The organism is Campylobacter sp. IFREMER_LSEM_CL2151, from assembly GCF_025771725.1.
GTDB lineage: Bacteria > Campylobacterota > Campylobacteria > Campylobacterales > Campylobacteraceae > Campylobacter_D > Campylobacter_D lari_C.
Genome location: NZ_JAKMQT010000004.1, coordinates 57,672 through 112,140 on the forward strand (window position 1 = coordinate 57,672; position 54,469 = coordinate 112,140).

Here is a 54,469-nt window from a genome sequence, read left to right on the forward strand (position 1 = left end):
CATCAAAAAAAGGTTTGAAAGGATGAGTTAGAATTTGCATATTAAACCTTGATAAAAATAAAATATTTTATCATTTTTATCAAGGTTTTTAAAATCATCCTAAAAATTCGCGTTTGAAGTATTCTTTTGGAGCTTTACATAAAGGACAGGCATTTGGTGCTTTTTTACCACGGTGTATATGCCCACAAACTTCACAAACCCACAATTCTTCTACTTCTGAATTAAAGAAATCTTCTTCTTCAAGCATTTTTTTAAGCGCTAGATATTCTCTTTCATGCTCAATTTCTACTTTGCCTATAGCTGTAAATAATCTTGCTATATTTCTTTTGCCCTCATCTTCTGCGATTTTTGCAAAATTTGGATACATAGTAGTATGCTCATAGTTTTCGCCCTCTGCTGCGCAGATTAAATTTTTAGCAGTTTCTTCTAAAGCCTTACCATCTACTAATTCATGATAAGCTTTAAACTCAGCTCTTGCATGCCATTTTTCGTTTTCTGCAGCTTCTCTAAAATGTTTTGCAATAGCATGCCAACCTTCTTCTTGAGCAATATCTGCAAATAAATCATACTTATTTCTTGCCATAGATTCACCCGCAAAAGCTTTCATTAAATTTACAGCTGTTAAATCTTTAGTAATACACTCCATTTCTTGACCACAGCAGCTAAGCTTTCCACCACCTACATTTTGTACTTCTACTTCATTGCCACATTTTTGGCATTTATAACTTTCATATTGTTTCATTTAATATCCTTGTGATTAATTAAGTAAGATTTTGATTGAAAAATCCACCCAAATGTTATTGTAGCATTTGGGTGTTTAAGATTTTAGTATTTTAAGAAATATTCTTGGATTTTCTTAGGATCGCTTGTTTTAGTTAGAGCAAGCATTAATAATACTCTAGCTTTTTGAGGACTCATATCACCTGTATCAATGAAACCAAGTTTTGCATCAGCATCACTTACTGCAACTCTACCAGCTACTACACGTGAGCTTACCGCTACATTAAGACCTTTTTTAAGCAATTCTTTTAACACATCTTTTTGATAATCATGGATACTACCAGCACCTGTTCCAGCTACAACTATACCTTTAGTTCCATTTTCAAACAAAGCTTTTGCTGCAACACCGCTACCATCATTTGCATAACTATAAAGAATATCTACTTTTGGCAATTCTTTTAGCTTACTAATATCAAATGGAGATTTTTTAGTGTGTAATTTTGTATTAGTATTATAGAAAAATGCTTTTCCATCTACTATATAACCCATATCACCCATATCTGGTGAGCTAAATGCATTTACATTTAAACTATGGGTTTTCATAACGCCTCTAGCACTTTGAATTCTATCATTCATAGCTACCATTACGCCTTTATTTTTTGCTTGAGGATTTGCTGCTAATGCTACAGCGTTGTAAAGATTTTTAGGACCATCTGCGCTAATTGCAGTTGATGGGCGCATTGCACCAACCAAAACAACAGGTTTGTCGCTTTTTACGGTTAAATTTAGGAAATATGCGGTTTCTTCCATAGTATCAGTACCATGGGTAATTACAACTCCATCTACATCAGATTTTAAAAGTCTATTAACTTCTTTAGCAAGTTTTAGCCAAATTTCATTTGTCATATCTTTGCTATCAATATTAGCAATTTGATCTCCGCTAATTACTGCTAAATCTTGAATTTGAGGTACTGCTTTAATCAAAGTATCAACCCCCAAAACTCCAGCTGTATAACCTGTAGTAGCTACTGAACTATCAATCGAACCCGCAATAGTTCCGCCTGTAGCTAAAATTGCAACTTTTGGTTTTGCTTCCAAAATTCCTGCTCCTAAACTTAGTGCCATAGCTGCACACATTAACATTTTTTTCATGTTAGTCCTTTCATTAGAAATGATAAAGATTATAATGCAACTATGTTTAAATAAAAATAAATTATAAATATAAAAAATATTTTAGTAAATAGCTATTAATTTAAAGCCATAAATTTGCAATTTTTTTTAGTTTTTCTACATCACTTGAAGCGTAAAATTCGATATTAGCTTCTTCTTGGATTGATGTTAAGTTAAATTCTTGCTCTAATTGCAAAGCTATAGCTTCACCCGAATGAATAAGTTTTGTATTTTTACCAAAATATTCTGATAAAGAATGGGCAATTAAAGGAAAATGCGTGCATGCTAAGATTAGAGCATTAGGATGAAATTTGAGCTTATTAAAATAATACTCAAAAGCGGCTTTTAAAAAATCTCCTTGAAAAATCCCTTCTTCAACCATAGGTACAAAAAGTCCCGTTGCTTTTTCTTCCACTTTTAAAAAGCCTTCTTTGATTAAAGCTTGCTTATAAGCATGAGAATCCACGGTAGCTTGTGTTGCAATGACTAATATATTAGAGTTTTTATCTTCTAAAGAGTTTTTAACCGCTAAAACCCCTGCTTCTATAACTCCAAGAACCGGAAATGGCGCATTTGCTTTTAGAATTTCTAAAGCATGCGCACTGACTGTATTGCACGCAATGATAAGCATATCGACTTTTTTTTCTTTGAAAAATTCTAAAGCTTCTAGGGAAAATTTAATGATAGTTTCTTTATCTTTAACCCCATAAGGCACTCTTGCAGTATCCCCATAGTAAATATATTCTTTAAAAAGTTTTGCTTGAAGTAAAGATTTTAAAACACTAAGCCCACCTACACCGCTATCAAAAACGCCTAGTCTCATCAAAATCCTTTAAAAAGGAAGAAAGTAGAAAATCTACTTTCTTATAAGCCTACTGCACTTAAAGTTTGGTATTTATTCATATAAATTTGAGCTTCAATTTTTCTCATTGTATCAAGTGCTACTTGAACTACGATCAAAACAGAAGTTCCACCAAAATAAAAAGGCACACCAAACAACTTCACAATAAGCCATGGTAATGTAGCTACAAGCCCTAAATAAATAGAACCTGACAAGGTAAGTCTTGACGCTACTTCATTAAGATAATTTGCAGTTCCTTCACCTGGTCTAATACCTGGTATGAAACCACCTTGTCTTTTAAGATTTTCAGCTATATCTTTTGCGTTAAATACAATTGATGCATAAAAATACGCAAAGAAAATAACAAGTAAGAATGTTAAAAAATGAAAGAAAAATCCGTTTGGATTTAAAAAGTCATAAATTTTTAACACATATTCATTTGTACTTGTTTGCAAAATAGTACTTGGAAACATCAAAATCGCACTTGCAAAAATAGGAGGAATAACACCACTTAAGTTGATCTTAATAGGTATATAATTCATAATGCGTTTGTTTTGATTTTGCATGATTACTTTTCTTGAGTAAGAAATAGGAATTCTTCTTTCTCCAAGCTCTACTACTATAATAGCCCAAATAGTAAGTAAAATTACAACTAAAATGGCAATGATAGTCAAGAAATTCATCTCACCTGTATTTACCAAATTTACTGTTCCACTAATTGCACCTGGAATTGTAGAAACAATACCACCAAAGATGATTAAAGAAATACCATTTCCTATACCGCGTTGAGTGATTTGCTCACCTATCCACATCAAAAGCATGGTACCTGCAAGCATAGAAACAGCAGAAAGTGCGATAAAAGTATTCATATCAATCATAATGGCTGATTGACCTGCTTTTCCATGAAGACTTTGTAAACCTATAGAAACGCCTATACTTTGTATCAAAGTGATAGCTATAGTAGCATAACGGATAATTTGCATATATTTTTGCATACCATCGCGTTCTTTTTTCATTTTTCCTATATTAGGAAAAGTTGCCGCTAAAAGCTCCATAATAATCGAAGCAGTAATATAAGGCATAATGCCTAGAGAGATGATGCTAAGTCTTTCAGCAGCACCTCCACTAAACATATTAAACAAGCCTAATGCATTAGATGCATTAGAATCAAAAAATTCCTTGATAACACTGACATTAACCCCCGGAACTGGAACATAAGCTAGTATTCTATAAGCGAATAAAAAAGCTAATGTTATGAGAATTTTATTCGTCAATGTTTTATTCATTATTTTTGTCCGCTAAAAGTAATCTTCTCGTCTTTAATTTTACTAGCAAGATCTTTAGCGCTTGCCCCAATAAGCTTAACTTTATTTACATTTTTTGAAAGCTTATGAATGCTATTGATTGTTTCAAATGTAATTTCGCTAAGCTCTTTGATTGCTGTGATTTTTTCAACATTAATCACATAAGGTTTTTCAAATTTAGAAGTAAAGCCTACTTTTGGTAAACGTCTTTGAAGTGGTTGTTGACCCCCTTCAAAACCTCTTTTTTCATTATAACCTTTTCTAGCAGTTTGGCCTTTTCCACCTTTAGTAGAAGTTTTACCCATACCACTACCTTGACCACGGCCTATTCTTTTGGTTTTATGTGTTGAACCTGGTGCTTTTGTTAAATTCATCGATTATCCTTTAAGCATTGTAAGTGCTTTGATAGTAGCACGCACAACATTTGCTGAATTATTTGAACCTAAAGACTTAGTTAAAATGTCTTTAATACCTGCAAGTTCCACGATAGGACGTGTTGAACCACCTGCAATAACCCCTGTACCTTCGCTTGCTGGTTTAAGTAAAATTCTACTTGCGTTGTATTTTACTTCTACATCATGAGGGATAGTTGAACCTTTTGTTTTAACTTCAACAATGTTTTTAAAAGCATCATCAACTGCTTTTCTTATAGCATCTGGAACTTCTTTAGCTTTTCCATAGCCCACACCAACTAAACCTTTTCTATTTCCAACGATAACTAAAGCAGTAAATCTAAATCTTCTACCACCTTTAACAACCTTAGTAACCCTGCCGATATCGACGATTACTTCTTCAAATTCTTCTCTATTATATTTTTCCATCGATCTTCCTTTTGGGTTATAGTTTGATTCCGTTTTCTCTTAGTGCTTCAGCTAATGCTGCAATCACACCATGGTATAAATAACCATTTCTATCAAACACTGCTTCTTCTATGTTTTTAGCTTTTAAAACTTTTGCAAATTCAGCTGCTATTTTTTTAGCGCCTTCTTTATTTGCTTTAACACCAATTTTTCTTCCATCTACTGCTGCTAAAGTTACTGCTTTAACATCATCGATAGCTTGGATATATAAAGTTCTGTTTGATTTGAAAACAGAAACTCTTGGAAGAGCTTGTGTTCCTGAAATTTTTGCTCTAATTCTTTTTTTTCTTTTAATTCTTAAAGATATTTTTCTTTTTAATACATTTGCTCTCATATTCTATCCTTACTTCTTAGATGTCTTACCAGCTTTGCGGATAATACGCTCATCTGAATATTTAACACCTTTTCCTTTGTAAGGCTCAGGTGGTCTAAATTCACGAATTTGAGCAGCAACTTGACCTACCACTTGTTTATCACTACCTTTGATAATAACATTGTTTTTATCAACAGTAATTTCTATGCCTTCTGGAATAGCATAGTTGATAGGATGAGAAAAACCTAAAGCAAGTTCAAGAACTTTACCTTTTAACGCAGCTTTATAACCAACACCGTTGATTTCTAAAGTTTTGCTAAAACCATCAGTTAAACCGATGATGATGTTTTGAGCTAAAGCTCTATAAGTTCCCCAATAAGCTCTACTTTGTCTATCTTCACCTTTAGGAGAGAAAAGAATTTGTCCTTCTTTAATCTCAACATTAACATTTGCTTTTGTATCAAGCTCTTTTGCTAAATTTCCTTTTTTGAATTTTAGCAAGTTACCTTCTAATTTTACTTCTACTCCACTTGGAATAGCAACTGGTTGTTTACCTATACGAGACATTCATTTTTCCTTTTTACTTGTCTACGATATGACTACTTTATAAGAATGGATACCGAATACCATAAAAAGTAGAAACTCTTACCAAATAGTACATAAAACTTCGCCGCCAACACCTGCTTTGTAAGCTTCGTCGTTAGCTAAAACACCTTTTGAAGTGCTTACTACGATAGTACCATAACCGTTTTTAAATCTTTTAATCTCATCTTTGCCTTTATAAACACGACGACCAGGTTTAGAAATACGCTTAACTTCGTTAATTACGCTTTTACCTTTTTCATCATATTTTAAAACTACATTGATGAATTTCTTTTTATCCTCTTCAATAACATTAAAGCTTTCAATATAGCCTTTAGCTTGGAAAATTCCAAGTAAAGCTTCGATAACTTTAGAATGCAAAAGCTGAGTAGTTTCTAATCTTCTCATCCCTGCATTTCTAATTCTTGTTAGTGAATCTGAAATTAAATCATTTATCATGGTTCTTTCCTCTTACCAACTTGCTTTTTTAAGACCAGGAATTAAACCTTCATTTGCCATTTTTCTTAAGCAAACTCTGCAAATTCCAAAATCTCTATAAACTGAATGTGGTCTTCCACAAATTTGGCATCTAGTATACCCTCTAACACTAAATTTAGGTTTGCGGGCAGCTTTTGCAATCATTGATTTTTTAGCCATATTACTTTCCTTTTGCAAATGGCACGCCAAATAATTCTAATAATTTTTGTGCCTCTTTATCTGATTTTGCTGTTGTAACGATAGAAATGTTCATACCATGAGTTCTTAAGATTTTATCATATTCAACTTCTGGGAACATTAACTGCTCATCTAAACCAAAGTTATAGTTTCCTCTTCCATCAAAACCATCTCTTGGAAGACCTCTAAAGTCTTTAACACGAGGAAGAGCTATAGTAATAAGCTTATCTAAGAAAGCATACATATTATCTTTTCTTAATGTTACCATTACACCTACTGGGAAGCCTTCTCTTACTTTAAAACCAGCAACTGATTTTTTAGCTTTTGTGATAACTGCTTTTTGTCCAGCGATCAATGAAATAGTATCTGCAACATTTTGTAATACTTTTTGATCTTTTGCTAATTCCCCAGCACCTACGCTGATTACAACTTTTTCAATAAAAGGAATAAGCATAGGATTTTTGATATCAAATTCTTTTACTAAAGCAGGTTTGATATTTTGAGTATATTTTTCTTTCAATCTCATCATCTTATTCTCCTGCCTTTGCTACATTTGAAATATCCATTGGCATTTCTTTATTGATAAAACCGCCATTTGGATTTTTATCACTTGGCTTAACAGCTTTTTTAGCGATTTTGCAACCCTCAACAATTACTTTATTTGTTTTAGGGAATACTGCTAAAACTTTACCTGTTTTGCCTTTGTCATCGCCTGCGATAACTTTTACCATATCATTCTTTTTAATTTTTAATTTCATTACAACACCTCCGGTGCTAGTGAAACAATTTTCATAAAGCCACCATATCTTACTTCACGACCTACTGGTCCAAAAATACGCGTTCCGATAGGCTCTCTTTTAGCATCAAGAATAACTGCTGCATTTTCATCAAAACGAATTAAAGAACCATTGTCTCTATGAATTTCTTTTTTAGTTCTAACGATAACTGCTTTTACTACTTGACCTTTTTTAACTTTACCATTTGGTAGAGCTTTTTTTACAGACGCAACGATTACATCACCAACAGTAGCGTATCTTCTTTTACTACCACCTAAAACCTTAATACACATTAATTCTTTTGCACCGCTATTATCAGCAACTGCAAGCCTAGTAAAACTTTGAATCATTACTCAACTCCTGCTGATACTATAGTTTTTAAGCGAAATGATTTTCTCTTAGAAAGTGGTCTACATTCAATAGCAACTACAGTATTTCCCACTTTAAGTTCATTTCTTTCATCATGAATTAAATATTTTTTAAAGCGTTTTACGATTTTTCTGTATTTTGGGTGAACCACTTTTCTTTCAACCAAAATTGTTGCTGTTTTATCTCCAGCAATTTGAACAACAACGCCTTGAATTTCTCTTTTAAATGCCATTTTCTATCCTTATTTTAAAGCGCTAATTGCAGTATTGATTCTAGCGATGTCTTTTTTAACTTCGCTAATCTCTTTAGGATTAGTTAGCTGCATTGTTTTTAGCTTTTGTCTTAAAGTAAATAAAAGCACCTTTTTTTCTTTTAGCATTGTTGCAAGCTCACCTGCTGTTTTATCTTTAATCTCAGTATATTTCATTTTGGCTCTCTCTTGTAACAAACTTAGTTTTAAATGGCAATTTGTGCATCGCTAAAGTTAAAGCTTGTCTTGCCATTTCTTCATTAACCCCTGCCATTTCATAAATAATGCGACCTGGTTTAATGTTCATTACCCATTCCTCAACTGCACCTTTACCTTTACCCATACGAGTTTCTAAAGGTTTTTTAGTTAGAGGTTTATCTGGGAAAACTCTAATCCAAGTTTTACCTTGTCTTTTTACAAAACGAGTTAAAGCAATACGAGCTGCTTCGATTTGACGTGAATTGATACGGCCAGCTTCAGTTGCTTTTAGGGCAAAATCACCAAAAGTAAATTCAGTCCCTCTGTTGGCATAACCTCTGTTACGCCCTTTCATCATTTTACGATATTTAGTTCTTTTTGGCATTAACATGATTATTTACCTCTTCTTGCTCTTCTAGTTTTTTTAGCTGGAGCGTTTTCTTCGGTTTTTTCAGGTTGAACACCCTTTTGTAAAACTTCACCTTTGAAGATCCATACTTTAATACCTATGTTTCCATAAGTAGTATGTGCTTCTGCAAAACCATAATCAATTTTTGCTCTTAAAGTGTGAAGTGGAACACGACCTTCTAAGTACCATTCAGTTCTTGCCATTTCAGCACCACCTAAACGGCCTGAAACCGAAACTTTAATCCCTTTAGCACCTGCTTTTTGCGCTCCTTGAATTACTTTTTTCATTGCTCTTCTAAAAGCAATTCTTTTTTCAAGTTGAGTAGCAACACTTTCAGCTGCAAGCTGAGCTGAAGCACCTGCTTTTCTTTCTTCTTTAATATTGATATTAACTTCTTTTTTGATTAAATCTTGAAGTTCTTTTCTTAAAATATCAACATCACTACCTTTTTTACCAATAATAATCCCTGGTCTTGCAGCTACAACAGTTACTCTTAATTTTTTCGCTGTTCTTTCTACAAGAATTTGGCTAATTCCTGCATAATAAAGTTTTCTTTTTAAGAAAGTTCTGATTTTATAATCTTCACCAATATTTTCTGCTAAATTAGCTTTTGTAGGAAACCATCTTGATTCCCAATTTCTATTAATTCCTAGTCTTAAACCAATCGGATTTACTTTTTGTCCCATATTAGCTTTCCTTTTTCACTGATGCTTTTTTAGCTTTTGTAGTTTTTTCAGCACTTGCTTCTACTTTACTAACTTCTACCAAAATGTGTGAAGTTGGCTTTCTAATACGACTAGCACTTCCTCTAGCTCTTGGTCTAAATCTTTTTAAAACCGCACCAGCATCAACACGACAACTTGAAACAACAACTTCATTTGCTTCAAATCCGCCATTTGCTACAGCACTTGAAATAGCATTTGCTATAAATTTAGCACCTTTATTTGGCATAAATTTCAAACTAGCTAATGCAAGCTCTGCATTCATACCTTGAACTTCTCTAGCAATCAATCTCGCTTTAGTTGGAGATAATCTTATGAATTTAATTAACGCTCTACTCATAAATCTCCCTTACTTACCTATTTTTTTCTGAACAGAGCCTTTGTGACCCTTGAATGTTCTAGTAGGTGCAAATTCACCTAATTTGTAACCGATATGATTTTCAGTAACATATACTGGGATAAAGCTTTTTCCATTATGAACATTAAAAGTTAAACCTATCATATCAGGTATAATAGTGCTGCGTCTTGACCAAGTTTTAATTGGCTTACCATCGTTAGCTTTTTTAGCAGCGATGACTTTTTTCATTACATGGTCATCAACAAAAGGACCTTTTTTTAGTGACCTAGCCATCTTACTTTCCTTTTCTTCTTGAAATTATTAGCTTATCGCTAGCTTTTTTACGGCGAGTTTTAGCACCTTTAGTTGGTTTACCCCATGGAGTAACTGGATGACGGCCTGAATTTTTCTTACCTTCACCCCCACCGTGCGGGTGATCAACTGGGTTCATCGCAGAACCTCTTGTTTGAGGACGAATACCTCTATGGCGATTTCTACCTGCTTTACCGATAGTCACGTTTGACCATTCTTCATTACCAACTTCACCGATACTTGCCATACATTCAGCTAAAACTTGTCTCATTTCACCACTTGCAAGTCTTAAGATAACGTATTTTTCTTCTTTACCCATTAATTGAGCATAAGCACCTGCTGAACGGATCATTTGACCGCCTTTGCCTGGTTTTAACTCGATATTGTGTACGATAGTACCCACTGGGATATTTCTTAATTTCATTGCATTACCTGGTTTAATGTCAAGTCCGCTTTCAGCAGCACAAACAACATCACCAACACTTAAACCTTTTGGTTGTAAGATGTATCTTTTTTCACCATCTCTATAAGAGATTAATGCAATACGACAATTTCTGTATGGATCGTACTCGATTGCTTCAACTTTACCTTCAATACCAAATTTTCTTCTTTTAAAATCTATAATTCTGTAAAGTTTTTTAGCACCTGCTTCTTTATGACGGCTTGTGATTCTACCATTATTGTTACGACCTGCATGAGCTGGAAGTTTTACAAGTAATGAACGTACACTAGCTTTTGCTGTGATATCATCAGAGCTTACACCTGTGATGTATCTTCTACTTGGAGTATATGGTTTATAAGTTTTAATTGCCATCTTATGCCTCCGAACTTTCTAAGCTCACACCCTCTGGTAGCTTAACATAGAATTTTTTAAAGCTATTTCTTTGACCTTCACGACCTCTAAAACGCTTTACTTTTCCATCCATTTTTAAAGAATTAATTCTTACTGGAGTTACACCAAAATATTCTCTTAAAACTTCTTTTAGACCATTTTTAGTCATTTTTGGAGAAGTTTGAATAACTACAACACCTTGCTCTTGAAGGTTTAAGCTTTTTTCAGTGTAAAGTATTGTTTTTATATCAGTAATATCTGCCATTTTAACCCTCTTTTACGATAGATTCAAGCGCTGCTTTTTCAATGATAACAGCATTAAATACAGATACTAAATAAGCATTTACTTCGCTAATATCAACTACATAGCAATTTGCTAAGTTTCTAAAAGCAAGAAGTGTTTTTTCATCTAGTAAATCTTTTACAATTAAAGCATCTTTTAAACCAAGCTTTTTAATAACTGCATTTGCATCTTTTGTTTTACCGCTTTCAATGCTTAAACTATCTACTGAGAATAATGCATTGTTTTGTGCTTTATCAGCCAATGCTCTTTCAAGCGCTAAGCGTTTTTGTTTTTTATTAACTTTTTGGAAATAGTTACGATTGTTTGTAGGACCAAATGCCACAGCACCACCAACCCAAACATTCGTTCTTGTTGAACCTGCTCTTGCACCACCACGACCTTTTTGTCTCCATGGTTTTTTACCACCACCGCTTACATCGCTTCTACCTTTAGTATGAGCTGTGTTTGCTCTAAGGCTAGCAAGATAAGATTTTACATATAAATAAAGGTTGTGAGGATTAACTTCTGCATATTTTGCTGGAAGATCGAGTTCACTAGCTTTTTCAAATTTATCATTTAAAACAGTTACTTTACTCATTTTGCAATCCTTATTTTACCCATAGCACCATTAAATCCTGGTACCGCACCTTTTACTACTAAGATGCCATTTTCTTCATCAAATGAAACTACTTCATTTTTAACAGTAACTTTTACATTACCATAATGACCTGCCATTTTCATACCTGGTTGAACACGACCTGGCCATTCGCGGTTACCGATTGATCCGTGACGTCTGTGGAATCTTGAACCGTGACTTGCAGGACCTCCGGCAAATCCGTGTCTTTTAACAACCCCACTATAACCTCTACCTTTAGAATTAAAGCTTACTTTTAAGATAGAAGCTTCTTTTAAAGGATTAAGATCAATATCGCCTGCTTCTGTGTTTGCTACTTCTAAAGAAGCAAATCTATTATATTCAGCTGAAAGATTGTATTTTTTTTGCTGACCTGCAATGCATTTATTATTTGCTTTGCCTTTTACATAAGCAACCAAAGCTTTTCCATTTTCTACTTCACATACTTTAGTTTGAACAAGTTTAAGTAAGGTTACAGGAATGCTTGGTGTGCTGATTGTTCTACTCATACCAATTTTTTCTACAATGTATTCCATATTCTATCCTTATTTACCCATAGCTCTTACTTCAACATTGACCTCTGGAGCCAAGTCAAGCTTAGTGAGTGAATCTACTGTATCTGGAGTAGCTGCTACAATATCAAGCATACGAGCATGAATTCTCATCTCAAATTGTTCGCGTGAATCTTTGTTGATGTGTGGAGATTTCAAAACTGTGTATCTTTTGATTTTTGTAGGCATTGGCACTGGACCTCTGATGTCAGCACCTGTTCTTTTAACAGCTTCTACAATTGCTGCAACTGTGCGATCTAGAACTCTGTGGTCATAAGCTTTTAGCTTAAGCCTGATTCTTTCCATATTTTTTCCTTTGTAAAGAACTCGTTAGACCCATAAGAATCTAACCACCATATAAAATGATGTTGAGATTATATAAAAACATACTTTGCTATGTCAAGAAATTTATATATTTTTTTTAATTATTTTCCTTTTCAAAAGGATAAAAATTAAATTTTATAAAATTTATCAGATTTTTTATGCATTAAGAAAATCTAAGAAAAGATATAGTATGATTTCAAAATCTAAAGGGGCATTAGCTCAGCTGGGAGAGCACAACGCTGGCAGCGTTGGGGTCAGCGGTTCGAACCCGCTATGCTCCACCATTTAGTATAAAGAAATCTATGAAATCACTACAATTTTTTTACGATAATTACCCAAAATTTCAAAAATTTGATGAAAGAAAAATTCAAATCCAAACCCATAAAAACATCATTATAAAAGGTGGTTTTGCAAGTGGTAAGAAAAATTTGATCTTAAATTTTTTATCTTTGTATAAAGCAGAAAATATACTTTTTATTGATTGTGATGATTTAAAATTTCAAGCAAGTGCTTTAATAAATTTAAATTCATTTTTAACTTATAATCCGCAAATTAAATTTTTAGCACTTTGTAACTTTACTCATGATTTTGACTTTGCTAGTTTAAAACATCTTAATTTGCAAATCATAATAAGCGTTTGTGATAGTAATTTTTGCTTAGATCAGTTTGAAGAACTTCATTTAGATTATTTAGACTTTGAAGAATTTTTAAGCTTAAATAAAAAATATGCTGATACCAAAACCATGGTAAGTTATTTTTTACACACAGGGCGCAATGTGATTTTAAATCACAATTTTAACACAAACTCATCATACTTAAAAAGCTTTTATACCCCATTAGAACTTACCATACTCAAACAAATTGCCTTAGAACTTGGGAGTGAATTTAGCGTTAATGAGTTATTAAAAACTCTAAAAAACAGTATAAAAATTTCCAAAGATACCTTATATAAAAGCATAGAAAAACTAGAATCAAACTACACTTTGTATTTTGTAAAAAATCTTGAAAAAAATTTAAAAAAAGTATATTTTTGGGACTTTTCATTAAAAAATTCTCTAAGCATACAAAAAGACTTTAGTGCTTTGTTTGAAAATTTGATTTTAAGCGAGTTGTTTAAATTTAAACGAGAAATTTTTTATACTAAACATTTTGATTTTTACTTACCAAGTCTTAAAAATGCATTTTTATGCTCACCCTTTAAAGATAAAGATTTACTTAGCTTAAAAGTCAAAAAAATACTTAGTAAAAACCAACTTGCACTTTCGACTATTTATATCATCACGCTTTCACAAAGAGATGAGTTTTTCATCGAAGGGGTGCGTGTGATGATTTTGCCTTTTGATGAGTGGGCCTTGGGTAATTAATCTAACTCATCAAGATTATGTTGTTCTATAATAGAAATAATGAGCTTAGTATAATTACTTTTAATCTCTGAGTATTTTTCTAAATGACTTGCTGCTTCTTTACCATCAAGTTTTTTATTTTCACTTATAGTATCCCACCTCCAAGATCTAAATTCTTTATAAGCATCATGGCGATTTAAATTAAGCAAATACGAATCCACACTTTCTTGCAAACTATCAAATATACGAATTTTGTGAGTTTTACCCTCGCCTCTTTCTTTTGGAATTAAACCTTTTTCACCCCAAGTCCATTCTCCAAATAAATTATTTGCCTCTTTAGCAAAACGACTTGTACCAGTTGCGCTTTCAATAATAGCTTGGGCTATGGCTAAAGACTTTGGCACCTTTTGAATACGCATTTGGTATTCTTTATGATCGTATAAATTTTTAACACGGTATTTTTCTTTTAAAGACCATAGTTTTTGCACAGCATTAGTATTTAATTTTCTAAAATTATTCTTTATAGCTTCTTTAAAGAATAATTCTATAAATTCTTTTTCCTTTTCTATCTCTTTAAAAGAAACATCTAATAAAGCATTGATTTTTTTGATAAAAACTTCACGCTTTTCTTTTATGCTTAAAGCATAATATTGCTCATCAAAACCTGCTATAAATTCAGCTTTTAAAAATAAAACACAACTAAGTAAAATTATAATCAGCTTCAAAACAGCACTTCACCTTTCCTCTAAAAAATATTTGATCCTCTTCTAATCTAAAATGCAAGCTTTCATTACTTTTTGGCTTTACCAAAATATCATCTTTTACTTTTTGATTTAAATACGCCAAGTAAAAACAAGCCCCCATGCCCGTACCACAAGCTAAAGTCTCATCTTCTACTCCACGTTCATAAGTTCTAACTCTTATAAACTCATCATCTTCCACTTTAGCAAAATTAACATTTGTATTATATTTTTTACGCACTTCTTTGCATAAATTGACATCAAATTCATTTAAATCATCAACAAAGGTAACCACATGTGGAACTCCGGTATTACAACCTTGCCAAATTCTACCCTTATATTCAAAGGATTCTTTGATATCCTTTACCCCACTAAGCTTGATTTCAACCATATCATCATCAACAAAAGATTTTATAAGTCCTGCACCGGTTAAGAAATTTAAATATTGAGATTTTTTTAAATAATGATGAGCAAAATGTGCTGCTGCACGCGAGCCATTACCACACATACTTGCTTTACTCCCATCACAATTATAAAATTCCCATTCAAAATCATATCTATCATGAGGTACTACCACTATAAGTCCATCAGCACCTATGCCCTCATAACGATTACAAAGAATTCTAGCTAATTCACTGCGATCTTTCTTTTCGCTATCTGCAAACACCACAAAATCATTCCCGCTAGCACAGTACTTGTAAAATTTCATTTTTCAACCTTTAAAGTGTGTTTTAAAAAATTTAGCACATTTTTCTCAAAATTTTCATAACCTGAAGTATTTTTTATCACAAAATCTGCTTTTTTTAGCTTTTCTTCTATATCAAGCTGCAAATTAATTCTTTTTAAGGCTTCATTTTCATCTAAATTATCTCTTTGCATTAATCTTTGAAGTAAAAGTTCTTTTGGAGTATAAATCAATATACTTTTTCCCAAATTCTGATAGTGATTATTTTCAAAAAATAAAGGCAGTTCTATAAAAAAAGCCTTGTTTTTTTTATCTAAAATTTGAGCTTTTTGTAAAATAGTTTCTTTGATTTTAGGATGTAAAAAATCTTCTAACTTTTTTTTGGCATTTAAATCATTAAATACAATAGAGCCAAGTTTTTTTCTATCTATTTTTCCTGCTATGATTAAATCATCATTGTTAAAAAGCTTAGCTATAAAATTTGCATTTTCATTTAAAAGCTCATGAGCTATTGTATCTGCGCTTAAAGTATCAAAACCCAAATTTTGAACTATTTTTATAAAGCTTGACTTTCCACCTGCTATACTTGAAGTTACAAAATAAGCATTTTGCATAATTTAGCCTTAAAACATTTTTAGTTAAAATACCTTTTAAATTCTTAAAGGAAGATAAATGAATATAAGCTATGAAGATGCGGGCGTAAGTATAGACAATGGTAATGCTTTTGTAGAAGCAATCAAGCCTTTAGTAAAAGAAACTTTTAATGAAAATGTTTTAGGTGGCATAGGCTCTTTTTCAGGTGCTTTTGCTATGCCAAGTGGTTTTAAAAATCCTGTTATGCTAGCAGCAACTGATGGAGTAGGTACGAAGTTGCGCCTTGCTATTGATAGTCAAAAATTTGATACCATAGGCGAGGATTTAGTAGCAATGTGTGTGAATGATTTAATTTGTAATTTTGCTACGCCTTTGTTTTTTCTAGACTATTATGCAACTGCTAAATTAGATGTAGAAGTTGCTAAAAAAGTTGTAGCAGGGATTGCTAATGGTTGTAAAAAAGCAAATTGCGCCTTAATAGGCGGAGAAACTGCTGAAATGCCAGGGATGTATCATAGCAGTGATTTTGACTTAGCAGGTTTTTCAGTGGGTATGGCTGAAAAAGATGAGATAGATAGAAGAAATTTTGTAAAAAATGGAGATATTTTATTAGCCCTACCTAGTAGCGGGCTTCATTCTAATGGATATTCTTTAGCTAGAAAAGTATTATTTGAAGCACAAAAGCTTAAATTTGATGATAAAATAGAGGGTAAAAATTTAATCGATATCTTACTTGAACCTACAAGAATTTATGTAAAAGACTTTTTAAAATTAAAACCTTTCATCAATGCACTAGCTCATATAACAGGTGGTGGCTTAGTAGAAAATTTACCAAGAGTTTTCCCAAGAGGAATAGGTGCTATCATCAGAAAACATCATCTAAAAACTCCTGAAATTTTTTACCAAATAGGCCAAAGTGTAGAAGAGGCTGAAATGTATAGAAGCTTTAATATGGGCGTGGGCTTAGTTATGGTGGTAGATCCATCTAATGTAGGAAAAGTTTTAGAAAACTCAGACGCTTATGTAATAGGCGAAGTTGTATTAAACGAAGGGGTTGTTTTAGAATAAAATCTCTTAGAAACTCTAAGAGATTTTATTTTAGTTTAGTGGATGAAGTTCGTTTGCATAAAAGCTTACTGAGTTCATACCTTCTTTAATAGCCCATTCATAAGCTTTTGCTACAAATTCCCAGTTAATGTGTGCGTAGAATTTTTCTAAATACGCAGGGCGTGCATTGCGGTGATCTACATAGTAAGCATGCTCCCATACATCAACTACTAAAAGCGGAACTTTACCTTCAGTGATAGGTGTAGCGGCATTGCTTGTAGCTATTAATTCTAATTTTTGATTTTGAGTGTTATAAACTAACCAAAACCAACCAGAACCAAATACCCCTGTAGCTCCTTTAATAAACTCTTCTTTTAAATTTTCCATAGAACCAAAGTCTTTTTCAACCGCTGTTTTAAACTCAGCGCTCAAAGAACAGCCACAGCCACAGCATGTTTTTGGCTTAATGCAATCAAAATAAAAGTCATGATTATACACTTGAGCAGCGTTGTTAAAAACTCCACCATTTGAATTTTGTATAATATAAACTAAATCTTTTCCTGCAAATTCAGTATCTTTGATAAGATTGTTTAGGTTATTTACATAAGTTTGGTGGTGTTTGCCATGATGAAATGCAAAAGTCTCTGCACTTAAAAAGTCTCCAAAAGCGTCTGCTTCATAAGGTAGTTTTCTTAATTCAAACATATTGTTCTCCTTTTTTAAATTTTATAACATTCTAACATAGTTAAATTAAAAAAGACTAAATGAGTCTTTATTTTTCAAAAAGTATTACTTTGCCTTGCTCTAAGCTTTTTGCTACATCGATAATGCGTTGATTTTTACTACCTTTAAATTTTAAAGATAAATCTTTTTGCTCTAAAATAAACTTCCCATCTATCAAAACATCAGCCAAGATAAGCAATTCTTTCATAGCTTGCTCTTGTAATAGCTCTTCATAAGTAAAACCTGTATATATAGTAAGATCAAGCCCTAAAACCTTAATGTGCTTTGCTAGCATGCTTAAATTTTTTGCTTGCATAAAAGGCTCTCCACCACTAAAAGTAACACCTTGGAGCAAAGGATTTTTGCAAATCTCATCATATAAACTTGCTAAATCTTGCAAATATCCTTTGTTAAAATCATGTGTTTGTGGATTATGACAACCTTTGCAATGATGAGGGCAGCCTTGAGTAAAAATCACATAACGCAATCCATAACCATCAACTATGGATTCTTTTATAACACCAGCTAATCTAAGAAAAATCGTGTTTAATTCTTGCATAAACTTCAGCTTTTTTAGCATCATTAAAACGATCAAGCGTTCCTACTAAATAACCTGTGATTCTTCTTATGCGTTCGAATTTAATATCATCTTCTTTTCTATGACACTTTGGACAAAACTCATCTATCACGCCACTATAACCACACACTGGATCCCTATCTAGAGGGAAATTAATCGAACCATAGCCTATATTGCTTTCTTTCATACATTTTATAATGCGCTCAAAACTTTCTAAATTCTTACTCACATCGCCATTTAATTCTACATAAGTAATATGCCCACCATTATTTAGCTCATGATATGGGGCTTCTATTTGAATTTTTTCATATATACTAATAGGAAAATCTACAGGAATATGAAAAGAATTAGTATAAAAATCTTTATCGGTTATGCCTTTTAAAATGCCGTATTTTTTTTGATCTAGTTTTAAAAATCTTCCACTTAAACCCTCAGCTGGAGTAGCTATGAGTGAAAAATTAAGCTTATCTTTGAGTGCTTTTTCATCAACAAATTCACGCATAAAACGCACGATTTGTAAGCCAAGCTCCCTTGCTTCTTGACTTTGTCCATGATGAGAACCTATCAAAGCCATTAAACTCTCACAAAGTCCTATATAGCCTATAGCCAAAGTCCCATGTGCTATGATTTTTTCTACGCTATCATTTTCTTTTAAAGTATCTGAATCTATCCAAATTCCCTCGCCCATTAAAAATGGGAAATTTTTAACCTTTTTTAGACTTTGAATTTTATATCTATGGAGCAATTGCTCATACACAAGTTCTAATTTTTCTTTTAAAAGTGAGTAAAAAAGCTCTAAATTTCCTTTAGCTTCTATGGCTAAACGCACAAGATTTATACTTGTAAAGCTTAAATTTCCCCTACCACTTGTGATTTCTTTGCTCTCATCATAAACATTTGCCATAACTCTAGTTCTACAACCCATATAGGCTACTTCGCTGTTATAATCATCCTTTTTATAATATTTTGCATTAAAACTTGCATCTAAAAAGCTAAAATTTGGAAAAAGTCTTTTAGAAGCACATTCTATAGCAAGTTTAAAAAGCTTATAGTTTGGGTCTTTTTCATTATAGTTAATACCCTCTTTTACTTTAAAAATTTGCACAGGGAAAATTGGTGTTTCGCCATTTCCTAGGCCTTTCATCGTGGCTTTTAGCAAATTTTCTATTACCATTTGTCCCTCAAAAGATATATCGGTACCATAATTTAGCGTGCTAAAAGGCACTTGGGCTCCTGCTCTTGAGTTCATAGTATTAAGATTATGTATTAAAGCTTCCATAGCTTGAAAAGTCGCATCTTGGGTTTGCTTTAATGCTCTTTTATAAGCATAAGCATTTGCTTGTTTTAAAAAATTCTCATCGCTATTTAACTTAAGCCTTAAAAGCTCTTTGAAACATTCTTTTTCGCTAAAAGCTTGAAAATTAGCATTTTTAAAGAATTGCTCGTCTAAACTTTGCTCTAATTTTATTTCAAAAAAAGCATTTATAGCCTTTTTATACTCTTTTTGAAAAGTCTTTACCACACCTTTTGCCATAGCAAAATCAAAATTTGGTATAGACTGACCCCCATGCATTTCATTTTGATTAGCCTGCAAGGCAATGCAAGCTAAAGAAGCATAAGATCTGATATCATTTGGCTCACGCAAACTTCCATGCCCTGTGCTAAAACCCTTTTCAAAAAGCTTCAATAAGTCTATTTGACAACAAGTTTGTGTTAGCATATAAAAGTCTTTATCGTGTATGTGTATATCGCCGTTTTTGTGTGCATTTGCGATATGTTTTGGCAAAATACACTCATCTACATAGTATTTTGCGCCTTCTGAGCCATATTTTAACATCATACCCATAGCACTATCTGAATTAATATTTGCATTTTCTCTTTTTAAATCAGCTTCTTTGGAATCTTTAAAAGTTAAATCATCATACAAACTTAGCAAATCATAACTACCATTGCGAATTTGTGTTCTTTTTTGACGGTATAAAATATAAGATTTTGCGGTATTAACTAAGGCATTTTTGATTAAAACTTCTTCAACTTTATCTTGAATTTGTTCTACTTGTATGTGCTTTTCATCAAGCAAAGCTACAACCTCATCACAAAGCTTATCTAAAAAATCATTATTTAATTTTTCATCTGTGGAATTTATATTGGCTTTGAAAATAGCATTTTTGATTTTAAAAATATCAAATGCAACTTGGCTTTTATCTCTTTTTATAATAAATTTTATTCTCATGGAAATTTTCCTAAAAAATAATCTCTAAGCACTATAAAATAGCACTTTTAAAAGATAAGTTTAGTACAAAAACTTGATGAGAAACTTAAAAAGATAAAAGAAAAATTCACACAAAAAATGTGTGAATTTTATTTATTCTAGCTCTATACCTTTTACGGTATAAATTTTATCAAGACCACGATTTCCAAACATTTTTTGAGTATTGCAATCTTTTTGGATATTCCATTCATCTAGCTCGTGATGAAAATTTTTACAATTATGGAAAAGATATGCCATGGTAATTACATTTTGCACATCCCAATTTGCAACGCTATGCTCATATGCATGGCAGTTTTCAAAACAATGAGCCATTCTAGTAGCATTTGAAGTCTTCCAGTGCAATAAAGAATGATTAAAACTAACACAATTAAAAAACATATAAGACATATCTTTTAAACTTTGTGTGTTCCATTTTGATAAGTCTTGATTGAAATTTTTGCAATTAAAAAACATACTTGCCATATTTTCAACCTTAGAAACATTCCAACGCGACAAATCCGCATTAAAACTTTCACAACAATAAAACATATAAGACATATCTTTAGCATTTGATACATCCCAACGCTCAATACCCAAAAAATCTAGTCTTTTAGAATAATAAAACACATAAGAAAAATCATCAATCAAAGATACATCAATATCTCTTAAAGAAATTCTTTCATTATGCACCAAATTCATTAACTCGTTTTTGTTTTTAGGTCTATACATTTTGTCCTCCTTTTTGTACATTTTAAAAAACAATTGTGAAGTCAATGTAAATTTAAAAATAATTAATGAAAATTTTGAGAATATTAATAACAATTAATTTAAAATTAACTTAATTTAAACAAAAGAAAATAAATAAAAAATATTGATTTAAAATAATGTAACTTTTTGTAAAATATGACAACGATTATCAAAAAATGGGATAAAATAAGAAGTGGTGACCCATACGAGACTCGAACTCGTGTTACCGCCGTGAAAGGGCGATGTCCTAACCGCTAGACGAATGGGCCATTTGCAGTTTAAAGATGAAATTATAACAATTTTTACTTAATAATTATTTAAGGCATTAAAAAACACCTTAAATATCGATTTCTATCCCTACAGGAGCATGATCTGAACCAAAAATATCATCTCTTATGAAGGCATTTTTGAGCTTATCTTTTAAGCCATTAGAAATGAAAAAATAATCAATCCTCCAGCCTACATTTCTTTCTCTTGCTTTCATTCTATAGCTCCACCACGAATACTTTTCTTTAATATCGCCATTGATATGTCTAAAAGTATCTATAAAGCCTAATTTTAACAAATCATCTATCCAAGCGCGCTCAATCGGCAAAAAGCCTGAGGTTTTTTCATTAGCTTTTGGGTGGGTTAAGTCTATCTCACGGTGAGCAGTATTTACATCTCCACATATTATGATTTCTTTACCTTCTTTTAAAAGCTTATCTAAATACACTAAAAAATCATTATAAAATTTCATTTTAAAGTTTAAACGCTCTTCATCTTTTTGACCATTTGGAAAGTAGATATTAAACAAAACTACATTTTTAAAGCTATGTTCTAAAACCCTGCCCTCATCATCATCAAAAAATTCACATTTTTTGACTTCACAATCAAAATTACACAAGCTCATTACACCTGAATATCCTGCTCTTTTAGCACTATTTGAATACATATGTTTAAAAGGATATTCATAAATTCTTTTTGGAAATTTATCCTCGTGTGCTTTGATTTCTTGAAAACCTATAAAATCGATTTCTTCTTTTTCAATCCAATCAAGTGCATTTTTATCACAAATTGCCCTTAGGCCATTTACATTCCATGATAATAATTTCATAAAATACCTTTACTAATCTTCTTTTGTTGCTATTTTATATGTGATTTATTAATTTTATTCAAATAGACTAAGTTTTTATTTTATTCCAAAGGAAAAAAATGCATTTAAAACTTTCATGGACAAAATTTACCTTACTTAATGCGGTTTTCATCATGGCGTTTAATTTCCCATTGTTTGAATTTGTATATGAAAAGATAGATCAAAATACTATGCTTTTTAGTGTGTTTTTTGGAATTTATTTTTTCTTGGTTTTGAGTGTTTTATCTTTGGTATATTTTCCCTACATTAGCAAAATTTTAAGCATATTTTTACTTAGTACTTGTGCTATTTGTAGTTATTTTGTTAGTAATTATGGGGTTTTAATTGATGATCATATGATACAAAATGTTGTTGAAACAGACAATAGAGAATTTTTTTCTTATTTTAATTTTTCCTTTGCTTTGTATATTTTAGCCTTTGTGATTTTTCCTAGTTTGCTTGTGATTTTTACTAAGATTGATTATCAAAGATATTTTTTCAAAAAAAGTGTATTGTTTTTGACTTCTTTGGTATTTTGCTTTGCTTTAGTAGCTCTTAGTTCAAAAACACTTTTGCCTTTTTTAAGATCACACAATATCGTTAGAATGTATAATCTACCTTTTTACCCAATATACTCAAGCATAGAATTTACAAAGAAAAAGCTAGCAGGTAAAAAAGAACTAACTATCATTTCAGATGATGCAAGCTTAAAAGATACCAATACAACTAAACTTATGATTTTAGTCATAGGTGAAACCGCTAGAGCGAGTAATTATTCTTTAGGTGGATATGGTACAAATGATACGAATTTTTATACTAAAAATGAGCCAAATTTAGTGTATTTTAGTGATGTAAGCTCTTGTGGGACTGCTACTGCAAGAAGTTTGCCTTGTATGTTTTCAAGACACAAAAGGGTAAATTTTGAAGATGGATTATATGAAGAAAATGTTTTAGATATCTTGCAAAAGGTTGGAGTGCAAAGTGTTTGGTTTGGTAATAACTCAGGGGGCTGTAAAGGAAATTGCGATCGTATAAAACACAAATTAATTCTAAAAGATTATGATGAGAGCTTACTTGAACTTGTAAAGCAAGAGCTTGAAAATATAAATTCAAACAAAATTATCGTTGTGCATTTACAAGGCTCACATGGGCCAACTTACTACAAACGCTATCCAAATGCATTTAAAAAATTTATGCCAACATGTGATACAAACGAGCTAAATACCTGCTCACACGAACAAATCATCAATACCTATGATAATACTTTACTTTATACAGACTTTATTATAAAAAGCCTTATAGATATGCTTAAGCAAAATCCTACCAAAGAAGCTTCTTTGCTTTATTTATCAGATCATGGGGAAAGTTTGGGTGAAAATGGAATTTATCTTCATGGTATGCCTTATTTAATAGCACCAAAAGATCAAAAACACATACCGATGATATTTTGGAGTAAAGATAGCAAATTAAGCCAAGATTTACAAAGCAAAAAAGACTATAAACTTTCTCAAGATAATCTTTTTTCAAGTTTGCTGGGGTATTTTGGTGTAAATAGCAAAGAATATGAAGCAAATTATGATATATTTAGCAAAAATTTAAAGGAAAATCCTTAATGAAGCCAAAGTATTCTTTATTTAAAAATGCAAGCTATGCCTTTAGTGGAATTAAATTTTTACTCCAAGATGAAATGGCTTTTAGGATAGAATTTGCCATTATTTTACCTTTGATTTTTGCAAGCTTATTTTTACCTGTGAGTTTTTTAGAACATTTTGTGCTTGTATTTGTTTTGGTGCTAATTTTGATCGTAGAAGCGCTAAATTCAGCCATAGAAGCTTGCGTGGATCTTTGCACGAGCGAATTTCACATCTTAGCTAAAAAAGCAAAAGATTGTGCGAGTGCTGGGGTGTTTTTTAGCGTGGTTTTAGCTATAATTACTTGGAGTTTTATTCTTTTTGATTTGGTTAGAGAATGGATGATAAAGTAAAAATACTATGCGCGAAAATCTTTGGTAAAAAACGCTTTGAAATTTTAGAATTTTTAGCCCTTCATGCTAATGAAGATGGCTTTGTCTTTGTCAATATAGAAGAGCTTTCTAAAAGGTTAAACATCAGCAAACCTACCATCATTTCTACTTTTAAATTTTTAGAAGAAAAAGCTTTACTTGAAAAACTTAAAAACGGCTTATATAAACTCAAATAGGAGATAAGATGACACTTAAAAACCCTTTGGATATGCATTTACATTTACGCGATGAAAGTATGCTTGAACTTGTAGCCCCATTTAGTGCAAAAGACTTTAAAGCAGGGGTTATCATGCCAAATTTAATCGCTCCGCTTACTGAAACAAACGCATTAAAAGCTTATAAAGAACGTATTTTAAAAGCATGTAAAAATGAAAATTTTACGCCTTTAATGACTTTATTTTTTAAAGACTATGATGAGCAATTTTTAGAAAAAGCTAAAGATGAGCTTTTTGCTATCAAGCTTTATCCTGCGGGTATCACTACCAACTCAGATAATGGAATTTCAAGCTTTGATATAGAAAAGTTAAAACCTACATTAAATGCTATGAGTGAATTAAACATACCCTTACTTGTACATGGAGAAACAAATGATTTTGTAATGGATAGAGAAGCAAATTTTGCTAAAATCTATGAAAAATTAGCTAAAAACTTTCCAAAATTAAAAATCGTAATGGAGCATATCACCACTAAAGTTTTGTGTGATTTATTAAAAGATTATGAAAATTTATACGCAACTATCACTTTACACCACTTGATGATAACCTTAGATGATGTGGTGGGTGGTAAGATGGATCCGCATTTATTTTGCAAGCCTATTGCAAAACGCTATGAAGACAAAGACGCTTTATGTGAGCTTGCTTTTAGCGGCTATGAAAAGGCTATGTTTGGAAGCGATAGCGCACCTCATCCATTACACACTAAAGAATGCTGTGGGTGTGCGGCTGGAGTATTTAGCGCACCGGTGATTTTACCTATGTTAGCTGAACTTTTTGAAAAACACTCAAATGAAACAAATTTACAAAAATTTATTTCAGATAATGCTTGTAAAATCCATAATCTTAAATTTGAAAAAGATAAAATCATCACTTTAGAAAAACAAGAATGGCAAGTAGCGCAAAAATACGGCGATGTAGTGCCATTTATGGCAGGAAAAACTTTAAATTTCAAGGTTATTTAGCCTTGAAATTTAATTAATAATCAGAAGTTTTATCTTAGCTTCTATAATCTCTTCTACCTCATCTTTTACAAAGCTTTTTAGTTCTTGTTTATTTACATTAACACCATTCATACTCAAATGCCACAAAGCATTTTCTATCGCACTTTCTTTATCTCTTTTTACCACTCTAGTTTCATTAAAAACTTCACTTTCATAAGGGATATTTTGCGCATTTAAAAAACCTTGCAAATCCTCTTCATAAAAACCTTTAAAATGCGTGTTAAAACGCTCAAATATAGGATCTAAAAAGCTACTTTTACGCCTACTTGCCCAGCCTAAATACACCTTTTTAGAAGCTAAGTTTAAAAAAGCTTTATAGTCTTTTTCATTTTGCAAAGCAGGCGACATACTTAAAAAGGCTAAGTCAAATTTTGTGTTATTGTTTTTATAAAAGTTTTCAAAGTCTAAATTTAAAATTTTTACATTTGATATGGCATGAGTTTTTGCATCTTCTTGTAAAATTTCAAGCATAGCACTAGAGCTATCTATACCCAAAACACTTTTTGCTTTTTGCGCTAAATGTAAAGTCCAAACACCACTCCCACAGCCTATATCTACCACGCTTTTATCTTGTAAAGATCTAAGTTTTGCGAAAGTAGCTTTTTGAATTTCGTTTAAATTAGGATTATACCTTGCATAGCTTTTTGCTTTTTTATTCCATAAATTCATCTTCACTCCTTATTTTTTCTAATATAGTATAATATTTTTTTGTTTTTAGAAAGGAAAATTATGCGTGTATTGTTTTTGTGTTTGATTTCATTTTTAAGTATATATGCCAAAGATTTGGTAAGTGTTAGTATAGCCCCGCAAGCTTACTTTGTAAAGCAAATTGCTAAAGACACTCTAGATGTTAATATAGTCATACCACCTAATGCAAATGAACATACTTTCGAATTTAAACCAAGTGGTATTTTAAAACTTGAAAAAAGCGATATTTACTTCACAGCAAATTTAGAATTTGAAAAAATTTGGATTTTAAAACTTAAAGATAATCTCAAAAATACCAAAATCATCTCTACTCAAAATGGCATTGATTTTATACCTTTACAAGAGCATGCTCACGAAGGACACCATCATCATGGAGATGACCCTCACACATGGCTTGATCCACTTTTAGCAAAAACTCATGCTAAAAATATCACCCTAGCACTTATAGAACAATACCCACAAAATAAAGCATTTTATGAGCAAAATTTAGAAAATTTCTTAAAAGAAATGGATGCATTAAATTTACAAATACAAGCTTTATTTAAAAATGTAAAAAACAAGCATTTTCTAGTTTATCATCCATCTTGGGGGTATTTTGCAAAAAGATATCATCTAAGTCAAATTCCTGTTGAAATAGAAGGAAAAGAACCTAAACCAAAAGACTTATCCAAGCTTGCAAAACTCATACAAAAAGAGCAAATAAAAGCTATTTTTGTACCTAAAGGAGCTAATAACAATACTATTAAAGCTATGGCGAGTAATTATAATCTTAAAATCATAGAACTTGATCATTTGCCAAATGATTATAAAAATGAACTTTTAAATGATGTAAAAAATATAGTAAGCGCTTTACAATGATAAAAATCAATATTAAAAATTTAAACTTTTCATATAATCAAGATGAGGTTTTAAAAAATATTAACCTAAACTATGAAAGCAAAGACTTTTTAGCCATAGTAGGGCCAAATGGTGGGGGTAAATCTACACTTTTAAAACTCATACTAGGCTTGCTAAATAGCCATAAAAACATAAACTTTGAGGGATTGAGCTTAAAAGATATAGGCTATGTCCCACAAAATACTTTAGCTAATCCAAACTTTCCAGTACGCGTGCTAGAAGTGGTGATGATGGGAAGGGTGGATAAAAAATTCTTTGGTTTTTACACCAAAAAAGATCAAGAGCAAGCCTTGCTAGCCTTAGAAAAAGTAGGTATGAGAAATTTTTGGGATAAAAAAATCAATGAACTAAGCGGAGGTCAAAGACAAAGAGTTTATATAGCAAGAGCCCTAGCAAGTGAATGCAAACTTTTAATCCTTGATGAGCCTACTGCAAGCATAGACACCAAAGGCTCGGTGCAGATTTTTGAGCTTTTGAAAAAATTACACGAAAGTGGGGTTGGTGTGATAGTAATATGCCATGATTTAAATGTAAGCTTAGCTTATGCAAATAAAATCGCATATTTAAACAAAGAATTATTCTTACATGAAAACACCCCTGAAAAAAAGGCACATTTACTAGCGCATTTAAGCCAAAATCACACTCATTTTTGTGATGTGGAGCTTAGCTTGGAGCAGTGCTGCTGTGAAGGAAAAAACCATGCTTGAACTTTTATCTAGCTCTTTTATACAAAATGCTTTTTTAGCTGCATTTTTAACTAGCATTGCTTGTGGGATTATGGGAACTTTGATCATGATCAACCGCTTAAGCTCTATGGCAGGAGGCATTACGCATGGGGCTTTTGGGGGTATAGGTATAGCATTTTATTTTGGTTTGCCAGTACTTGTTAGCACGAGCTTATTTACTCTTTTTTTAGCCTTGCTTGTGGCATTTTTAGTGCAAAAATATCCTTTTAGAAGTGACAATATAGTCGGTGTTATATGGGCTTTTGGAATGGCTGTTGGTATCATACTCATAGACTTAACCCCTGGGTATAATGGTGATTTAATGGGGTATTTGTTTGGTAGTATTTTGTCTGTACCTACGCAAGATATAGTTTTATTTGCAGCGATTGATGTGATTTTTATCATTTTAGTATTGCTTTTTTATCGTCAATTTGAAATTCTAAGCTTTGATAAAGAATTTGCAAGCTTAAGAGGGGTTAAAACTAATCTTTTTCATTATCTTTTAATCGCAATGATGGCTTTTTGTATCGTTATAAGTATCAAAGTAGTAGGGCTTATACTTGTGATAGCTTTACTTAGCATACCTGCATTTATCGCCGAGAGTTTTTCTAAAAAGCTTGGTCAAATGATGATTATCTCTACGCTTTTGAGCATAAGTTTTTGTGTGATAGGGCTTTTTGTGAGTTTTTATTATAATCTTGCAAGCGGAGCTTGTATCATAGCTAGCGCTTGTATAGCTTTTGTGTTTTATCTTTGTTTTAGTGCTTTTTTAAAGAAAAGTTGAAATTTACTTTTACTTTAAAATGCTATTTTCATGCGCTCTTAAAAAACTAGCAAATTTTGGCTTGCCATTTTTGGTTAAGCCATTGTGTTTAAAAGTGATGATAGCACCAACTGGCGGAGGGTTTAAGCGATCGCTTTCTTTAAAACCTGAACCTATCTTAAAACTTACTTTTTTACCCTCAATCACTGCTTCACAAAGTAAAGATCCCATTTTACCTTCAAATTTTCCTTTACCTTCTAAATGCTTTTTCACAACACATTCTGTATCATCAAAAGGTTTTAGTTTGTAAGCATTGTTTGATCTTTTCTTTTCATAAGGTGCGTTGTTTAATCTTATGATCACACCCTCGCCTTTATGCGAAATGATATCTTGGTAAAACTGCTTTAAATGATTTTTATCTTTAATGCGAATTTGTGGGATGATTTTTATAAAATCATTTGGATTTTTAGCTAAACACTTTTTTAAAACTTCTAATCTTGCTTCTAAAGTACAAGGATCAAGTTTAAATTCCTCACAGGCATTTGGCACATCAAAGACATTATAACTTACTTTTTGCCAAAGTTTTTCATCGGGATTTTCTTGGCGTATTAAAGATGAAATTTCTTCAAAAGAAGCTCTTTTTATCCAAAGTTCTCCATCTAATTCAAATTTAGGAAAGTTTTTTGTGAAAAATGAAGGAAGTTTTATAGTATTTCCTGCTCTTGTTTGCATAGACTTACCACTCCAAAGACCTCTTACGCCATCGAGTTTTTCGCTCATGAGATAATGGCTTAAATTTATATCTTTAAATGATTTTTCATCATAAACTTTAAAAAGCAAAATATCTTTTGCAAAAAGAGGATTTAAAAAGAGAGTAAAGAGAAAAACAAGGCTTATAAAAAGCCTTGCAGTAAGATTAAAGTGCTTTTTTAGCAGCATCTGCTATTTTAGCAAAAGCAGCTGCGTCATTCATCGCTAAATCAGCTAAGATTTTTCTATCAAGCTCAATGCCTGCTTTTTTAAGACCATTTATAAATCTTGAATAACTAATATCATTTAGTCTGCAAGCTGCATTGATACGTACTATCCAAAGACGACGGAAATCACGTTTTTTGCGGCGTCTATCACGATACGCATAAACCAAACTTCTTTCTAATTGTTCTTTAGCTTTTCTAAAGTGTTTGCGGCGACCACTATAAAAACCACGCGCAAGTTTTAAAACTTTTTTATGTCTGCGGCGTCTTACAACACCTGTTTTTACTCTTGCCATATTTATCCTTTCACAAATTGGCGTTCGTTAAACGAATCTTGCCCTTTAAAATAAGGGGAGTTTGAATGACTTTCGTCAAAAACTAAATTTAAGCGAGCTTAAATTCCTAACATTTTTTCAACCGCTTTAACATTGGTTGAGTGAACATACTTAGAAGTGCGAAGATCACGCATTCTTTTAGCAGGTTTTTTAGTCAAAATGTGGCTTCTATAAGCAGCGCCTCTTTTGATTTTATTTTTACCTACTTTGAAGCGTTTAACAGCACTTTTAACGCTTTTCATTTTTGGCATGTGTATCCTTTGGATCAATTTTTTCATAAAAGAAAGCTATCATTTTACTACAACTATGCTTTAGAAAAATTAAATTTTTATATGACACAACCTGTCACAAGGGTTAAATATAATTTATTCAATATTTCACAAATAAGGAGAAAAAATGCTACCTTTAATATTAGGTGGAGTAGCTTTAGCTGCAACTGGATATGGCATAAAAAAATGGTACGATAAAGCTAAAGAGAATGATGTTTTCAAAAACAACAATAAAAGTTTTAGCATGCAAGATAATAAAAAAACATACACTGCAAGTGATTTTTACAAACCTAACTCAGTATTCAACGAAAAGCAAGATACTCTAAACAATAACAAATCAAAAGAAGATGAAGAAATAGCTATGAAAATGGAAGCTGTGTTTGGAAAGCAATTTTAGTAATATACACTAAAGACTATCTATCATAGCAACAAATAATCACATTAAAAGGAGTTGTAAATGGCGGTTGTAATTGGCATTATAGTCATGATAGCTACTGCTATATGGGCTATTGTCTGCGGAGCCTTTTGGGCTTTATTTATATTTGTAGTGTGGTGTGTTATTTTACCAAGTTTATTTTTTATAGAAAAATACGGACTTATAAATGTAGTGGTTTCTTACGTGCTAATTTTAGCTGGTGTAATGATACTTACAAGGATAATCAAAAGTAAACAATACTAAAAAACCTTGACAATACGGGGAGGGGTATTGATATAATTGACATAAAAAATAATAAGGAGGGTTAAATAATATTAAAACATAATTTTCCTTGCACTTCATGTGGAGCATGCTGTAAAAATATTAATGGCATTGAAGAGTTGAAACACTTTAATACAAATGGTGTTTGCATTAATTTACAAGAAGATAACTCTTGTAAAATTTACAACGAAAGACCCTTAGTATGCAGAGTGGAAGATTTTTACAATAAATATTTTAAAGCCACTATGAGCAAAAAGGATTTTTATAACGAAAATATAAAAATATGTAATTTATTGCAAGATAAATTGAAGCTAGATAAAAAATACAAAATAAATTTAATAACAAAGGAGATTTAAAATGGCAGTTCCATTTATTTTAGGCGGAATAGCTTTAGCAACGGGTATATTTGGTGCTAAAAAAGCATACGATGGTTATCAAGATAAGTGTGCAGCAGAAGAGTTAGATAATAATGCTAAAGCTATTTTTAATTATGCAAAAGAAAATTTAGATGTAGCTAGAAAAAATGCTGAACAAGCTTTGGAAAATTTAGGGCATGCAAAGCTACATATTCATCAAAATTCTTTCAAAGAGTTTATTGATATTTTTTCTAAACTTAAAAATGTAGAAAGTAGTGATTTTTCTAAAGATGATTTAAAATTTAATATTAATGAATTTATAGAATTTACCAAAGAAAGTGTAATTGACTTTACAAAATTAGCAGCAGGTGGGATAGCATCTCTTGGTGCTGGGGCTTTAGCTGGTCTTGGAGCTTATGGTAGTGTTGGATTACTTGCAAGCGCTTCTACTGGAACTTTGATTTCTACACTAAGTGGCGCAGCAGCTACTAATGCTACTTTAGCATGGCTTGGAGGAGGTAGCCTAGCTGCAGGTGGATTTGGAATGGCTGGTGGAATGGCTGTTTTAGGTGGTATAGTAGCTGCACCTGTTTTAGCAGTTGGAGGATTTTTATATTCTAAAGTTGGAGAGCAAGCTTTGGACGAAGCAAAAAGTAACCTACATAAAGCAAAAGCAGCAGCAAGTGAAATGGATACTGCAAGAATTGCTACAACAGCAATCGGTTCTATTGTAAATGAATCTCTTATAGCTATACAAAATTTAGATGGAATTTTAATTAAAGAATTACAAACTTTTAAATTAATGATTATAAGAGAAAATGATTATTCTAAATTTACTAATGGTGAAAAAGCATATACTCAATTTATTGTCAATTTAGTAAAAGCAATTAGTGGTATCTGCAAAGTAAATGTACTGACTGAAGATGGCATAGTAAATAAAGAATTTAAAAAAGCTGTCCAAATAGCACAAAATTTAAATAAAGAAATACAAACTATTTAAAAGCGGAATTTCCGCTTTTAAAATAAGGGAGACATCATGAACACTGTATCATTATTTGATGAATTACTAGAAGAACTAGGGACACAAAGTTTAGCAAGATTACCCATCAATATATTTAATGTCAACTCATATGAAGCCTATATGGAAAGTGCAAAACTTACAACAAATATGCAAAAAGCTACGCAACAACATGGCAACAACCCAAATGGTTTTGGTCAATTTTATGAAACACTAGAAGTTGGTAAAGAAAACATCAGCAACGCATATAATAAAAATAAAAATAGAAGCTTCACAACAGATGAGCTTGCCGAAATAAGCAAAGTCTTCAAAGGGAAAAATATTGATCTATACAAAAAAGAGACAATTTTGGCAAATTATAGCGATGAAGAAATTAAAAATTTGACAAACAATGTCAATCTAGACAACTTAACCAAAACAAATCATACTATAGTAGATACCGTAACTTTAAACGAAAAAGGCGAAATAGCTAAAACAGAACAATTAAAAGCTGTTAATGATAGTATATTTGGAAAAGAATATAATAAATATTTTGAAGCGATTAAAAATGGAAATTTAGACTATATTAAAACTGATAAAGAAACTTACGAAAGGGCGCAAAAAGAGATAGAAAAATTAGAAAGCGCTATAGAAAAAGCGCCTGAAGAAAAAAAATCAACTTTAGAAAAAAAACTTCAAGAATATAAAAGCAAATTTTCTTTTCTTACTCAAGGTAGTGAAAGAGAAAAAGCTGGCTATACACAAGAAGAAAGCAAAGATAAAACTATTACTATCAAAAAAAGTGATGATATATTTAGCAAAAAACATGAAGATGATTTTAATAAAATTAAAAATGGAGAAATAGATTATATTGTAGTCAATAAAAAAATATACGAAAATGCACAAAAAGAGATAGAAAAATTAGAAAGCACTATAGAAAAAGCATCCGAAGAAGAAAAAGAGTCTTTAAAAAAAGAACTTGAGACAAAGAAAGAGATTTTTAATCATTTAAAGAAAAACGAACCTACAAACCATACAGACAAAGATAAGGCCTTAAAAGAAGTATATATTATTCAAGCAAAACAAGCTGCTATAAATGTTTTTCAAACTGGAGCTAGTGATGCTGGTGTTGTTGTTCTTAGTACATTTGCAAGCGGTGTTATAGCTGAACTTAAAAGCGAATTTATAAAAAAAGAACATGAGGATTTTGAAGTAAGATTTAAGCGCTTGTTATCAAGAGTAATTGAAAGCGGGAAAGATGCTTTTATAAGAGGAGCTAGCTATGGTATTATAGATGTTATTGTTGGAATTGCTTCGCAATATTTTAAAAGAATTGGTGGGCACTTAAAAGCTTTGTGGAAAAATTTAAGAAGTAGTTTAAAATCTATATGGAATGCAATATATGCTTATATAACTGGTAAAATTAAAAGTTTTGATGAACTTATAAAAGTGATATTAAAATCTTTGTTTTCAGCTATCATGACTATATTTGCAATTGCCTTAGAAGAACAAATTTGTCAAGCATTAGGTGGAAGTCAATTAGCTCAAATTTTATCCATAGGAATATCCATTTTCATTTGTTCATTAGCTGTGGTTTTATTTTCTAAAACTGTTGAAATAACAATAAATAGCTTTGTTGCAATTTTTGCTAAGGCGAATTTAGCTAAAGCAAGAAGAGAAGAAGTTGAAATGGTTTTTGATAAAATCATGCCTAAAATGATAGAAAACCAAGAATCTTTGGAAATTTTCATAGATGATTATATGCGTGATTTAAAAAATACTAGCAATATGAGTTTTCAAGAATTACAAACCGCCTTAAATAACAGTAACTATACACAAGCAAATCAATCTATTATAAACCTTGCAGAAAAATTTGGTGTTGATGATTTATTTAAAACACGAAAAGAATTTGATGATTTTATGTTTAGCAATGAAAATTTAAAAATATAAAAGGAATAAAATGGGATTTTTAGATACTTTAAAATCTATAGCAATTAGTGCAAAATGTGGAATTGGGTGGCACGGAGGAACTTACAGCAATGAAGAAGGAAAACCTCAATGCTATCTTTCAAAAACATGCCCTGACTGTAATGAATATATCAGTAAATACAATCACAACTTTGCAGAAAGAGTTATAACAGATCCGTACTCTTGCAGAGGTTATGAAGAATGTATTTATTGTCAGCACAGAGAATTTGGAACATATCACAAATTTGAAAAAGTAAGAAAAAATGAAAGATGTCAGATAATAGAAAAATGCTCTCAATGTGGAAAAGAGCGTTTGGGCGATATACAGCATTCTTGGGTACAAATTCCTTTTACAAATAAAGATGCCTCTATTAATGGAAAAAGAAAATGTAGAGATTGCGGATATATTGAACAATAAACCATGCTAAACAAACTACCTCAACTTTTTTCATTGCTTTTTAGCTATAAATCAAACATCTTTGATATCATCTCAAAGCCAAAGCAAGCTTATACTTACACTAAGTTTGCTTTAGAGCTAAAAGAGCTTTATGAAAAAGAAAATGACAAAACAGAAGCTGCTTTTATCATCCTAGACAGAGTGCTTAAATTTAAAAAAGAAAATCCTGATGATTTTAATGATTTTTTAAAGCTTATTCAAAAGCTTTTAACTACCTATGAAAATGATCCAAAAACAATCAAACAAAACATCAAAGATTTGCTAAAATAAGCAAAAATAAAAAAAGGTTTTTGCATGGATAAAGACAAGCTTTCTACGCGTTTAGTTTCTATACTGCAGTGTTTAAACAATGGCGAACGTTTTAGCTTAGAAGAGCTTGCGCAAGAATTTAATGTCAGCATTCGCACCATACAAAGAGACTTGCATGATCGCCTTGCTTTTATCCCTATAAAAAAAGAAAATGGAAAATACTTTTTAGAAGGCTATGTTTTAGGAAAATTAAGCTTTAAAGATATACAAAATTTTGCTATTTTAAGCGGTATAGGTAGGCTTTATCCTAGTTTAGATAAAGAGTTTTTAAACGACTTGCTTAATGAAAAAATCAATAAAGCCTTTTTAGTCAAAACCAAAAGCTATGAAACACTTGATAGAGAAGTTTTTGAGGAACTAAGCGCAGCTATCATAGCAAAATACCCCATTAATTTTTACTACAAAGAAAAACACAGAAAAGCTAATCCATACAAACTCATCAATATTGACCACATATGGTATCTTTTAGCAGATGAAAACGATACTTTAAAAACCTTTACTTTTTCTAAAATCACACAACTAAGAGTGAAAAAGAAAGAATTTTTTACCCCAAAAGAAGAGTTTTTAAAACAAATTCAAAAAGATCAAAGTAACTGGATTAGCAAAGAAAGTAAAGAAGCTATTTTAAAACTTGATAAAAAAGCCAAAGAATATTTTTTAAGAAAAAATGCCCTTACTAAATACGAATTTATAGATGAGGATGAGAATTTCATTTATATCAAGGCATTTTATACTTATGATGATGAGCTTTTAAATTTAATAAGATATTGGATACCATATATTAAAATAAACAAACCTATTGCTTTAAAAGAAAAGCTTTTTAAGCAATTAAACGCATACATGCAAGATTAGCGTTTTTTTAATACATAGAGTTGTTCTTGTATATGCATAGAACGTTTAGAAAGGTTTCTACTGGCTCTAAAGGCATTATACTTTTGCTCAAGCACAAAACATTCTCCAAGACTTTGAAGTCTTTTTGTGAAATTTTCTTTTTTTACAAAACCCTCGCAATTATAAGAAAGCAATACAATCTTAGCTTTTAAATCATTTATCAAATCAAACAAAGCATCTTCAGCTTTTTTTTCTTTGTTAAAAGCACTGCGGTTCCAGTCTTTTGGTATGCCAGAAACCTTTGAAATTTCCTTTGGCTTTTTATAATTAGCGATTAAATTTAACATAAAATAATTTGACCCATAAGGGTGTTGATTATAAGGTGGGTCTAAATACGCTACATCAAAGCTATCAAGCTCTTTAGCTAAAATATTTGCATCTTTTTGAAAAACCTCATACTCACAAGTAAAATTTGAAAAAATAGGCATTTTTAAAGCTATATCACCCTTTATACGACTAAGCGCATTTGCTCCATTTCCTCCAAATTTTCCCACTCCATTTTTATCTTTATAAAAGCCTTTAAAAACCCCACTTGTGTTTGCATGCACACTTGCTTCATAGATAAGCGGTGCGATGAAGTATTTTTGTATATTACTTGGCAAGCTTGAAATTTTTTCTCGCATAGAGTCTAAATACATAGCGTTTTTAAGCGTGTAAAAAACTCTTTCATTCTTTTGGATATACTCATCATCATTTGGTGCATAAAGCTTGCTTATAAAGCCTTTTTTGAGTTTTAAATCAGAAATTAAAAAATCATAATATTTTTGTAATTCTTGTAAAAATTGTGCGTTTTGATTGCTTAAATAACACTCATTAATGATTTTAGAATAATCTTCCAAATCATTTGCCATGATAAAACTCGCATAAGGCCTCACAAAACGCGAAACTACCCCAGAGCCACTAAATACATCACAAAAACTAAATTTGTCTTTTTTAAGCTCATTTTGTGCGAATTTAAAGCCTTGATTTAAAAACTCAAGCAAAGATCTTTTATTGCCAAGATAAGTTATGATTTGTTCTTTTAAAAATTGTGGATTTTCTTCTAGCATAAGTTTAAAATACAAGCCTTAAAAAGGCTTGTGATTATTTTTTCTTTTTAGGAGTTACTAGCATATTTACATAGCGTCCTTCGAGTAAAGGCTCTTTGTCTCTATCTGCTATATCTTCGACCATTTGCCAAATTTTTTCAAGCAACGCCACCCCTGCTTCAGGAGAGCCCATCTCGCGACCTTTTAAAAACACTCTAAATTTAACATGCTTGCCTTGCTCTAAAAACTCACTTGCATGTTTGACCTTATAATTAATGTCATTTTGAGCAATTTTCACAGAAAGTTTGATTTCTTTTATATCAATAACTTTTTGTTTTTTCTTTGCTTCTTTTTGTTTCTTTTCTTGTTGATAACGGAATTTTCCATAATCCATTATCTTACATACAGGTGGTTTGGCTTCAGGGGCTATCATCACCAAATCAAGCCCTAGTCTATTTGCTATATCTAGTGCTTCATCACTACTAATAATGCCATAAACCTTGCCATCATCACCTATACATCTGATCTCATCTGCTTGAATTTCTTCATTTAGCAATACTTCTTTTTCTTTACTCAAAAGCGTACCTCACTTAATTTCTCCTTTGTTAGGGTTATAAATTCATCTAAAGTCATTGTTTTTTGTTCTTTTGCTCTTCTATCTCTTAAAGCCACACTTTTGCTTGCTACTTCTTCATCACCTAAAACAAGTATCATAGGCACATGTGCTTTTTCAGCGGTGCGGATTTTTTTATTTAAGCTTTCATTTTTATTATACACTTCACTATCAATGCCAAGTTCTAAAAGTTTTCTTGCTATTTCTTTTGCATAATCATGATGATTTTGTGAAATAGGCACTATAGCTACTTGAGTTGGTGCTATGAAAAATGGCAACTCACCCGCACAATGCTCTACTAAAATTCCTATAAATCTTTCAAAAGAACCCAAAATAGCACGGTGAAGCATTACAGGTTGTTTTTTCTCATTATCTGCGTCTGTGTATTCGAGTTTAAAACGACTTGGTAAGTTAAAATCCACTTGTATAGTTCCACACTGCCATTTTCTTTTTAGCGCATCAGTGATTTTGATATCTATTTTTGGACCATAGAAAGCTCCGCCGCCCTCATCAATGCCATATTTTAAACCTTGTTCATCTAAAGCTTCTTTTAAAGCCTTTGTAGCTATATCCCAAATTTCATCATCACCTATTGCTTTTGCTGGGCGTGTTGAAATTTCCATTTCATAATCAAATTCAAAAGCCTTCATCAAAGTATCAACAAAACTTAAAATTTCTAAAACTTGTTCTTTTATCTGACTTGGCATACAAAAAATATGCGCATCATCTTGGGTAAATTCTCTTACCCTAAAAAGCCCGTGCAAAACTCCACTTTTTTCATGGCGGTGCACCACGCCGTATTCAAAAAATTTCAAAGGCAAATCACGATAGCTTCTAACATCACTTTGATAAATTTTAATATGCCCTACACAATTCATCGGCTTAATGCCATATTCTTGCTCATCAATTTGCGTAAAATACATATTTTCTTTATAGTTTGCATAATGCCCACTAATTTTCCACGCATCAGCTTTTAAAAGCTCAGGCCCACGCACAGGCTCATAACCTCTTAATCTATGTGCTTTATATAATAAATGTTCTAATTTACTTCTTAATTTTGCACCATTGCTAAGCCATATAGGAAGCCCACCGCCTATTTCATCATCAAAGGCAAAAAGCTTCATTTCATTACCAAGTTTTCTATGATCTCTTTTTTTAGCTTCTTCAATGATTTTTAAGTATTCATTTAAACTTTCTTTATCTGCAAAAGCAGTACCATAAATTCTTGTGAGCATTTCTCTTTTTTCATCACCACCCAAATACGCTCCCGCTACACGAGTAAGCTTGAAAAATCTTAAATATCTAGTATTTGGTACATGAGGCCCACGGCATAAATCTTCAAATTCGCCTTGCTTATAAATACTTACTTTTCCATCAGGAATTCTTAGTAAAACTTCTTGTTTTAAATCATCATTAGCAAATTTTTCTTTAACCTCAGTCTTTGAGAGTTCGTATTTTGTGATGTCTAGCTTTGCTTCAGCTAGTTCTTTCATTTTCTTTTCGATTTTGCTTAAATCTTCTTCTGGAATCTTGCTATCAACTCTAAAATCATAATAAAATCCATCTTCTATCACAGGCCCTACGAAAAATTTAGCCTCTGGATATAAACTTTTAATCGCTTGAGCCATTAAATGTGCACAAGAGTGGCGGATAACTTCTAAACTTTCTTTAGAGTTATCAAAATAAATCGGAGTTAAATTTGTATCATTGTTAAAACTTTGAGTATCTACCAAAGTTTCATTATTCGCATATGCAATTATATCTTTTGTCATTTCTACCCTTAACACTCACTAACCTTGTGAGCTTAAATTAAAATATAAGACTAATTTTAGCTATGAAAAACTTAAACTTTTTTTAAATAAAGGATATTTTTATATTTCAAACACCCGTTCTTGATATATCTAAAGCACCACTCATAAAAAGGTATAAAAATACAAAACCTAAAATTATCCTATAAATTCCAAAAGGTATGAAGTTTATCTTGCTGATTAATTTTAAAAATATTTTAATTACCACAAAAGCCACTATAAAAGCTGTTACAAAACCTATGGCTAAAGGAATGAAATTATTCATATTGCTTAGAACTTGTGGTTCTTTATAAATGCTATAAGCTGTTGCGATAATCATAGTAGGAATTGCAAGCAAAAATGAAAATTCAGAAGCCACTTTGCGATCAAGCCCAAGCAATAAGCCACCTATGATACTTGCTCCACTTCTTGAAGTACCTGGTATGATAGCAAGAGCTTGGGTTAAACCTATCAAAAAAGCTTGTTTATAACCTACCTCATCTAAAGAGTGGATTGTGTAGTCTTTTTTTCTATGTTTAAGTTCTATAATGATAAAAATAATCCCACCAATGATTAACATAGTAGCCACGGTATAGCCATTAAATATTTCTTTTAAAAACTTATATGCTATAAAACCCACTCCACCTGCAGGCAAAAAGCCCACAGCAAGTTTTAACCAAATATCAAGTTTTTGAGTTAGTTTATCTTTGAAAATAAAAATCACCGCTAGTATAGAACCAAGCTGAATGATGATGAAAAAACTTCTCCAAAAATCATCTATATTTAAACCTAAAATTTCAGCACCTAAAATCATATGCCCTGTAGATGAAACAGGTAAAAATTCTGTCAAACCTTCGATAATCCCTAAAATCAAAGCATAATAATAATCTAAATTCATTTTTTAAGTACTCTTCTTGCAAAAATTAGCATAATCGCTACAAAAACTACAAAACCTATAATCCCATCATCTTTAAATGAAGTTGCAATAGCAAGCGGATCTTCAGCCCCACCTCTACTAATAGAAAGCACAGTTAAACCAGCTATTAACACTCCAAACAAACTCTCACCTACTATCAAACCAGAGGCAAATAAGGTTCCTTTTTGCTCATGCTCTTGAATGAGTTCTTTTTTATGTGCATTTTTAGCATATCTTTGCTCTAAACGCTTTTTGATTAAATATGCCAATAAGCCACCTACAAATAAAGGCATGTTAACAGCAGGTGGTAAATATATACCTATACCCACAGCTAAAGGCGGTAAAGACATATTTTTCTTTCTTAATAAACGATCGACGATAATTATACCAACGCCCACAAAAGCTCCCGCTATAATATAACTCCAATCGATATTAGCGTTAAAAATGCCTTGTGCTATAGTGCTCATTAAATTTGCTTGCGGTGCAGCAAGCGCATTTGCCTCATCCATTCCTTCTCTTGGCATTGCACCCACAAAACCATAAGCTTGATATAATAAATTTAATACAGGAGCGATAGCCAAAGCTCCAAATACACAACCTATAATCAAAGAAATTTGTTGTTTCCAAGGAGTTGCACCCACTAAATAGCCAGTTTTTAAATCTTGTAAATTATCATTAGAAATAGCAGCAGTTGCTAAAATAACACTAGTAGTGAATATAGCAAAAGCAATAGCAAATTTAGACATCAAAGGATCGCTAAATAAATCTACTTGATAACCCAAAAGTAAAATAATCAAAGAAGAAATCATAATCCCAATAAGTCCTATACCCGAAATAGGAGAAGATGATGAACCCACCAAACCTGCCATATATCCACAAGCAGAAGCTACAAAAAAGCCTATAAAAATAGCTACTAAAGTTCCCACTAAAGCAAAAAGAATTTGATAACCACTTGCTAAATTTGAATCAGCCACAAAAGCATAAAATGAAATAAACAAACCTATACACATAAGTACAAATAAACCTAGCATAGCTTTTAAAGATAAATCCATATCTTTAGGATCTTGTGAGAGGTTTAATGAGGTTTTTTTAAGCATATTTTTCATGCCATCATATACAGGCTTTGCAAGCTCTATTAAAGTCCATAATGCTGCTATAGCAATAGCTCCTGTACCTATTAAACGCACCTTTTGAGCCCAAATTTGATTAGCTATATCAAGTGCACTTAAACTCGCATCAAAACTTTCTTTAGCAGAAAAATATGGTACAAAAACCATCCAAGCAAGTACCATACCCACAAGCAATGCAACACCTCCGGCTATACCTACTAAGTATCCAGCACCCAAAAGTGCCACTGAATAGCCCATAGAAAAGCCAAAAGTCATTTTTTGCCAAATAAATGCAAAACTACTTCCACTTGAAAGTAGTTTAAAACCACTTGAAAAAAGACTTATCACAGAAGCAAGAGCCACACCAAGTGTAATTTCTTTTAAGCCTACTTTTCCTTTTTTATCAGCTTGATCTTTATTAGCTACTTTTAAAATTTCAGCAGCAGCTCTTCCTTCAGGATAAGCTAATTTACTCTCTACCACCATAGCTCTACGCAAAGGTATAGTAAAAAGCACGCCCAATCCACCTCCACAAAGACAAAGCATAAAAGTAAGCCAAAGTGGAAATTCAAACCAATATCCACACATAAAAAGACCTGGTATAACAAAAATCACAGCCGAAAGCGTACCTGCGGCTGAAACTTGAGTTTGAACCATATTATTTTCTAAAATATTAGAGTCTTTAAAGATTTTTAAAACAGCCATTGCAATCACAACAGCAGGAATAGAAGTAGAAAAAGTAAGACCAACTTTAAGCCCCAAATATACATTTGAGGCGGTAAAAATAATCGTTAAAATACTTCCTAGTATTATACCCCTAAGCGTAAGCTCCGGTAGTGAGTTTTTTGTATGCATTTTGTTTCTCCATTTTTATTGACAACCTTCACATTCTATAGTTCTATCAACTACATCATCATTTACTTTTTGACTATCAGGGCTTTCGCTTCTTAGATAATAAGTTGATTTAACACCTAATTCCCAAGCAAGTTGATAAATTTCATTTAAATATCCACCGCTTGCTTTATCTAAAGAAACAAAGATATTTAATGATTGACCTTGATCAATCCATTTACCACGAATCGCTGCTGCTTTTACTAAGATTTTTTGATCAAGCTCATAAGCAGGGGTATAATACTGCCAAGTATTAGCACTTAAATTTGGTACTACAGTTGGTATCATACCGCTTAAGTTTTGCTCAAACCATTTTCTTTTATATACAGGCTCAATTGTTTGAGTAGTACCCACTAAAATAGAAATAGAAGAAGTTGGCGCTATAGCCATTAAATAACCATTTCTTATGCCATCTCTTTTTAGTTTTTCTCTTAATTTTTCCCAATCACACTCGCTTTGATCAAACAAACCTTCACTTGCGGTAAGTTTTTTAGCATTTTCATTTGCTACATCAATTGGCACTATACCTTTACTCCAGTTTGATCCTTCAAAGTCAGGATAACTTCCTTTTTCTAAAGCTAAATTTGAGCTAGCTAAAATCGCCTCATAGCTAATCATCTCCATAATACGATCAATTTTTTCAAAATGTTCATTAGAACCCCAATAAATTTGAGCTTCAGCCACCATTTGCGCTTCGCCCATTACACCAAGTCCTATAGCACGTGATTTTAGGTTGGTATTTTTAACCTTTACATGGGGATAAAAATTTAAATCAATCACATTATCAAGCATTCTTATCGCTGTTGGCACTACTCTTTGAATGTCTTCTTTAGTATTGATTTTACTTAAGTTTATACTTGCAAGATTACAAACTGCGGTTTTTCCTTCGTTTTTGTATTTTTCTACTATATAGACTTTTTTACCATTAATACTATCTAAAGTAGAAACTTTCTTAGCAAGTTTTTTATATCCTCCATCTATTGTAAGCTCTTCATCCTCATCTAAATGAAGCTCTGTTTTATCATCAAATACGATTTTGATTTGATAATAATTTGGATCTGTATTTTGAAAAATTTCTGTACATAAATTTGAACTTCTTATAATTCCTGCGTGGGAATTTGGATTTGTTTTGTTTGCACTATCTTTAAAACATAAAAATGGCATACCTGTTTCAAAATAAGATAAAAGTATTTTTTTCCAAAGCTCTTTTGCATCTATAATTTCTTTAGCTATGCTTTCATCTTTTTCAAATTCTTCGTATTTTTTCTCAAATTCTTCACCGTATAAATCGCATAAACTTGCTGTATCAGCAGGATCAAAAAGCGTCCATTTGCCATTTGCTCTTACTCTTTTCATAAATAAATCATTAATCCACAAAGCAGGGAAAAGCTCATGTGCCCTTCTTCTTTCTTCACCTGAATTTTTACGCAAGTCTAAAAAGTCATTAATATCCATATGCCAAGGTTCAATATAAACCGCAATTGCACCTTTTCTAGTACCAAGTTGATCAACAGCTACTGCTATATCGTTGGTGATTTTTAAAAATGGTATGATCCCACCTGCTGCATTTTTATGCCCATCTATGCTTCCACCCATAGCGCGCACCTTAGACCAATCCCAGCCTATACCACCGCCAAATTTAGATAAAAGCGCCATTTCTTGATAAGAATCAAAAATTCCTTCTATATTATCAGGCGTGCTTCCTATATAACATGAGCTTAATTGGTGTCTTGTAGTTCTTGCATTTGAAAGGGTTGGAGTTGCAAGCATTACTTCAAAAGTTGAGATCAAATCATAAAATTTCTTAGCCCAAGTTTGAGAATCTAGCTCATTTTGTGCTAAAAACATCGCAATAGCCATAAACATTTGCTGTGGTAATTCTATAGGCATACCTTTAGAATCTTTAATCAAATATCTATCATATAAAGTTTTTATACCAAGATAAGTAAATTGCAAATCGCGTTCTGGCTTGATATAAGCATTAAGATCATCTAAATCATATTTTTCTTTTAAGCCGATTAAAATCCTACCTTCTTTTTCACCTTTTTCAAGATATTCTCTTAAATGTTTATATCCATTATAACCACTTACTTTTTTATATAAATCATATAAAAATAATCTTGCAGCAACAAAGGTCCAATTAGGTCTATCAATATCTATTTTATCTACTGCTGTTTTTATAAGAGTTTGTTGGATTTCTTCTGTTGTTATGCCATCACGAAATTGAATTTTTGCATCTACTTCAAGCTCACTTTGGCTAACATTTTCTAAATTTGCCACCGCATCAGTGGTATATTTTTTAATTTTAGAAACATCTAACTCTTCAGTTCTTCCATTTCTTTTTAATACTTTCACTCACAACCCCTAGTTTATTATTTAAATGTTCTTTCAAAAATTTTATCTACATTCTTTGTATAGTAGTTATAATCAAAACAATTTCTAATATCTGCTTCACTTAAAGACTTTTTCAAATCCTCATCAGCTAATAAAGCTAATAAAAACAAACTCTCGCCTTTTTCATTTAAAGCAGGCTTACCATTTTGCAAATCAGCCCAAACTTTCATAGCATTTCTTTGAACGATTTTATAAGCTTCTTCTCTGCTTATACCTTTAAATGGAAGTTCAAGCAACACTCTTTGAGAGAATACAAGTCCTCCGGTTAAATTTAAATTTTTCATCATATTTTCTGGATATACCAAAAGCTTTTCTATCACACCACATAATCTTGAAAGCATAAAATCAGTCGTGATAAAAGCATCAGGCAATACAAATCTTTCTACGCTAGAATGTGATATATCTCTTTCATGCCACAATGCTACATTTTCCAAAGCAGGTGTTACATAAGCTCTTATCATCCTGCAAAGACCAGTGATATTTTCACTCAAAACAGGATTTCTTTTATGAGGCATAGCTGAGCTTCCTTTTTGTCCTTGAGAAAAGTATTCTTCAGCTTCATATACTTCTGTTCTTTGAAAATGGCGGATAGCGACAGCAATTTGCTCACAACTTGAAGCTAAAATAGCTAAAGCCGAAATAACCTGTGCATAGCGATCTCTTTGTATAACTTGGTTTGAAACTGGTGCTGGCTTAAGATCTAAGTTTTTACAAACTTCTTCTTCAAATTCAAGCGGAGCATGAGCAAAATTTCCCATGGCACCGCTAATTTTTCCATAGCTAATCACTTCTTTTGCATGAATGATTAAATCTTTTGCATGAACTAGCGAATCATACCAAATAGCCAAAACCAAACCAAAAGTTATAGGCTCCCCATGAATTCCATGACTTCTTCCTACCATTAAGGTGTTTTTATGCTCATACGCTCTTGTTTTAATCGCTGCTAAAACTTGATCTAAATCTTGCAAGATTAGTTCTAAACTATCTTTAATCTGCAAAGCAACTGCAGTATCAATACAATCTGAACTTGTCATTGCATAATGCACAAAACGACTTTCCTCGCCCAAACTTTCACTTACACTAGTTAAAAAAGCAATAACATCATGTTTGGTAGTTTTTTCTATCTCATCTATTCTTGCTATATCAAATTTTGCATTTTTTATAATTTTTTCACAATCATCATCTTTAATAAGACCAAGTTTATTCCACGCTTTCACAGCAGCTAATTCCACTTTTAACCATGCGTCATATTTTGCTTGCATGTCCCATTTTTTAGCCATGATTTCTCTACTATATCTTTCAACCATTTTCAAGACCTTTTTTTATATAATTTTTTATGAAAAAATAGCTTGAATTTTATTATAAATTACCTAAGAAAGTTATTAAATGGCATATATAAAAAAGAAACTAGCAAATAATGGAAAAAAGGCATTTAGACTGCTTATGGATGAGTTAAAAATTTCTATGCGTGAAGCACAAAAACTCATTGATAAAAAAAGACTATTTTGTAATGGAATTTTGGTAGAAGAAAAAAACAAATTTTTAGATGGCTTAGTGGAATTAATCGTATATGAAAATAATCCCAAAGGATTAGAAATAGTTTTTGAAAATGAAGATTTTGCTGTAGTAGAAAAACCAAGCGGGGTACTAACTCATCCTAATGGACGTAATTGTACTTATAGTCTTTGTGATGAAATTTGGCATTTATGGGGTGAAAAAGCTTGCGTGGCTCATAGATTAGATAAAGAAACAAGCGGGCTTTTGCTCATAGCTAAACATAAAAATGTACAAATTGAGTTAAAAACCATGTTTGAAAAAAGATTGGTGCAAAAAAGCTATCTTGCTCTAGTAAAAGGAAAAACTAAAAAAGAATTTATAGTAGATAAAAGTATGGATTTAGCTAAAGACTATGATGCAGTAAAAACTAGAATGCATATTTGTGAAAATGGTAAAGAAGCTTTAACGCAATTTTATACTTTAGAATATTTTGAAAATTTAGATGCCAGTTTAGTTTTAGCTAAACCTCTAACAGGCAGACAACACCAAATAAGACTACATTTGTTTCATGTGAAACATAAAATTTTAGGTGAACCTTTATATGGTTTAGAAAAAACACAAATAGAGCATATATTAGATGGAAAAATGAGTGATATCGAAAGAACTCAAATCACAGGTGCTAAAAGATTGCTTTTACACTCTTTTAGCTTAGAATTTACATATAAAAATCAAAAATTTTTGATACAATCTCAAAAAGATATAAAAGATGAGTTTTTGAAAAATTTATATTAATCTTTTTCTAACTTTAAAACTTTATCAGTTTGGATTGCAACTGCAATTTGCTTGGCTGGCTTACCATAATCCCTACAATAATCACAAGATTTATAAAAATCTTGAGAATAAAATTCAAAAAATCTTTCTTTAGAATCCTCTAAATTTAAAAAATCGCCATTAAATTCTTCAAGTCCTTTTAAGCGTGATAAAGAACTTGATATAGGGCAAACAAAAATAGCTCCTTTAGGTGCTAATTGTTTATTTTCTAAGCCCTCAGATGTCATCAAACTTACACATGGCATTTGACAATTACGATAGTTTTTGATTATATCTTCTTTACTTCTACCACGTTTATAAATTTTTTCAGGATCACTCCAAGTAGAATTTTCACCACTAGAGTCCATAGAAAATGGAATTTTATTTTCTTTTAATTTTCTTAAAATACTTTCTTGCTTTAATGGAATTTTTAAATTTGGTGATCTTTTGTAATCTGAAATCGTAATTTTTCTAACTTTATTAGATTTTTTTAACTTACTCATCAATTCATCTTTAAAATCAATAGTTGCATTAGTAACTAAAGAAAAAGTTAGTATTTTCTTTTGAGTATCTAAATAATCAATCAATTGCGGTAAATCTTTAAATAACAAAGGTTCTCCACCTATAATTCTAACTCTTGCGATAGAATCTACCTTAGATAAAAGTAACTCTAATGATTCTATAATGCCCTCTAAAGTACAAGCATATTGATTTGATGGTGAAAAATACTGCATTAAATTATTACATGATTCACAACGCAAAGTACATCTTGTAGTTAAAACTAATTCTAAATAAGGAATATCCACCTTACCTTCTAAAACCCTCTTTTCGAAGTATTTTTTCAAATAAAATTTTTTCACCAAAGCAGCATAAGGAACTTTAAAAATTCTAGCAATTCCTCTTTTACCATTTAAATACGAAAAATACCAAGAAATATTTGGTTTTATATATCTATTTTGAAATAATTGATTTTATAATAATTGTTTTTTTATCTACCATTGTTTTTTCCTTCATTATTTAATACATAAATAATTCCACCAAGTCCTATAATCACCACTATACTTATAAAAATAAGCTGTGCTATATCTAAAAAAGTCATTGTTTACTCTGTCTTTCTTTAAGCTGTCCGCATGCAGCTGAAATATCAAGTCCTTTACTTTCTCTTATCGTACAAGTAACACCTTTTGCGCTTAAATAATCTTGAAATTTAACCGCATTTTCAACACTTGGTCTTTTATATAAACTTCCTTCATGAGGATTAAAAAGTATTAAATTCACTTTAGCTTTTATACCATTTAAAAGTTTGACTAGTTCTTTTGCATGTTCTATTTTGTCATTTATACCATCAATTAAAAGGTACTCAAACATTACTCTTTTACGTTGATCTATAGGAAAATTTCTCGCCGCTTCCATAATGCTTGCTATATTATAAGCTTTATTAATGGGCATTAATTCACTTCTAAGCTCATCATTTACAGCATGAAGCGAAATAGCCAAAAGCACACCTAAATTCATTTCTCCAAGCTCTTTAATTTGCTTTGCCAAACCACTTGTACTTATAGTTTGTCTTCTAGGACTTATAGCTAAGGCATCATTATCGGCTAAAATTTTAACTGCCTTAGAAACATTTTTAAGATTATCCAAAGGTTCTCCCATACCCATATAGACTATATTAACCCTTCTTTCATAAGGTATGTTGTTATGTTTTTTAATCCATAAAATTTGTCCTACTATTTCCCCTGCAGTCAAATTTCTTTTCAAACCGCCTTTAGCAGTCAGACAAAAACTACACCCGCTTTTGCACCCCACCTGAGAGGAAACACAAATAGTATATCTTGCATGTTTGATGATTTTTCCATTTTCATCTACAAGTTCTTCTTTCATTGGTAGCAAAACAGCTTCTATTTTTTTACCATCTAAAAGTTCAAAAAGATATTTTATACTACCATCTTTGCTTTTTTCATCTTTCACACATTTTAGAGGTGAAAAATGAAAATTTTCTTGCAAGTGTACTCTAAAATCTTTTGGCAAAGACGACATTTGTAAAAAATCGTCTGCATATTTTTTATATACCCATTCAAAAATTTGCTTTGCTCTAAATTTTGGCTGGACTAAATTTTCTAATTCTTCTTTAGTAAAGTCTAATATATTTTTTAATTCACTCAATTTTTTTCCTATATAAGTTTTTTATCTAACAAAAAATCTTTTAATAATTCTTTTGCCTTTTGATGGTTTTTTAAAAAATCCTCATGTGCAAATTCATTACAAAAATTTGTCGCACATAAATAACAAATTCCTTCTATCTCTTGCATTTTTGCGCAAGAAAGCACTGCATATGCTTCCATATTTTCTATATGCACACCCTTTTTAAAAAATTCTTGGGCGATATTTTCATCTTTACAAATATAATTTGAAGAATTAATCATAGTTTCATGTGAAACATTTAATCTAATCTCATTAGATATAGGCGTATAAAAACTATCAAATAAATCTGCGTATTCTAAATTCGCTGCGTTAGAACTTTCATAAATGTCTAAAATTTTTCCTTCTTGGTAAATTCCACATGTACCTATAAAAATCACTCTATCTACTTTTACTTGACTTAAAATTTTACCTAGAGAAAAAGCAGAATTAACCAAACCTATGCCTATACTTTGTGCAAATTTAAAATCCTCATTTCCTCCTGCACATACTATAAGATTTTTCAAAAATTAACCTTTATAAAAAATAATTCAAATTTTATCTAATTAGCGCTTAAAATAATGCTATAATTAATATTTTTTAGATAAAATAAATTTATGATAAAAGCAAAAAAACATTTTGGACAAAATTTTTTATGTGATAAAAGCGTGGTAGATAAAATCATCCAAGCCATACCCAAAGATACTAAAAATATAGTTGAGATTGGGCCTGGCTTAGGTGATTTAACGCAAGAACTTTTGAAAATCCCACAAGCTCATATTAGAGCTTATGAGATTGATAAAGATTTGATTCCTATTTTAAATAAAAAATTTCAAAATGAGATTGAAGGTGGAAATTTTGAGCTTATTCATCAAAATGCAAGTGATGCTTTTGATCAAGGAAGTTTAAGCGATAAAGAGTACTTTTTGGTAGCAAATTTACCATATTATATTGCTACAAATTTGATTTTAAAAGCCCTAGAAGATCAAAATTGTCTTGGGCTTATAGTAATGGTGCAAAAAGAAGTAGCACAGAAATTTTGTGCAAATGAAAAAGAAAGTAATTTTTCGGCTTTAGGGGTGCTTTGTGCATTGATATGCCAAAGACAAATGCTTTTTGATATACAACCACAAAGCTTTAATCCTCCACCAAAAGTTACTTCAGCTGTAATGAAGTTAATAAAAACTACTCATTATCAGCAAAAATGTGAAAATATAGAAGCTTTTAAAGAATTTCTTAGAGCTTGTTTTCAAAATCCTAGAAAACAACTCTTATCTAATTTTAAAAATAAAAAAGAAAAAATTTTAAAAGCATTTGAAGCACTAGATATCTCTTCTACCTCAAGAGCTCATGAAATTAGCGTTGATTCATACCTTAAAATTTATGACTATTTAAAGGATGACTATGAGCGAAGAAAACAAAACTCAAGAGCAAAACAAAACTAAAAGATTTAATAAATTCAGAAACAAAAGAAAAAAAGATTCACAAAATCAAGAGCAAAATAGTGAAATTAAAAACGAAACAAAAGTAGAAAATACTCAAACTGAAGCTAGCGAAGAAAAAAAGAAAAAGAAAAAAAATAGAAATTTACCTTCTAAATTAAGTGGTAATGAAGAATGGCAAATAGAACTTGCTAAAAGCATAGAAGCTAATAAAATCATGCACGAGCTAAGACTTCACCCTTTAAAACACAACAACTCAAGCGAACATAAAATTCGTATTACACCTTTGGGTGGACTTGGAGAAATCGGTGGAAATATCACTGTTTTTGAAACCAACAACGATGCAATTATCGTTGATATAGGTATGAGTTTTCCAGATGGAACCATGCATGGAGTAGATATTATCATACCTGATTTTGACTATGTAAGAAAGATTAAAAACAAAATTCGCGCTATCATCATCACTCATGCTCATGAAGATCATATCGGTGCTGTACCGTATTTTTTCAAAGAATTTCAATTTCCTATCTACGCAACACCTTTAGCACTAGGTATGATTTCAAATAAATTTGAAGAACATGGTTTAAAGGCTGAGCGTAAATGGTTTAGACCTATAACAAAAAGACAAATTTATGAAATAGGTGAATTTAATTTAGAATGGATTCACATAACCCACTCTATTATCGATGCTTGCGCTTTAGCTATTAAAACTAAAGCAGGAACCATCATACACACTGGCGATTTTAAAATAGATCAAACACCAATTGATGGTTATCCAACGGATTTAAGTCGTTTAGCTCAATATGGCGAAGAAGGTGTGCTTTGCCTTTTAAGTGATAGTACAAACTCATATAAAGAAGGCTATACAAAAAGCGAAAGCTCTGTAGGACCTACTTTTGATCAAATTTTTGCCAAAACTAAAGGCAGGGTAATCATGAGCACCTTTAGTTCTAATATCCACCGCGTATATCAAGCTATTAGTTATGGTTTAAAATACGGCAGAAAAGTGTGTGTTATAGGACGTTCTATGGAAAGAAATCTCTATACCACTATGGAACTTGGCTATATTAAGCTTGATAGAAAAATTTTCATTGACGCTGATGAAGTAAGCAAATATAAAGATAATGAAGTACTAATTGTCACTACAGGAAGTCAAGGCGAAACTATGAGTGCTTTATATAGAATGGCAACTGATGAGCATAAATTTATCAAAATCAAACCTAGCGATCAAGTTATCATTTCAGCTAAAGCAATACCAGGCAATGAAGCAAATGTTTCTGCGGTGCTTGATTTTCTTTTAAAAGCAGGGGCTAAAGTAGCTTATCAAGAATTTAGCGAAATTCATGTAAGCGGACATGCTAGCATAGAAGAACAAAAACTCATGCTAACTTTGGTAAAACCTAAATTTTTCTTACCAGTGCATGGAGAGTATAATCATATCAATAAACACAAAGAAACTGCTCTAAAATGTGGCATACCTGAAAGAAATATCTACTTAATGAGTGATGGGGATCAAGTAGAGCTTTGCCAAAAATACATCAAACGCGTTAAAACAGTTAAAACAGGAAAAGTCTTTGTAGATAATCAAATCAACAAACAAATCGCAGATGATGTGGTAATTGATAGACAAAAACTAGCAGATAGTGGTATAGTTGTCATCATTGCCCAGCTTGATAAAGCAAGTAAAACACTAATTAATAAACCAAGAGTATTTAGTTATGGCTTGGTAGCTGATAAACAAGATGGAGCATTTTCAAAAGAAATGAGTGATGTTTTAAGTCAATTTTTCCCAAATGTAAAAGATGAAATTTTAGATAATCCAAAAGTTTTAGAAGCTCAAATTAGACAAGTACTAAGAAAGCATATTTTTAGAAAAATCAAAAAATATCCGACTATAGTACCAACTATTTTTGTGATGTAAAGTAAAATTATGAGAATTAATAAATTCATCTCACACAATAGCAAATATTCTCGCCGTGAGGCTGATGAGCTAATCAAGCAAGGCTTAGTAAAAATCAATAAAAAAACAGCCTTACTAAGTGATAGTGTAAATGCTGAAGATAAAGTTTTTATCAATGGTAAAAAACTCCATAAGAAAACACAATTTTCAGTCATCATTTATCACAAACAAAAAGGTGAAATAGTTAGTAAAAAAGATGATAGAGGTAGAAAAACCATCTATCATACCCTGCCAAAACAATTTAGCACTTGGCTTAGTGTAGGAAGGCTTGACTTTGCAAGCGAGGGATTGCTTTTATTAACTGATTCGCCTGTGATAGCAGATGCGCTTATGCATAGTGATTTAGAAAGAGAATATTACTTAAAAGTAAAAGGTAATATAGATAAAAATGTCATCGAAGCTATGCAAAATGGCTTAGAAATTCAAAATGAAAAAAAAGGGGCTCACGCTAAAACTAAAATAACCTCAATGAGTTTTGCTCCATTTTTAGGCTTTGAAATTTTTGGCTCAAGCGGTGGCTATACGAAGCTAAAAGTAATCATTAATGAAGGTAAAAATAGAGAGCTAAGACGCTTTTTTGGGCATTTTGACTTAGAAGTGATGGATCTTAAAAGAGTAGCTTTTGGAGCATTAGATCTTGGTATGTTAAAAGCAGGAAAATATCGTTATTTAGAAAATGGCGAGTATGAAAAACTACGCGATTTTTTAAAAACAAATGATATTAGGTATTAAATTAATACTTTAAGAATACTTAAATTAATTAAAATTTAATTTTAATTTTGTATAATTAGCAATTTAATTTATATAAAAAAGGAAAATTATGGCAAACCATAAATCTGCTGAAAAAAGAGCAAGACAAACTATCAAAAGAACTGAAAGAAATAGATTTTATAGAACAAGATTAAAAAACATTACAAAAGCGGTTCGCGAAGCAGCAGCAAATAATGATAAAGAAGCTGCACAAAATGCATTAAAAGTAGCTAATAAAAGCATTCACGCTATGGTAAGTCGTGGATTTTTGAAAAAACAAACTGCTTCACGCCGTGTGAGTAGATTAGCATTATTGGTAAATAAATTAGCATAATTTAATGTTAGCTGATAAACTCAAACCTTTTTTAGCACGCTTTGATGAGTTAAATACTCTTCTTAGCGATGTTAATATCTCTAATGATATTTCTAAAATGACAGCTCTATCTAAAGAGCAAAAAAATTTAGAACCTATAGTAGAAAAAGCAAAAGAATATCTCAAAACCTTAGATGATATAGAAGAGAATAAACTTCTTTTATCTGATCCTGAACTAGGGGAGCTTGCAAAAGAAGAACTTAAAAATCTCGAAGTTTTAAAGCCACAGCTTGAAGAAGAATTAAAAATTCTTTTATTGCCTAAAGATCCAAACGATGATAAAAACATATTTTTAGAAATTCGTGCAGGAACGGGTGGTGATGAAGCTTCTTTATTTGTTGGGGACTTAGTAAAAGCTTACATACGCTATGCAGAAAATCGTGATTACAAATACGAAATCGTAAGTTCAAGTGAAGGTAGCGTAGGGGGATTTAAAGAAATTATCATTCTCATCAAAGGAAATGGAGCTTATTCAAGGCTAAAATACGAAGGTGGTACGCATAGGGTTCAAAGAGTGCCTGAAACAGAATCTCAAGGTAGAGTTCATACTTCAGCTATTACAGTGGCTATTATGCCTGAAGTTGATGATGTTGAAATTCAAATCAATCCAAATGATTTAAAAATCGATGTAATGCGTAGTAGTGGTCATGGTGGACAAAGCGTAAATACCACAGATAGTGCTGTAAGAATCACTCACATTCCAACAGGTATAGTTGTAGTAAATCAAGACGGTAAAAGCCAACATAAAAACAAAGAAAGCGCCATGAAAGTCTTAAAAGCAAGACTTTTTGAAATGCAAGAACAAGAACGCTTAGCTAAAGAAAGCGAGGCAAGAAAATCACAAGTTGGA

Annotated in this window: 71 protein-coding genes and 2 tRNA genes (2 of these 73 only partly in view); 24 read left to right on the forward strand and 49 right to left on the reverse strand. The window is 31.6% G+C overall.

What is annotated here, in order from left to right; translation table 11 throughout:
- The 25 genes from L8V82_RS04100 to rpsJ all read right to left on the reverse strand — a co-directional run.
- Positions 1-40, reverse strand: partial view of a DNA-deoxyinosine glycosylase gene (locus tag L8V82_RS04100; protein ID WP_263693857.1) — the beginning only. It extends 434 nt beyond the left edge of the window; only the first 40 of its 474 coding nucleotides appear in the window; its start codon is at positions 38-40; its stop codon lies off the left edge, out of view.
- A gap of 54 nt (positions 41-94) precedes the next feature.
- Positions 95-742 (reverse strand): ferritin family protein, encoded by a 648-nt coding sequence (locus L8V82_RS04105; protein WP_012660833.1) that lies wholly within the window; start codon positions 740-742, stop codon positions 95-97.
- 83 nt (positions 743-825) lie between these two features.
- Positions 826-1,857 (reverse strand): type II asparaginase, encoded by a 1,032-nt coding sequence (locus L8V82_RS04110; protein ID WP_263724171.1) that lies wholly within the window; start codon positions 1,855-1,857, stop codon positions 826-828.
- A 115-nt stretch (positions 1,858-1,972) separates the two neighbouring features.
- Positions 1,973-2,713, reverse strand: coding sequence for a glutamate racemase (gene murI, locus L8V82_RS04115; protein ID WP_263724114.1), 741 nt, complete (start codon positions 2,711-2,713; stop codon positions 1,973-1,975).
- 41 nt (positions 2,714-2,754) lie between these two features.
- Entirely contained in the window at positions 2,755-4,017 is a 1,263-nt protein-coding gene (secY, locus tag L8V82_RS04120; protein ID WP_047207857.1) for a preprotein translocase subunit SecY, read from the reverse strand.
- Positions 4,017-4,409, reverse strand: coding sequence for a 50S ribosomal protein L15 (rplO, locus tag L8V82_RS04125; RefSeq protein ID WP_039617163.1), 393 nt, complete (start codon positions 4,407-4,409; stop codon positions 4,017-4,019). The genes secY and rplO overlap by 1 nt, the downstream gene beginning before the upstream one ends.
- Before the next feature lie 3 nt (positions 4,410-4,412).
- Entirely contained in the window at positions 4,413-4,856 is a 444-nt protein-coding gene (rpsE, locus tag L8V82_RS04130) for a 30S ribosomal protein S5 (protein ID WP_039617161.1), read from the reverse strand.
- Positions 4,857-4,872: 16 nt separating this feature from the next.
- Entirely contained in the window at positions 4,873-5,229 is a 357-nt protein-coding gene (gene rplR, locus L8V82_RS04135) for a 50S ribosomal protein L18 (RefSeq protein WP_039617157.1), read from the reverse strand.
- A 9-nt stretch (positions 5,230-5,238) separates the two neighbouring features.
- Positions 5,239-5,775, reverse strand: coding sequence for a 50S ribosomal protein L6 (gene rplF / locus L8V82_RS04140; RefSeq protein WP_039617154.1), 537 nt, complete (start codon positions 5,773-5,775; stop codon positions 5,239-5,241).
- A gap of 78 nt (positions 5,776-5,853) precedes the next feature.
- Complete coding sequence (gene rpsH, locus L8V82_RS04145; RefSeq protein WP_039617152.1) at positions 5,854-6,249, reverse strand: 30S ribosomal protein S8; 396 nt, start codon at positions 6,247-6,249, stop codon at positions 5,854-5,856.
- A 12-nt stretch (positions 6,250-6,261) separates the two neighbouring features.
- Positions 6,262-6,447: a type Z 30S ribosomal protein S14 gene (locus L8V82_RS04150; protein WP_012660824.1), complete on the reverse strand. Its 186-nt coding sequence runs from the start codon at positions 6,445-6,447 to the stop codon at positions 6,262-6,264.
- 1 nt (position 6,448) lies between these two features.
- Entirely contained in the window at positions 6,449-6,994 is a 546-nt protein-coding gene (gene rplE / locus L8V82_RS04155) for a 50S ribosomal protein L5 (protein ID WP_012660823.1), read from the reverse strand.
- A 1-nt stretch (position 6,995) separates the two neighbouring features.
- Complete coding sequence (gene rplX / locus L8V82_RS04160) at positions 6,996-7,223, reverse strand: 50S ribosomal protein L24 (RefSeq protein WP_012660822.1); 228 nt, start codon at positions 7,221-7,223, stop codon at positions 6,996-6,998.
- Entirely contained in the window at positions 7,223-7,591 is a 369-nt protein-coding gene (rplN, locus tag L8V82_RS04165; RefSeq protein ID WP_012660821.1) for a 50S ribosomal protein L14, read from the reverse strand. Before rplN ends, rplX begins: the two co-directional genes overlap by 1 nt.
- Positions 7,591-7,842, reverse strand: coding sequence for a 30S ribosomal protein S17 (gene rpsQ / locus L8V82_RS04170; protein ID WP_039617148.1), 252 nt, complete (start codon positions 7,840-7,842; stop codon positions 7,591-7,593). The genes rplN and rpsQ overlap by 1 nt, the downstream gene beginning before the upstream one ends.
- Before the next feature lie 9 nt (positions 7,843-7,851).
- The gene (rpmC, locus tag L8V82_RS04175) at positions 7,852-8,037 is read right to left on the reverse strand and encodes a 50S ribosomal protein L29 (protein WP_012660819.1); all 186 of its coding nucleotides are present in this window, start codon (positions 8,035-8,037) and stop codon (positions 7,852-7,854) included.
- Positions 8,024-8,449, reverse strand: a complete 426-nt coding sequence (gene rplP, locus L8V82_RS04180) for a 50S ribosomal protein L16 (RefSeq protein ID WP_012660818.1) — start codon at positions 8,447-8,449, stop codon at positions 8,024-8,026. The genes rpmC and rplP overlap by 14 nt, the downstream gene beginning before the upstream one ends.
- A gap of 2 nt (positions 8,450-8,451) precedes the next feature.
- Positions 8,452-9,153 (reverse strand): 30S ribosomal protein S3, encoded by a 702-nt coding sequence (rpsC, locus tag L8V82_RS04185; RefSeq protein WP_039617145.1) that lies wholly within the window; start codon positions 9,151-9,153, stop codon positions 8,452-8,454.
- Between the two features lies 1 nt (position 9,154).
- Positions 9,155-9,529 (reverse strand): 50S ribosomal protein L22, encoded by a 375-nt coding sequence (gene rplV / locus L8V82_RS04190; RefSeq protein WP_039617143.1) that lies wholly within the window; start codon positions 9,527-9,529, stop codon positions 9,155-9,157.
- A gap of 9 nt (positions 9,530-9,538) precedes the next feature.
- Positions 9,539-9,820: a 30S ribosomal protein S19 gene (gene rpsS, locus L8V82_RS04195; protein ID WP_039617142.1), complete on the reverse strand. Its 282-nt coding sequence runs from the start codon at positions 9,818-9,820 to the stop codon at positions 9,539-9,541.
- A gap of 1 nt (position 9,821) precedes the next feature.
- Positions 9,822-10,652, reverse strand: coding sequence for a 50S ribosomal protein L2 (gene rplB, locus L8V82_RS04200; protein WP_039617141.1), 831 nt, complete (start codon positions 10,650-10,652; stop codon positions 9,822-9,824).
- A 1-nt stretch (position 10,653) separates the two neighbouring features.
- Positions 10,654-10,935 carry a 50S ribosomal protein L23 gene (locus L8V82_RS04205; protein ID WP_039617139.1) on the reverse strand — a complete coding sequence of 94 codons (282 nt, stop codon included), beginning with the start codon at positions 10,933-10,935 and terminating at the stop codon, positions 10,654-10,656.
- Position 10,936: 1 nt separating this feature from the next.
- Entirely contained in the window at positions 10,937-11,551 is a 615-nt protein-coding gene (gene rplD / locus L8V82_RS04210; protein ID WP_039617137.1) for a 50S ribosomal protein L4, read from the reverse strand.
- Positions 11,548-12,123, reverse strand: a complete 576-nt coding sequence (gene rplC, locus L8V82_RS04215) for a 50S ribosomal protein L3 (protein WP_012660811.1) — start codon at positions 12,121-12,123, stop codon at positions 11,548-11,550. The genes rplD and rplC overlap by 4 nt, the downstream gene beginning before the upstream one ends.
- Before the next feature lie 9 nt (positions 12,124-12,132).
- Entirely contained in the window at positions 12,133-12,444 is a 312-nt protein-coding gene (rpsJ, locus tag L8V82_RS04220; RefSeq protein WP_012660810.1) for a 30S ribosomal protein S10, read from the reverse strand.
- A 226-nt stretch (positions 12,445-12,670) separates the two neighbouring features.
- On the opposite strand from rpsJ, the gene L8V82_RS04225 reads away from it, so the two are divergent.
- Positions 12,671-12,746, forward strand: a tRNA-Ala gene (locus tag L8V82_RS04225).
- Between the two features lie 18 nt (positions 12,747-12,764).
- Positions 12,765-13,826 (forward strand): ATP-binding protein, encoded by a 1,062-nt coding sequence (locus L8V82_RS04230; RefSeq protein WP_263724115.1) that lies wholly within the window; start codon positions 12,765-12,767, stop codon positions 13,824-13,826.
- On the opposite strand, the gene L8V82_RS04235 is transcribed toward L8V82_RS04230, so the two are convergent.
- The 3 genes from L8V82_RS04235 to coaE are packed head-to-tail and all read right to left on the reverse strand — an operon-like array spanning position 13,823 to position 15,844.
- On the reverse strand, positions 13,823-14,530 hold the full coding sequence (locus L8V82_RS04235; RefSeq protein ID WP_263724116.1) for a glucosaminidase domain-containing protein: 708 nt from the start codon (positions 14,528-14,530) through the stop codon (positions 13,823-13,825). The genes L8V82_RS04230 and L8V82_RS04235 overlap by 4 nt on opposite strands.
- Complete coding sequence (dapF, locus tag L8V82_RS04240; RefSeq protein ID WP_263724117.1) at positions 14,505-15,254, reverse strand: diaminopimelate epimerase; 750 nt, start codon at positions 15,252-15,254, stop codon at positions 14,505-14,507. Before dapF ends, L8V82_RS04235 begins: the two co-directional genes overlap by 26 nt.
- The gene (coaE, locus tag L8V82_RS04245) at positions 15,251-15,844 is read right to left on the reverse strand and encodes a dephospho-CoA kinase (RefSeq protein ID WP_263724118.1); all 594 of its coding nucleotides are present in this window, start codon (positions 15,842-15,844) and stop codon (positions 15,251-15,253) included. The genes dapF and coaE overlap by 4 nt, the downstream gene beginning before the upstream one ends.
- Positions 15,845-15,902: 58 nt before the next feature.
- Here coaE and purM point away from each other — a divergent pair, with 58 nt between their 5' ends.
- The gene (purM, locus tag L8V82_RS04250) at positions 15,903-16,892 is read left to right on the forward strand and encodes a phosphoribosylformylglycinamidine cyclo-ligase (protein ID WP_263724119.1); all 990 of its coding nucleotides are present in this window, start codon (positions 15,903-15,905) and stop codon (positions 16,890-16,892) included.
- 30 nt (positions 16,893-16,922) lie between these two features.
- Here purM and sodB read toward each other — a convergent pair whose 3' ends face one another.
- From sodB to L8V82_RS04280, 6 genes are all read right to left on the reverse strand, one after another.
- Entirely contained in the window at positions 16,923-17,576 is a 654-nt protein-coding gene (gene sodB / locus L8V82_RS04255) for a superoxide dismutase [Fe] (RefSeq protein ID WP_263724120.1), read from the reverse strand.
- Positions 17,577-17,643: 67 nt separating this feature from the next.
- Complete coding sequence (gene nrdG, locus L8V82_RS04260) at positions 17,644-18,153, reverse strand: anaerobic ribonucleoside-triphosphate reductase activating protein (RefSeq protein WP_263724121.1); 510 nt, start codon at positions 18,151-18,153, stop codon at positions 17,644-17,646.
- Positions 18,125-20,404 (reverse strand): anaerobic ribonucleoside triphosphate reductase, encoded by a 2,280-nt coding sequence (locus L8V82_RS04265; protein WP_263724122.1) that lies wholly within the window; start codon positions 20,402-20,404, stop codon positions 18,125-18,127. Before L8V82_RS04265 ends, nrdG begins: the two co-directional genes overlap by 29 nt.
- 132 nt (positions 20,405-20,536) lie before the next feature.
- Positions 20,537-21,151 (reverse strand): BspA family leucine-rich repeat surface protein, encoded by a 615-nt coding sequence (locus L8V82_RS04270; RefSeq protein WP_263724123.1) that lies wholly within the window; start codon positions 21,149-21,151, stop codon positions 20,537-20,539.
- Between the two features lie 212 nt (positions 21,152-21,363).
- Positions 21,364-21,438 (reverse strand) — tRNA-Glu (locus tag L8V82_RS04275).
- 68 nt (positions 21,439-21,506) lie between these two features.
- The gene (locus L8V82_RS04280; protein ID WP_087684892.1) at positions 21,507-22,265 is read right to left on the reverse strand and encodes an exodeoxyribonuclease III; all 759 of its coding nucleotides are present in this window, start codon (positions 22,263-22,265) and stop codon (positions 21,507-21,509) included.
- A gap of 98 nt (positions 22,266-22,363) precedes the next feature.
- On the opposite strand from L8V82_RS04280, the gene L8V82_RS04285 reads away from it, so the two are divergent.
- The 4 genes from L8V82_RS04285 to pyrC are packed head-to-tail and all read left to right on the forward strand — an operon-like array spanning position 22,364 to position 25,483.
- Entirely contained in the window at positions 22,364-23,896 is a 1,533-nt protein-coding gene (locus L8V82_RS04285) for a phosphoethanolamine transferase (protein WP_263724124.1), read from the forward strand.
- Positions 23,896-24,267 (forward strand): diacylglycerol kinase, encoded by a 372-nt coding sequence (locus L8V82_RS04290; RefSeq protein WP_087699066.1) that lies wholly within the window; start codon positions 23,896-23,898, stop codon positions 24,265-24,267. Before L8V82_RS04285 ends, L8V82_RS04290 begins: the two co-directional genes overlap by 1 nt.
- On the forward strand, positions 24,252-24,482 hold the full coding sequence (locus tag L8V82_RS04295; protein WP_263724125.1) for a helix-turn-helix domain-containing protein: 231 nt from the start codon (positions 24,252-24,254) through the stop codon (positions 24,480-24,482). The genes L8V82_RS04290 and L8V82_RS04295 overlap by 16 nt, the downstream gene beginning before the upstream one ends.
- Before the next feature lie 8 nt (positions 24,483-24,490).
- Complete coding sequence (pyrC, locus tag L8V82_RS04300) at positions 24,491-25,483, forward strand: dihydroorotase (protein ID WP_263724126.1); 993 nt, start codon at positions 24,491-24,493, stop codon at positions 25,481-25,483.
- Between the two features lie 9 nt (positions 25,484-25,492).
- Here pyrC and L8V82_RS04305 read toward each other — a convergent pair whose 3' ends face one another.
- Entirely contained in the window at positions 25,493-26,191 is a 699-nt protein-coding gene (locus tag L8V82_RS04305) for a class I SAM-dependent methyltransferase (protein ID WP_263724127.1), read from the reverse strand.
- Between the two features lie 60 nt (positions 26,192-26,251).
- Here L8V82_RS04305 and L8V82_RS04310 point away from each other — a divergent pair, with 60 nt between their 5' ends.
- The 3 genes from L8V82_RS04310 to L8V82_RS04320 are packed head-to-tail and all read left to right on the forward strand — an operon-like array spanning position 26,252 to position 28,636.
- Positions 26,252-27,088, forward strand: coding sequence for a metal ABC transporter solute-binding protein, Zn/Mn family (locus L8V82_RS04310; RefSeq protein ID WP_263724128.1), 837 nt, complete (start codon positions 26,252-26,254; stop codon positions 27,086-27,088).
- Positions 27,085-27,834: a metal ABC transporter ATP-binding protein gene (locus L8V82_RS04315; protein WP_039625060.1), complete on the forward strand. Its 750-nt coding sequence runs from the start codon at positions 27,085-27,087 to the stop codon at positions 27,832-27,834. Before L8V82_RS04310 ends, L8V82_RS04315 begins: the two co-directional genes overlap by 4 nt.
- Positions 27,827-28,636, forward strand: coding sequence for a metal ABC transporter permease (locus L8V82_RS04320; RefSeq protein WP_257943341.1), 810 nt, complete (start codon positions 27,827-27,829; stop codon positions 28,634-28,636). The genes L8V82_RS04315 and L8V82_RS04320 overlap by 8 nt, the downstream gene beginning before the upstream one ends.
- A gap of 9 nt (positions 28,637-28,645) precedes the next feature.
- Here L8V82_RS04320 and L8V82_RS04325 read toward each other — a convergent pair whose 3' ends face one another.
- The 3 genes from L8V82_RS04325 to rpmI form a co-directional block, all read right to left on the reverse strand.
- Positions 28,646-29,554, reverse strand: a complete 909-nt coding sequence (locus L8V82_RS04325; protein WP_263724129.1) for a DNA ligase — start codon at positions 29,552-29,554, stop codon at positions 28,646-28,648.
- Positions 29,532-29,885 carry a 50S ribosomal protein L20 gene (rplT, locus tag L8V82_RS04330; RefSeq protein ID WP_039617097.1) on the reverse strand — a complete coding sequence of 118 codons (354 nt, stop codon included), beginning with the start codon at positions 29,883-29,885 and terminating at the stop codon, positions 29,532-29,534. Before rplT ends, L8V82_RS04325 begins: the two co-directional genes overlap by 23 nt.
- A 98-nt stretch (positions 29,886-29,983) precedes the next feature.
- Positions 29,984-30,175 (reverse strand): 50S ribosomal protein L35, encoded by a 192-nt coding sequence (gene rpmI, locus L8V82_RS04335; RefSeq protein WP_039617094.1) that lies wholly within the window; start codon positions 30,173-30,175, stop codon positions 29,984-29,986.
- Positions 30,176-30,320: 145 nt separating this feature from the next.
- Here rpmI and L8V82_RS04340 point away from each other — a divergent pair, with 145 nt between their 5' ends.
- The 8 genes from L8V82_RS04340 to L8V82_RS04375 all read left to right on the forward strand — a co-directional run bounded on the left by L8V82_RS04340 (position 30,321) and on the right by L8V82_RS04375 (position 35,829).
- Positions 30,321-30,590: a hypothetical protein gene (locus L8V82_RS04340; protein ID WP_263724130.1), complete on the forward strand. Its 270-nt coding sequence runs from the start codon at positions 30,321-30,323 to the stop codon at positions 30,588-30,590.
- 60 nt (positions 30,591-30,650) lie between these two features.
- Complete coding sequence (locus L8V82_RS04345) at positions 30,651-30,872, forward strand: hypothetical protein (protein WP_039617091.1); 222 nt, start codon at positions 30,651-30,653, stop codon at positions 30,870-30,872.
- Positions 30,873-30,940: 68 nt separating this feature from the next.
- Positions 30,941-31,246 carry a YkgJ family cysteine cluster protein gene (locus L8V82_RS04350; RefSeq protein WP_263724172.1) on the forward strand — a complete coding sequence of 102 codons (306 nt, stop codon included), beginning with the start codon at positions 30,941-30,943 and terminating at the stop codon, positions 31,244-31,246.
- Position 31,247: 1 nt separating this feature from the next.
- Positions 31,248-32,246 carry a hypothetical protein gene (locus L8V82_RS04355; RefSeq protein ID WP_263708658.1) on the forward strand — a complete coding sequence of 333 codons (999 nt, stop codon included), beginning with the start codon at positions 31,248-31,250 and terminating at the stop codon, positions 32,244-32,246.
- 36 nt (positions 32,247-32,282) lie between these two features.
- A complete protein-coding gene (locus L8V82_RS04360) occupies positions 32,283-34,193 on the forward strand; it encodes a hypothetical protein (RefSeq protein WP_263724131.1) in 1,911 nt (636 codons plus the stop codon).
- A gap of 10 nt (positions 34,194-34,203) precedes the next feature.
- Positions 34,204-34,629, forward strand: a complete 426-nt coding sequence (locus L8V82_RS04365) for a hypothetical protein (protein ID WP_147575940.1) — start codon at positions 34,204-34,206, stop codon at positions 34,627-34,629.
- A gap of 3 nt (positions 34,630-34,632) precedes the next feature.
- On the forward strand, positions 34,633-34,938 hold the full coding sequence (locus tag L8V82_RS04370; RefSeq protein ID WP_263724132.1) for a hypothetical protein: 306 nt from the start codon (positions 34,633-34,635) through the stop codon (positions 34,936-34,938).
- Between the two features lie 24 nt (positions 34,939-34,962).
- Positions 34,963-35,829, forward strand: a complete 867-nt coding sequence (locus L8V82_RS04375; RefSeq protein ID WP_263724133.1) for a helix-turn-helix transcriptional regulator — start codon at positions 34,963-34,965, stop codon at positions 35,827-35,829.
- On the opposite strand, the gene L8V82_RS04380 is transcribed toward L8V82_RS04375, so the two are convergent.
- From L8V82_RS04380 to purB, 7 genes are all read right to left on the reverse strand, one after another.
- Positions 35,826-36,917, reverse strand: coding sequence for a DNA adenine methylase (locus L8V82_RS04380; protein WP_263724134.1), 1,092 nt, complete (start codon positions 36,915-36,917; stop codon positions 35,826-35,828). The two genes, L8V82_RS04375 and L8V82_RS04380, sit on opposite strands and share 4 nt — an antisense overlap.
- Before the next feature lie 34 nt (positions 36,918-36,951).
- The gene (gene infC, locus L8V82_RS04385; RefSeq protein WP_039617082.1) at positions 36,952-37,473 is read right to left on the reverse strand and encodes a translation initiation factor IF-3; all 522 of its coding nucleotides are present in this window, start codon (positions 37,471-37,473) and stop codon (positions 36,952-36,954) included.
- A complete protein-coding gene (thrS, locus tag L8V82_RS04390) occupies positions 37,470-39,281 on the reverse strand; it encodes a threonine--tRNA ligase (RefSeq protein WP_263724135.1) in 1,812 nt (603 codons plus the stop codon). The genes infC and thrS overlap by 4 nt, the downstream gene beginning before the upstream one ends.
- Before the next feature lie 106 nt (positions 39,282-39,387).
- Positions 39,388-40,194 carry an undecaprenyl-diphosphate phosphatase gene (locus L8V82_RS04395; protein ID WP_263724136.1) on the reverse strand — a complete coding sequence of 269 codons (807 nt, stop codon included), beginning with the start codon at positions 40,192-40,194 and terminating at the stop codon, positions 39,388-39,390.
- Positions 40,191-42,176, reverse strand: coding sequence for an OPT family oligopeptide transporter (locus L8V82_RS04400; protein WP_263724137.1), 1,986 nt, complete (start codon positions 42,174-42,176; stop codon positions 40,191-40,193). Before L8V82_RS04400 ends, L8V82_RS04395 begins: the two co-directional genes overlap by 4 nt.
- Positions 42,177-42,191: 15 nt before the next feature.
- Positions 42,192-44,567: a ribonucleoside-diphosphate reductase subunit alpha gene (locus L8V82_RS04405; RefSeq protein ID WP_263724138.1), complete on the reverse strand. Its 2,376-nt coding sequence runs from the start codon at positions 44,565-44,567 to the stop codon at positions 42,192-42,194.
- 17 nt (positions 44,568-44,584) lie between these two features.
- Positions 44,585-45,913, reverse strand: a complete 1,329-nt coding sequence (purB, locus tag L8V82_RS04410) for an adenylosuccinate lyase (RefSeq protein ID WP_039625018.1) — start codon at positions 45,911-45,913, stop codon at positions 44,585-44,587.
- Between the two features lie 79 nt (positions 45,914-45,992).
- Between purB and L8V82_RS04415 the strand changes: the two genes are divergently transcribed.
- On the forward strand, positions 45,993-46,895 hold the full coding sequence (locus L8V82_RS04415) for an RluA family pseudouridine synthase (RefSeq protein WP_263724139.1): 903 nt from the start codon (positions 45,993-45,995) through the stop codon (positions 46,893-46,895).
- On the opposite strand, the gene L8V82_RS04420 is transcribed toward L8V82_RS04415, so the two are convergent.
- From L8V82_RS04420 to L8V82_RS04435, 4 genes are all read right to left on the reverse strand, one after another.
- On the reverse strand, positions 46,892-47,773 hold the full coding sequence (locus L8V82_RS04420) for a radical SAM protein (protein WP_263724140.1): 882 nt from the start codon (positions 47,771-47,773) through the stop codon (positions 46,892-46,894). The two genes, L8V82_RS04415 and L8V82_RS04420, sit on opposite strands and share 4 nt — an antisense overlap.
- Before the next feature lie 128 nt (positions 47,774-47,901).
- Positions 47,902-48,012: a hypothetical protein gene (locus tag L8V82_RS04425; RefSeq protein ID WP_263724141.1), complete on the reverse strand. Its 111-nt coding sequence runs from the start codon at positions 48,010-48,012 to the stop codon at positions 47,902-47,904.
- On the reverse strand, positions 48,009-49,079 hold the full coding sequence (gene rlmN, locus L8V82_RS04430; RefSeq protein WP_263724142.1) for a 23S rRNA (adenine(2503)-C(2))-methyltransferase RlmN: 1,071 nt from the start codon (positions 49,077-49,079) through the stop codon (positions 48,009-48,011). The genes L8V82_RS04425 and rlmN overlap by 4 nt, the downstream gene beginning before the upstream one ends.
- An 8-nt stretch (positions 49,080-49,087) precedes the next feature.
- The gene (locus tag L8V82_RS04435; protein WP_263724143.1) at positions 49,088-49,621 is read right to left on the reverse strand and encodes a purine-nucleoside phosphorylase; all 534 of its coding nucleotides are present in this window, start codon (positions 49,619-49,621) and stop codon (positions 49,088-49,090) included.
- Positions 49,622-49,711: 90 nt separating this feature from the next.
- Between L8V82_RS04435 and rsmA the strand changes: the two genes are divergently transcribed.
- The 5 genes from rsmA to prfA form a co-directional block, all read left to right on the forward strand.
- A complete protein-coding gene (rsmA, locus tag L8V82_RS04440) occupies positions 49,712-50,539 on the forward strand; it encodes a 16S rRNA (adenine(1518)-N(6)/adenine(1519)-N(6))-dimethyltransferase RsmA (RefSeq protein WP_263724144.1) in 828 nt (275 codons plus the stop codon).
- Positions 50,499-52,457, forward strand: a complete 1,959-nt coding sequence (locus L8V82_RS04445) for a ribonuclease J (RefSeq protein ID WP_214125128.1) — start codon at positions 50,499-50,501, stop codon at positions 52,455-52,457. Before rsmA ends, L8V82_RS04445 begins: the two co-directional genes overlap by 41 nt.
- A 9-nt stretch (positions 52,458-52,466) precedes the next feature.
- Entirely contained in the window at positions 52,467-53,228 is a 762-nt protein-coding gene (locus L8V82_RS04450; protein WP_214099280.1) for a pseudouridine synthase, read from the forward strand.
- 88 nt (positions 53,229-53,316) lie between these two features.
- A complete protein-coding gene (rpsT, locus tag L8V82_RS04455) occupies positions 53,317-53,580 on the forward strand; it encodes a 30S ribosomal protein S20 (protein ID WP_039617063.1) in 264 nt (87 codons plus the stop codon).
- A 4-nt stretch (positions 53,581-53,584) separates the two neighbouring features.
- Positions 53,585-54,469 carry the 5' portion of a peptide chain release factor 1 gene (gene prfA / locus L8V82_RS04460; protein ID WP_039617060.1) on the forward strand. It continues 183 nt past the right edge of the window, so 885 of the gene's 1,068 nt are visible here — the first part of the coding sequence; the start codon lies at positions 53,585-53,587; the stop codon falls past the right edge of the window.

Bases quoted from the DNA above. Each gene is read 5' to 3' on its own strand.
- rpsQ (WP_039617148.1), bottom strand. From the start codon at position 7,842: ATGGCATTTAAAAGAGAAATTCAAGGCGTTGTTGTTCAAATTGCTGGA.
- sodB (WP_263724120.1), bottom strand. From the start codon at position 17,576: ATGTTTGAATTAAGAAAACTACCTTATGAAGCAGACGCTTTTGGAGAC.
- L8V82_RS04230 (WP_263724115.1), top strand. From the start codon at position 12,765: ATGAAATCACTACAATTTTTTTACGATAATTACCCAAAATTTCAAAAA.
- rplB (WP_039617141.1), bottom strand. From the start codon at position 10,652: ATGGCAATTAAAACTTATAAACCATATACTCCAAGTAGAAGATACATC.
- L8V82_RS04370 (WP_263724132.1), top strand. From the start codon at position 34,633: ATGCTAAACAAACTACCTCAACTTTTTTCATTGCTTTTTAGCTATAAA.
- L8V82_RS04280 (WP_087684892.1), bottom strand. From the start codon at position 22,265: ATGAAATTATTATCATGGAATGTAAATGGCCTAAGGGCAATTTGTGAT.
- L8V82_RS04365 (WP_147575940.1), top strand. From the start codon at position 34,204: ATGGGATTTTTAGATACTTTAAAATCTATAGCAATTAGTGCAAAATGT.
- rpsS (WP_039617142.1), bottom strand. From the start codon at position 9,820: ATGGCTAGGTCACTAAAAAAAGGTCCTTTTGTTGATGACCATGTAATG.
- L8V82_RS04375 (WP_263724133.1), top strand. From the start codon at position 34,963: ATGGATAAAGACAAGCTTTCTACGCGTTTAGTTTCTATACTGCAGTGT.
- L8V82_RS04355 (WP_263708658.1), top strand. From the start codon at position 31,248: ATGGCAGTTCCATTTATTTTAGGCGGAATAGCTTTAGCAACGGGTATA.
- rplC (WP_012660811.1), bottom strand. From the start codon at position 12,123: ATGGAATACATTGTAGAAAAAATTGGTATGAGTAGAACAATCAGCACA.
- L8V82_RS04395 (WP_263724136.1), bottom strand. From the start codon at position 40,194: ATGAATTTAGATTATTATTATGCTTTGATTTTAGGGATTATCGAAGGT.
- secY (WP_047207857.1), bottom strand. From the start codon at position 4,017: ATGAATAAAACATTGACGAATAAAATTCTCATAACATTAGCTTTTTTA.
- L8V82_RS04400 (WP_263724137.1), bottom strand. From the start codon at position 42,176: ATGCATACAAAAAACTCACTACCGGAGCTTACGCTTAGGGGTATAATA.
- rpsJ (WP_012660810.1), bottom strand. From the start codon at position 12,444: ATGGAAAGAATCAGGCTTAAGCTAAAAGCTTATGACCACAGAGTTCTA.
- L8V82_RS04325 (WP_263724129.1), bottom strand. From the start codon at position 29,554: ATGCTGCTAAAAAAGCACTTTAATCTTACTGCAAGGCTTTTTATAAGC.
- rplE (WP_012660823.1), bottom strand. From the start codon at position 6,994: ATGATGAGATTGAAAGAAAAATATACTCAAAATATCAAACCTGCTTTA.
- L8V82_RS04425 (WP_263724141.1), bottom strand. From the start codon at position 48,012: ATGACTTTTTTAGATATAGCACAGCTTATTTTTATAAGTATAGTGGTG.
- L8V82_RS04415 (WP_263724139.1), top strand. From the start codon at position 45,993: ATGGCATATATAAAAAAGAAACTAGCAAATAATGGAAAAAAGGCATTT.
- rpsT (WP_039617063.1), top strand. From the start codon at position 53,317: ATGGCAAACCATAAATCTGCTGAAAAAAGAGCAAGACAAACTATCAAA.
- L8V82_RS04310 (WP_263724128.1), top strand. From the start codon at position 26,252: ATGCGTGTATTGTTTTTGTGTTTGATTTCATTTTTAAGTATATATGCC.
- rpsC (WP_039617145.1), bottom strand. From the start codon at position 9,153: ATGGGACAAAAAGTAAATCCGATTGGTTTAAGACTAGGAATTAATAGA.
- purM (WP_263724119.1), top strand. From the start codon at position 15,903: ATGAATATAAGCTATGAAGATGCGGGCGTAAGTATAGACAATGGTAAT.
- L8V82_RS04345 (WP_039617091.1), top strand. From the start codon at position 30,651: ATGGCGGTTGTAATTGGCATTATAGTCATGATAGCTACTGCTATATGG.
- rplD (WP_039617137.1), bottom strand. From the start codon at position 11,551: ATGAGTAAAGTAACTGTTTTAAATGATAAATTTGAAAAAGCTAGTGAA.
- L8V82_RS04305 (WP_263724127.1), bottom strand. From the start codon at position 26,191: ATGAATTTATGGAATAAAAAAGCAAAAAGCTATGCAAGGTATAATCCT.
- rplV (WP_039617143.1), bottom strand. From the start codon at position 9,529: ATGAGTAGAGCGTTAATTAAATTCATAAGATTATCTCCAACTAAAGCG.
- L8V82_RS04360 (WP_263724131.1), top strand. From the start codon at position 32,283: ATGAACACTGTATCATTATTTGATGAATTACTAGAAGAACTAGGGACA.
- L8V82_RS04270 (WP_263724123.1), bottom strand. From the start codon at position 21,151: ATGTATAGACCTAAAAACAAAAACGAGTTAATGAATTTGGTGCATAAT.
- coaE (WP_263724118.1), bottom strand. From the start codon at position 15,844: ATGCAAAATGCTTATTTTGTAACTTCAAGTATAGCAGGTGGAAAGTCA.
- rplP (WP_012660818.1), bottom strand. From the start codon at position 8,449: ATGTTAATGCCAAAAAGAACTAAATATCGTAAAATGATGAAAGGGCGT.
- pyrC (WP_263724126.1), top strand. From the start codon at position 24,491: ATGACACTTAAAAACCCTTTGGATATGCATTTACATTTACGCGATGAA.
- rplT (WP_039617097.1), bottom strand. From the start codon at position 29,885: ATGGCAAGAGTAAAAACAGGTGTTGTAAGACGCCGCAGACATAAAAAA.
- L8V82_RS04380 (WP_263724134.1), bottom strand. From the start codon at position 36,917: ATGCTAGAAGAAAATCCACAATTTTTAAAAGAACAAATCATAACTTAT.
- rplX (WP_012660822.1), bottom strand. From the start codon at position 7,223: ATGAAATTAAAAATTAAAAAGAATGATATGGTAAAAGTTATCGCAGGC.
- L8V82_RS04105 (WP_012660833.1), bottom strand. From the start codon at position 742: ATGAAACAATATGAAAGTTATAAATGCCAAAAATGTGGCAATGAAGTA.
- dapF (WP_263724117.1), bottom strand. From the start codon at position 15,254: ATGAAATTTTACAAGTACTGTGCTAGCGGGAATGATTTTGTGGTGTTT.
- rsmA (WP_263724144.1), top strand. From the start codon at position 49,712: ATGATAAAAGCAAAAAAACATTTTGGACAAAATTTTTTATGTGATAAA.
- rplN (WP_012660821.1), bottom strand. From the start codon at position 7,591: ATGATTCAAAGTTTTACTAGGCTTGCAGTTGCTGATAATAGCGGTGCA.
- L8V82_RS04320 (WP_257943341.1), top strand. From the start codon at position 27,827: ATGCTTGAACTTTTATCTAGCTCTTTTATACAAAATGCTTTTTTAGCT.
- L8V82_RS04150 (WP_012660824.1), bottom strand. From the start codon at position 6,447: ATGGCTAAAAAATCAATGATTGCAAAAGCTGCCCGCAAACCTAAATTT.
- rplR (WP_039617157.1), bottom strand. From the start codon at position 5,229: ATGAGAGCAAATGTATTAAAAAGAAAAATATCTTTAAGAATTAAAAGA.
- L8V82_RS04265 (WP_263724122.1), bottom strand. From the start codon at position 20,404: ATGAGAATAAAATTTATTATAAAAAGAGATAAAAGCCAAGTTGCATTT.
- nrdG (WP_263724121.1), bottom strand. From the start codon at position 18,153: ATGCAAGAATTAAACACGATTTTTCTTAGATTAGCTGGTGTTATAAAA.
- L8V82_RS04285 (WP_263724124.1), top strand. From the start codon at position 22,364: ATGCATTTAAAACTTTCATGGACAAAATTTACCTTACTTAATGCGGTT.
- L8V82_RS04340 (WP_263724130.1), top strand. From the start codon at position 30,321: ATGCTACCTTTAATATTAGGTGGAGTAGCTTTAGCTGCAACTGGATAT.
- L8V82_RS04445 (WP_214125128.1), top strand. From the start codon at position 50,499: ATGAGCGAAGAAAACAAAACTCAAGAGCAAAACAAAACTAAAAGATTT.
- purB (WP_039625018.1), bottom strand. From the start codon at position 45,913: ATGGTTGAAAGATATAGTAGAGAAATCATGGCTAAAAAATGGGACATG.
- rplF (WP_039617154.1), bottom strand. From the start codon at position 5,775: ATGTCTCGTATAGGTAAACAACCAGTTGCTATTCCAAGTGGAGTAGAA.
- L8V82_RS04110 (WP_263724171.1), bottom strand. From the start codon at position 1,857: ATGTGTGCAGCTATGGCACTAAGTTTAGGAGCAGGAATTTTGGAAGCA.
- thrS (WP_263724135.1), bottom strand. From the start codon at position 39,281: ATGACAAAAGATATAATTGCATATGCGAATAATGAAACTTTGGTAGAT.
- L8V82_RS04450 (WP_214099280.1), top strand. From the start codon at position 52,467: ATGAGAATTAATAAATTCATCTCACACAATAGCAAATATTCTCGCCGT.
- L8V82_RS04205 (WP_039617139.1), bottom strand. From the start codon at position 10,935: ATGGCAGATATTACTGATATAAAAACAATACTTTACACTGAAAAAAGC.
- rpsE (WP_039617161.1), bottom strand. From the start codon at position 4,856: ATGGAAAAATATAATAGAGAAGAATTTGAAGAAGTAATCGTCGATATC.
- rplO (WP_039617163.1), bottom strand. From the start codon at position 4,409: ATGAATTTAACAAAAGCACCAGGTTCAACACATAAAACCAAAAGAATA.
- rpsH (WP_039617152.1), bottom strand. From the start codon at position 6,249: ATGATAAATGATTTAATTTCAGATTCACTAACAAGAATTAGAAATGCA.
- L8V82_RS04290 (WP_087699066.1), top strand. From the start codon at position 23,896: ATGAAGCCAAAGTATTCTTTATTTAAAAATGCAAGCTATGCCTTTAGT.
- L8V82_RS04315 (WP_039625060.1), top strand. From the start codon at position 27,085: ATGATAAAAATCAATATTAAAAATTTAAACTTTTCATATAATCAAGAT.
- L8V82_RS04295 (WP_263724125.1), top strand. From the start codon at position 24,252: ATGGATGATAAAGTAAAAATACTATGCGCGAAAATCTTTGGTAAAAAA.
- rpmC (WP_012660819.1), bottom strand. From the start codon at position 8,037: ATGAAATATACTGAGATTAAAGATAAAACAGCAGGTGAGCTTGCAACA.
- murI (WP_263724114.1), bottom strand. From the start codon at position 2,713: ATGAGACTAGGCGTTTTTGATAGCGGTGTAGGTGGGCTTAGTGTTTTA.
- rpmI (WP_039617094.1), bottom strand. From the start codon at position 30,175: ATGCCAAAAATGAAAAGCGTTAAAAGTGCTGTTAAACGCTTCAAAGTA.